Origin of the sequence: Klebsiella sp. JN_Kp127 (genome assembly GCF_040062505.1) — a bacterium.
Classification (GTDB): Bacteria; Pseudomonadota; Gammaproteobacteria; order Enterobacterales; family Enterobacteriaceae; genus Klebsiella; species Klebsiella quasipneumoniae.
In genome coordinates this window covers 1-55,057 of the sequence record NZ_JBEAHS010000047.1, presented here as the reverse complement: position 1 = coordinate 55,057, position 55,057 = coordinate 1, and the positions used below count along the sequence as shown (strand labels likewise).

The window sequence follows — 55,057 nt, the reverse complement described above, 5'->3', positions numbered from 1 at the left end:
CGCGGCACCGGGGAACAGCGCCGCCTCTGCGCATTTTGCCGCAAATTTTCCGGTGGTGATAAGCGTGCCGCGAATGGCTTTGTGGTAGGGCAATGCGCCGCGCAGCTGATCGATAAACGGGCGGGTAATAGTGTTTTGCATCCGCTTCACCTGCACCACTTCGGTAATGGTGGTGATGCCAACCTGCACTTTGCCGACCACATCCACACCTTTATCGCCGGAGGCTTTGGTCACTTCGACTTGCTCATAGCCCATTGCTTCCAGCAACTGGCCGACCAGATGCTCAAACTTGTAGGGATTCATGGTGGATATTTGCTCGCGCAGTAATTCCTTTTGCTGCTGGTTATAGCGTTTAACCGCATCCAGCAGCTCTTTACGCGGATCGGTTCGGCGCTCAGGCAGCGCTTTGCCAAGCCATTTTCTACCGGCATCGGTGATTTTGTAGCTCATCCCTTCACGAGTAATAAGTTCGCGCTCGACCAGATTGTAAAGCCGGGCATAGAGCGTTGTTTTAACTGAACTTGAGGAGGCGAATTTAGAGTGCTGATGCAAGAAAGCCTGCCATTCCGGAAGCAGATCGGCGCGCCGGGCCTGTTCGCGACCGGCGAGCAATTCCAGTAGCTGCAGCATGCCTTCGATATCGTCCAGTTTACGCAGCGTCGCTTCATCGTGAGCGAGGAATAAACGACCCTGTTCACTGGGATGCCAGCCGCCATCCTCATCGGTCTGCATCAAATCGAATAGCGGGTTATTGATAAACATATAACAGCCATAGCTGTGGCGGGGGTTGAGTATATGGTTATCGGTATTCCAGATTTGCCAGGCTATTTTGGCATCTTCCCCGCTCAGTCGTTCCTTAATCCAGTGGTCCGGCTCTGACCAGTCTACCGGGTTTTGCGGGGTACCGGTCTGTTCCTGAATGGCGGAGATCATATTACGGACCGATTTTACTGAGCATCCTGCTACGGCTTTCATCATCGCTCGGGTCTGGTCGTAGGTCGGGAATAACGGAGTAATGACTTTGTAATTTCGCATGGCAATTCCTTCGCTAAAGCAATGTACGGCATCATGCCATTTTATAAAGGCTAATGGCGGGCCGACTATCATTAAATTCGTTTAATTTCATTCTATTGCTCGCCTGGCTGATGGTGAGTGTGTTTATCCCGGAGGCGGCGCTTGCTGCGCCTTTTCCGGGCTACTGGCCCCGTAGCCCCGGTAAGCGCAGCGCCACCGGGGAGAACAGGTTGCACTTCACTCCATCGCCACCTTCACCGCTTCTCCCAGCTTCACCATCACCGCTTTATGTTTCTCGGTCGGCGGCAGGGCGCAGTTGATCCTGACGCAGTTGCGATACTTGCCCGCCGCGGAAAACAGCGAGCCCGGCGCGACCTGGATCTTCAGCCGGCACAGCTGTTTGGCGACGCAGACCATATCCACCTGCTCCGGCAGCTCCACCCACAGCATAAAACCCCCTTTCGGCCGGGTGACGCAGATCCCGCAGGGGAAAAATTCCCGTAGCCAGCAGGTATAGATCTCCATATTGCGCTGATAGATCTGCCGCATCCGCCGCACGTGACGGTGGTAGTGGCCTTCGCGAATAAAGTTACAGGCCGCCAGCTGAGTGGAGGGGACGTTGGTGCCGCTGGCGGCGTACTTCATCTGTAGCAGCTTGTCGTAGTAGCGACCAGGGGCGATCCAGCCGATGCGCAGGCCGGGGGCGATGGTTTTGGTAAAAGAGCTGCAGAGCATCACCCGACCGTCGATATCCCAGGAGTGAATCGTGCGCGGGCGCGGGTACTCGGTGGCCAGCTCACCGTAGATATCATCCTCGAAAATAACGATATCGTGGCGCTGGGCCAGGTTCAGCACTGCGCGCTTGCGAGCGTCCGGCATAATAAAGCCCAGCGGGTTGTTGCAGTTCGGCACCAGGATCACCCCTTTGATCGGCCACTGATCCAGCGCCAGCTCCAGGGCCTCGATGCTGATCCCGGTTTCCGGATCGGTGGGGATCTCAATCGTCTTTAATCCCAGTCCGCGCAGCATCTGCATGGTGCCGTAATAGCAGGGGGATTCCACGGCGATGATGTCCCCTGGCTGGCACACCGACAACAGGGCCAGCGACAGCGCGCTGTGGCAGCCGCTGGTGAGCACCAGATCGTCGGCAGTCACCACCGATCCGCCGTCGAGCATCAGGCGGGCGATCTGCTCCCGTAGCTCGCGGCGCCCGGCCAGTTCGTCATAGTTCAACACCTCAGTGAGGTTGTGCTGGATCGCCCGGCTCAGTTCGCGCCAGATGGGCTTCAGGCTTGGCTGCGTCACGTCCGGCGAGCCGCCGCCGAAGGGGATGATCGTTTTATCGTAGCGGGCGTCGAGCATGGTCAGCACCTGATCCCACTGGGTGATCTCCACCGGGCGCTGCACCGGGCGCGACATCGGCGGCACCGGCGGCTGGGCCTTGCGGGGGGCGACGAAATAGCCCGATCGCGGCTGCGGCACAATCATCTGCTGCTGCTCAAGCAGCTGATAGGCCTGCTGGACGGTGCTGATGCTGACGCCGTGCTCCTGGCTCAGGCTGCGCACCGACGGCAGCTTTTCGCCGTGGCGATACAGGCCCTGTTCAATGCGTTCGGCCAGCAGCGTCGCGAGATGTTGATAGCGGGTCATGTGTATCCTTAATTGCCGCCATACAGATGGAATAACCAGTACAGATGGCCGTAAAAAGTGGGGTCTGCTGTACGTTTTAGCTAATCTGTATGTTAAAGAAAAGTGTTTTGTGAATCTGTATTCCTTACCCCCAAATCCGTGAAGATAAAGCCTCTGGCAAGGTGAGGAGGTAGAGGATGGAATTTCACGAGAACAGGGCAAGACAGCCATTTATCGGTTTCGTACTGCTGGCGCGGTTTGTCAAAAAATGGTGGCTTCAGGAGCAAACGCGCAGAGCTTTGCAGAAAATGAGCGACGAACAGCTGAAAGATATCGGCCTGCGTCGGGATCAGATCAATTAAAAAGTGCGGTTTTTTTCAGACATCATTTCTTCTTTGCCCCGGTAAGCGCTGGCGACGCCGGGGAAACATTCACGAAATTTATCAATTGATGCGACGCGACCTTCCGTTTCTTGATACTTACCCTGATAAGTATTATTTTCTTCTCAACAATGAGAGGAAAAGCTGTGACTGAAGACGAACTGTTTGCCCGCCGCCCGCTGGGGATGCGGATGGCCATGGTGGTGCGCCAGTGGCGCGCGATTATTGACTCCGCTATCACCGATACGGGACTCACCCAGTCCAGCTGGACGGTGCTGATGCAGCTGCATCAGCTGGGAGACAACGTCTCGGTCAGTGAACTGGCGGAGGTGCAGGGGATTGAACTGCCGCCGCTGACGCGCACCCTCTCATTACTGGAAAAGCAGGGCTATCTGGTGCGTTCCACATCGCCATATGACAAACGCATTCGCCTGCTGACGCTGACCGCCGAGGGGCGGGCTATTCTGGAAAAACTGAGCCGCGTGATCGAGACCTATCAGGAGCGCGTAACCCAGACCATCCCGGAGGCCGACCTCGCCACCTTCAGCGCCACGTTAAATCAAATCGCCTGCCGTTTGCGGACTATCCGCGAAGAAGATAACAAGATCTAACACACTATGATGACGCCTGAACAAAAATTTGCCCGCTGGGTACGGGTGAGTATTGCCGCTTTTCTGGGAATATTCGCCTGGTTTATCGTTGCCGATATCTGGATCCCGCTAACGCCGGACTCCACCGTCATGCGCGTGGTGACCCCGGTTTCGTCGCGGGTCTCCGGCTATGTCTCGCACGTCTACGTGCATAACAATAGCCAGGTGAAAAAGGGCGACCTGCTGTATGAGCTCGACCCAACGCCATTCATTAATAAAGTTGAAGCGGCACAGATCGCCCTTGAACAGGCGAAGCTGAGCAACCAGCAGCTGGACGCGCAAATCGCCGCCGCCCGCGCCAACCTGCGCACCGCGCAGTACACCGCCCGTAACGATAAGGTCACGCTCGATCGCTATCAGCGCCTGAGCACCATGCAGAACGTCTCGCAGTCCGATCTCGACAAGGTGCGGACCACCTGGCAGACCAGCGAGCAGTCGGTCTCGGCGCTGAACGCGCAGATCCAGAACCTGCTGATCCAGCGCGGCGAGCGCGACGATAAGCGCAACGTCACCCTGCAGAAATACCGCAACGCGCTGGAGGAGGCGCAGCTGAACCTGGCCTGGACCAAAGTGCGTGCGGAAACTGACGGCATGGTCAGCAACCTGCAGCTTAACCCGGGGATCTACGCCACCGCGGCGACGGCCGTGCTGGCGCTGGTCAACAACAATACCGATATCGTCGCTGACTTCCGTGAGAAGAGCCTGCGCCACACCGCGGTAAACACCGATGCGGCGGTGGTCTTTGACGCCCTGCCGGGGGAAGTCTTCCCGGCGCACGTCACCAGCAGCGATGCCGGGATTCTGGCGGGGCAGGAGGCGGTTAACGGTCAGCTGTCGCAGCCGGAACAGTCCACCCGCTGGGTGCGCGACGCCCAGCGAATGCGCATTCACGTCGCGCTGGATCAGCCGCTGGAGAAACCGCTGCCGACCGGCGCCCGCGCCACGGTGCAGCTGTACAATAGCGAGGGACCTTTCGCCCGCACCTTCGCCGGCCTGCAGATCCATCTGGTGAGCTGGTTGCACTATGTCTATTAATACCCTGGCGCACGTCTTTACCCCGCACGGCAATATCGTCTACACGGCGAATGATTTTCGCCAGACGGTGCGTATCGCCGTGGCCGGGACCATTGCCCTCAGCATCTCCACCTTCTACGACGTGCAGTACGGCGTATTTTTTGTGGTTTATCCGCTGATGCTGATGTCGCTGGTGCCGGTGTTCAACCGCCATGTCGCCCGCCAGTTTGTATTCAGCGCGGCGGTGAACTGCGTCGAAATGGTATTGATCGTTGGCTATCTGTCGCAGTGGCCGGTGATCATGACGCTGGTGGTGTTCGCCCTGTACGTGATGCGTTTTCGCTTTATGAGCCAGGGGCCGCTGTTTCTGCTGGGGTCGATGGGGGTGGTGTGTCAGAGCACGATGCTCAACTTTATGAGCTACCCGACCAGTAACTGGCACACCCTGATGTTCTCCAACATGGAAGCGTGCGTGCTGGCGGTGGCGCTAAGCGCGCTGCTGCATTACCTGATCCCGGACGTCGAGCCGCGCAAGCCGCCGCCGCGCCTTGAAAAAGACGCCGCCCGCATCCGCCACGAGTCGCTGCTCTCCGGCACGGTGGCGACGATCATCTTCGTGGTGTTTCAGATCTGCGATCTCAGCGACTCGCTGTCAGCGCTGATGGCCGGGATCCTGATCCTGTTCCCGATGCACTATCGCGGGGCGGTAATCAGCTCGATCTGGCGCGTGGCGGGGGTGGTGCTGGCCTGCCTCTATATTCTGGTGGTGCAGTTGATTATCTATGACTTCAGCAACCACATGGTCCTGATGATGCCGCTGATTGGCCTCGGGCTGGCCTTCAGCGCCCGTCTGCACGTGATGGAGAAAGTGGGCGCCGGGGTGGGCTTCGCCAGCATCACCACCATCGGCATTATGTTTGGCCAGAATCTGCATCCCTATCAGGATCTGGTATTCAGCGATCTGTACCGCATCACCTCGGTGACGGTCTCGCTGGTGGTGACGCTGACCCTGGTCTTTCTGATGCACCGCCTGCTGAACTGCTTCGCGGCGACGCGCTTTGTGGTAAGCGATTAACCTGCCGATGGGAAGGTGGCGAGACAGCGCCACGCTTCCCCGTCCTGCAGATACAACGCCGCCGTCAGCTCCGGCAGGATCCAGCTTCGCGCATCGGCTTCCGTCCCCTCCAGCAGGATGCACAGCCCGCAGCCGCTGCGCAGCTGGCGGGGAATATCTTTGACCTCGAAGGTCATTCCCGCCGCCTGCAGGGCTTTGCGCGTGCGCACCACTCCCACCGTGGAATGAAATAAAAACAGAAAGGTTGTCATCCGCGCCTCCGCTGACGCTGGCCGATCAGCGCCGCGCCGATCGCCCCGGCATACTGGGCGTCGGGATGGGTTGTCACCGCCATGCCGACATGGCTTTCCAGCATGCGGGCAAAGGCGGCGCAGTGGCTGACGCCGCCGGTAAACAGCAGCGGTCCCTGCGCCGATAAGCGGCCGATAAAGTTCGCGCTGCGCCGGGCCATGGCGTTAATCACCCCCGCCAGAATCGCCTCCGGCGCGACCCCGGCCGACCGCAGGCTGATGACTTCCGATTCGGCGAATACCGTACACATGCTGGTGATGGCGTGCGGTTCCACGCCGTCGGTAATGACGTCCAGCTGTTCGACGCTGGCGCCGAGGGTTCGTGAAATGACCTCCAGAAAACGGCCGGTACCGGCGGCGCATTTGTCATTCATCAGAAAGTCGCTGAGGTTGCCCCCGGCATCCAGCAGGATAACCTTGCTGTCCTGGCCGCCGATATCAATCACCGTGCGGGTGTCCGGCGCCAGCAGGCGGGCGCCGAGGCCATGACAGGAAATCTCCGTCACCTGTTTATCGGTAAAATCCACCAGCTGGCGGCCATAGCCGGTGAGGGTTAAAAAGGGCGTTTCCGCGAGGCCAGCGCGCAGCGTCTCCCAGGCCTCATGGATGGCGTCGGCGGGGCGAAAGGGGGTCGGGCAGAGGAAACGACGCGTAATCACCCCGTCCGCCAGCAGGATGCCTTTCGTGGCGGTGGAGCCGGAATCAATACCAACCGTGTAGATCACGCCTGCTCCTTACAGCATTTCGATAAAGGCGGCGACGCGGGTGCTGAGCTGGCCGAGGTCCGCTGTCGAATAGTCGGTTTCAATCGCCATATAAGGAAGGTCGTGCTGCTGGCGCAGATGGCGTTTAATGGCCAGCGATTCCACGGCATAGGTATGGCAGGCCTGCAGGATGACGTCGATTACCCCGTCGGCCTGGTACTCCTCCACCATCTGGCTCAGCAGCTGCAGGCGCTGATCGTTAGGGGAAATACAGGAGCAGCCGATGGCGAGATATTTATCGGTTAAGGCGTCGTAGACGTCACCCTCTTCCGCCACGCAGCGCTCGGTAGCCTTCGCGCCGGTGCAGTTTTCATAGCCCACCACCCAGCCGCCGTTTTCTTCGATGGCGCGAACCACTTTCTCCGCCGCGCCGCCGATCGGGCAGCCGGTGATCAGAATGCGCGGGCGTGAGGCCAGTCGTTTACCCTGCCGCCACTCCTGACGGATGCGCTCCGCCATGGCGTTGAGCTCGTCAATCAGCGCGGTTTTGTCGAAGCGGAAGGTGGCGCCATACACCACTTTCAGGATGTCGCCGCCGCTGAGCGCCGGCGGATTGAGCTGCCCGAGACGATAAAAGTGGGCCAGCGCCCGGCGTTCGCGGTTTTTCAGCACGATGGCCTCGCGCAGCGCCGCCTCGCTAATCGGCGCGCCAAACTGCGCCTCAATCACCTGCTGCAGGCGCAGGATCTCCGCTTTCCACAGGGCGCGGGAGGCCGCGTCGCTGGCGCTGTTCGGCAACTGCATCACGTGGACCGCCTTGAACTCGGCCATGTACTCGTACATTTTCTTTTTACCGTCGCAGGTGGTTTCCCCAACCACCAGGTCAGAGAAATAGAAGTAGGGGCATTTATCGGTTTTGCCGAAGCCGTAGCTGCTTTTGATTAACGGACAGAGGTTGCGCGGCAGATCTTTTTCCGCTTCCTCGATGGTTTCATCAGAGGTGGAGCACAGCGAGACCACCACGGCCCCCGCCGCCATGGCGATCTCCTGAGGCATAAAGGTGCAGTAGGTGCCCACCAGCGGCACGTTCTGCTCTTTAAGATCCATGACGGTGAGAAAGCCCTTCTGGCGAGCTTCCGAGAACTGGTCAAAAATGGCGGGTAGATCGGTGATAAGCGACATGGTTTTCCTTCCCCGTACACGGGAGATGCTGAAAGAGTCGCCATTATAACCCTGTTGTTTGTATGCTTTTATTGATCTCCTGCGTCTGCGCGCGGCGTTAATAGACCTTCTTTAAATCCATCTCTTCCTGGATCCGCTCGCTCCATGCCAGGTGGGTGCGGATGGCCTCTTCGATACCGGCGTTGTAAAACAGCGGCCCCAGCTCCTGGGCGATAAAGTCGACAAAAAATTCAGCGTCAAACTGCTCCAGTTCGAGGTTAAACGTCTCTTCGCAGTACTTGCTGAGCCTGTCGCGCAGCAGGTCGCGCTGCGCCGGGCTGAGTTCAATCTCACTCATGATGGGGCTTTCTCCGTAAAAGGGGTCACGACTGCCGGGCTTCAATGACCGCTTGCGCACACTGACGCTGGTGGCGTAACAGTCCGGCGAGGCAGCAGGCGGCGGCGAGCCCCGCGACCACCGCCAACAGGTGGAAGGGCAGTCTCCCGCCATGGAACCACAGCCAGCGCGCGCCTTCAATCGATAAGGCGCTGACGCTGAGGATCACGATATTCAGCGAGGCGGAGACCGTGCCTTTCGGCAGGTCGTTGGAAAAGAGGGTAAAGCGGAACAGCGTCGGGAAAATCAGCCCGATGCCAAAGGCGTAGAAGCAGGTGCCGAGCACCGACCACAGCCAGACGTGCGGCCAGGCCAGATTCCCCACGATCAGGATGGCCAGGCCGAGCATCTGTACCGGCACCGCGCTCAGCACAAAGCGCGGACGAGTGGGATCTTTTACCCAGCGCGCCACCGACAGGTTGGCAATGATGACGGCGCTGAAGACCGGCACCTGGCTCCAGGCGAACTCGCTGGTGGTCAGCCCGCCGGCGTCCATTAAAATCACCGGCGATACCGCCACCCAGCTCATCAGCGGAATATAGCTCAGCGACAGCGTGGCGGCGCCGAGCAAAAAGATGCGGTTGCGAAAGACGTTGCGAAAATCGCGCAGCACGCCCAGGGGGCTGAACGGCACATCGCCGCGGCGCACCGTCTCCGGCATGGTCAACAGCAGCCCCAGCCAGGCCACCAGCCCCATGGCGGCGATAATGCCGAACAGCGCTTTCCAGTGGATAAAATGCATCAGCGCCGCGCCGGAGAGCGGGCCGACGATCGGCGCCACCAGCACGACGGAGGTGATCACCGCCATCAGCCTGATCGACCTTTTTTCCTCAAAGGCTTCCTGTACGGTGACGTAGCCGACGGTGGCGATAAAGCAGATGCTGGTGCCCTGCACGAAGCGGGCGATCAGGAACTGGGTCATGGAGGTGGTGAACAGTGTCGCCAGGCAGGCGAGGGTGAAAATCAGCGCGCCGGTGAGCAGTACCGGACGCCGTCCGATCCGGTCAGAGAGCGGCCCCAGCAGCCACTGCAGCGCCATGCCGCCGGCCATGTACAGGCTCACCGAGGCTGGAGCCAGCGCCACATCGGCGTTGAAATCCCGCACCACGTGCAGGATCCCCGGCTGGATCAGGTCGGTGGTGAGATAGGCGGAAAAATCATACAGAATGAGCGCCGCCGGGAAGAACAGCGCGGCGGCGTGCCGGGTTAGCCAGCGGGTCATCCGGTGCATCATCTCGCCCTCCCTGTGGAATATTTTTCAGCGCGATTGTTCAGATAGTATCATTGCTAACCAATATGCAGATGCAGCAGCGACGGGATCTGCGAGAGCAGCCACAACAACAGGCCGATGGTTCCCCCGACCAGGGTGCCGTTGATGCGGATGAACTGCAGATCTTTACCGATATTAAGCTCGATCTGCCGCGACATATCGCGGGCGTCCCAGCTCTTCACCGTGTCGCTGATATGCCTAGTGAGGAAGGCGGCGAACTCCGGCGCCACCCGGTGCGCCGCCTGCTCCAGGTGTTCGTTAAGCGATTCGCGCAGCGCGTCGTCGCGGAGTAAGGTTTCACCGAACCACTGGCCAGCCTCGGCGATGCGCTGCTTGATACGCGAGTCGTCGCTGCTGATATCGTTTTTTACCCAACCGCGCAGGTCGCCCCACACTTCGCCAAGATAGCGGTTGAAGGTCTCATCATTTTTCAGCCACGCTTTGATGTTATCGGCCTTCTGCGCCAGTTCCGGGTCGGATTTCAGGTTATCGATTAGCTTTTGCGTCGCGCGGTCAAAGGTCTGGCGGATCTGGTGGGTGCGATCGTGAGTGACCTCGTCCAGCAGGGTATTCACGGCGTCGGTGACCATCTCGGCGCTGTGCTCGCCGAGCCACTCGGTGGGTAATAGCCTGGCCTTCAGCGGGTGTTCGGTCTCCAGCCAGCGCACGATGCCGCGGGCGATAAAGGCGCGGGAGCTGTCGCGCTGCAGCAGGGCGATCAGCTGATTTATCAGCGAATCCAGCAGCTTTTGATGGCGGTTGTCGCGGGTCAGCCCCTCCAGCATCATGGCGCTGGTCTGCGTCAGGTCGACCTTATCGATCGCCTTATGCACCGCGCGCCGCAGCAGGCGCTGAATGCGGGCGTCATCGGTCAGTTCGAGAAAACCGCTCATCACCTGCAGCAGGTGCTGGCCGACCCGCCGGGCGTTCTCCGGCTGGCTGAACCAGTTGCCGAGCATCAGGGCTGGTTGATAGCGGCGGATCAGCGCCACCAGCGACGGGGTATCGAGGAACTTCTCTTCCACAAAGCGGCCGAGGTTGTCGGCGATGCGATCTTTGTTGCGCGGGATAATCGCGGTATGGCGGGCGACAAAGGGCAGCGGAATACGACGAAACAGGGCCACCACCGCAAACCAGTCGGCCAGCGCCCCGACCATCGCCGCTTCGGAAATGGCCTTCAGCGCGCTGACCCATGGCGTCGGCGGCAGCAGCAGGGTGGTGATAAATAGCGCGGCGGCGATCAGCAGCAGCGACAGCGCCAGCAGTTTGGCGCGTTTCAGTTCAGCGAGTTTTTCCATAAACTTAAGCATATAACCTGACGGCGAGGTCGTGCAAAAATCGCCAGATAATCCACAGACCGAACATCATCAGGATCGCCCCCGCCGCCCGCTCGACCCGCCAGACGATGGCGCTCAGGCGGTGCTGCACCTGCGGCAGCGCAATCGCGCTCACCAGCAGTAAATCCCAGAAGAACACCACGCTGACCATCCACAGGCCACTTACCGTTTGCTGCAGCAAGGTAACCGCCGGCCCCAGCAGGGAGGTCATCAGCGCCAGATAAAACAGCGCGTTCTTCGGGTTGAGCAGCGATGACCCCAGCCCCAGCAGCAGCTGCTTGCCGAACCCCGGACGCGATGCGCGAACGCTCTCCACCGCCAGCGCCGCGGGACGGCTGCGAATCAGCAGGCTGCCAATCCACAGTAAATAGCCTGCGCCCAACAGCTCGATGAGCAAAAACAGCAGCGGCGCCTGGCGCAGAAGCCCCCAGCCAACGATGGCCAGGACAATATACAGCGCATTCCCGGCGGCGATGCCGAGACACAGTCCGAGGCTGCCGCGGATCCGGTAGCGTACAGCGTAACCGACCAGCAGAAAAAAATCGGGGCCCGGGCTGAGCAGAGCGACAAAGTGGGACAGGGCTAACGCCGGAAAGGCGGCGGGGAAGAGAGTCGATAAGGTATTCATAGTGGCCTCGATAATGGTGCTGAGGCCACCCTACGCCAGGTGGAAAATTACTTATTGTCGGAAATTGATCGGCTTTGCGCATACTGCCGCGGCGTGGCGGCGGTATAACTGACGAAGGTTTTATGGAAATGGCTCTGATCGGCAAAGCCGGCCTGATAGCCGACGTCGGCAATAGGGTCCCCGGCACGTAAGCGCGTTTTCGCATATTCAATGCGCGCCATATTGATCAAACTGGCGGGCGTCAGGCCGGTATCCTGTTTCACGGCGCGGATAACGGTCTCTTTACGTAGCGCGCTGTCGTGGGCCAGCTTATCCAGCGATGGCGGCGCCGGCAGATCTGTCGCCAGGCGCTGAAACAGCAGGGCGCTGGCGTGATGTGGCGCCTGCGGCGCGGCGGCGCACAGCGGCAGCGCGTGCAGGAGCTGCGCCAGCCGGGCGGGCAGTTGCTCAATGCGGCCGCGGCTCATCAGGGCGACAATCTGCTGGAAGCAGGCAAAGAGAGGGCTGTCGCGCAGCAGCGGCTGCGGCGAGGTGATACTGGCGCCAGGGGGAATATCTGGACGCTGCGCATGGCACCATGCCGCCTCCAGGTACAGCATATGATAGCTGCGCGGCCGGTCACGCAGCGGATTACAGCTATGCGGCGCGTGCGGCGGGATCACGATCAGATCCCCGGGCTGCAGGAGATATTCCTGACCATTGCACAGGCAGCGCGTTTCACCGTCGATAATCGCCCCCACCGAGAGCTGCGGGTGGCTGTGGCGCTTATAGGCCTGACGGCTGCCCCAGGTGCTGCGCAGCTCCAGCCACGGCAGGCGATCGTCTCGCCAGAAGGTTTGGGGAATATCTCGGGTATGGTTCACCGCATCGACCTTTGCTGAGGGGATAAATCGTTTATAGCATGCTGCGCCGAGGCTGTCGCCCGCCGGGATTTGCGTACCGCGTCGAAAAAGGATGTCACGCTTGCAGTCCGGGGAAATATGTTTTCGTCGCGGAATGTAAAATCCCGGTTTCCGGGGTGTCAGCGACATTCATGGGAGGTAGAGTCCCTGCAGGATAAGCAGGCAGGGATGAGCCGATGGCAAAGGGCACCACCTCGACGCCGCATGATGCGGTGTTTAAACAGTTTCTCACTCAGGCCGACATCGCGCGTGATTTCCTGGCGATCCATCTACCGCCTGCGCTGCGTCAGCGCTGCGACCTCGATACCTTACAGCTGGAGTCGGCAAGCTTTATCGAGGAGAGCCTGCGGGCCTGGTACTCCGATGTGCTGTGGTCACTCAAAACCGCGTCTGGCAAGGGATACATTTATGTGGTTATCGAACATCAGAGCTCACCGGACGTGCAAATGGCTTTTCGCCTGATGCGCTACGCCATCGCCGCGATGCAGCGCCATCTGGATAACGGTCATACCAGACTGCCGCTGGTGGTGCCGATGCTGTTCTATCACGGAGCGACCACGCCATACCCGTGGTCGCTCAGCTGGCTGGACTGCTTTGCCGATCCACAGCTGGCGAGGGAGCTTTATGCCTCGCCCTTTCCGCTGGTGGATATCACGGTGATCCCCGACGATGAGATCGTTCGTCACCGGCGGGTGGCATTACTCGAGCTGATACAGAAGCATATTCGCCAGCGCGATTTAATGGCGATTGTTGAGCAGCTGACGACGATTTTACTTAGCGGTGACGCTAATGACAGGCAGATAAAAACGCTGTTTAATTATCTACTGCAGACTGGCAACGCGCGTCGCTTTGGCCGGTTTATCCAGGAAGTGGCGCAACGGGTTCCTCAGCACAGGGAGAGATTGATGACCATCGCCGAACGATTACAGGAAGTGTGGCGCAGAAAAGGCAAGCGTGAAGGACAGCATGCCGAGGCGCTGCGCATTGCCCAGAGGATGCTGGCCGACGGCATTGCCCGCGAGACGGTGGTGAAAATCACCGGCCTGACCGCCGACGAGATCGCCGCGCTGGCGCATTGATAACGCCGGGACGGCCTGACGGTCGCCCCGGTTAGCCACCGTTATGGAATATTCCGGATATACCTAACTTTACCCGCATCGCCAGCCATCTCGACTACCCTTAATATCCTTAACGGCATTTTTGACTGCCTTAATAGCGATAACAAGGAGACATGCGATATGGCCTATCAGACGGTGAATCCTGCGAACAATCAGCTTATTAAAACGTACCCGGCGCACAGCGATGCGGACGTGGAGGCGGCGCTGCGGCAGGCGGATGCGCTCTATCATTCTGCCTGGGCGAAAGGCGATATTGAACCGCGTCTGGCGGTGCTGCATAAGCTGGCGGATCTGATCGACAGCCGGGCGGAAGATCTGGCGAAAATCGCCAGCGAGGAGATGGGGAAACTCATTAAGCAGAGCCGCGGCGAAGTAAAACTGTGCGCGCAAATCGCCCGCTATTACGCCGATAACGCCAAATCGATGCTGGCGCCGGTGAAATACCCCACCGAACTCGGCGACGCCTGGGTTGAACACCATCCCATCGGCGTATTAGTGGCGGTGGAACCGTGGAACTTCCCCTATTACCAGCTGATGCGCGTCCTGGCGCCAAACCTGGCGGCCGGGAACCCGGTTATCGCCAAACACGCCAGCATTGTGCCGCACTGCGCGGAGACCTTTGCTCATCTGGTGCGCGAGGCCGGCGCACCGGAAGGGGCGTGGACCAATCTGTTTATCTCCCAGGATCAGGTGGCGAAGATTATCGCCGACGATCGTGTGCAGGGCGCGGCGCTGACCGGGTCGGAAAAAGCTGGCAGCGTGGTGGCGGCGCAGGCGGCGAAGCATATTAAAAAATCGACCCTGGAACTCGGCGGCAACGATGTGTTTGTGGTGCTCGACGATGCCGACCTCGATCGCGCGGTGAAAATCGGCGTCCAGGCGCGGCTGAACAACGCCGGCCAGGTGTGTACTGCCGCCAAGCGGTTTATCCTGCATGAGAACATCGCTGAGTCGTTTCTGACGAAATTTAGCGAGGCGTTTCGCCAGGTAAAAATAGGCGATCCGCTGGATGAAAGCACCACGCTGGGGCCGCTCTCCTCTAAAGATGCGCTGGAAACCTTAAGCAAGCAGGTTGACGAGGCGGTCAAAAACGGCGCCACGCTGCATCTGGGCGGCAAACCCGTGGCGCGAGACGGTAACTTCTTTGAACCCACTATCCTGACCGGTATCACCCGCGACAACCCGGCGTACTTCGAAGAGTTCTTTGGCCCGGTGGCGCAGATCTACGTGGTGAAAAACGATGAGGAGGCGATTGCGCTTGCCAACGATTCTCACTATGGCCTGGGCGGCGCGGTGTTCAGTCAGGATATCGAACGCGCTAAACGGATGGCATCCGCCATTGAAACCGGGATGGTCTATATCAACTGGCTGACCGATACCGCGCCCGAACTGCCGTTTGGCGGCGTGAAGCGTTCCGGTTATGGCCGGGAGCTCTCCGATCTCGGCATCAAAGAGTTTGTGAACCAAAAGCTGGTGGTGGTTCGCCGCTAAGCCCGACCATAAAAAAACCTGCCATCCGGCAGGTTTTTTTATAATAGATTTATTGCACTTCGACTTTATCCCAGCCGCTTTTGAACATACAGCTGTCGACTAAGGTCTCCCGCTGATATTCATTCGCGTCTTCTACCGTATAACTTGTTTCAACATCCTGTTTCTTATGCTTTTTGTCGCTTTTTTCTGAACTGGACCCGGTCACCACGTTATCCGGAGGGAGATCGACCAGGGCCTGCGCTTCACATTCGGTGAGCTTTTTATGCATGTCGGCATCGCTTAAACCCGGCTTCACCCAGGTATACTGAGTGCAGCCGGTGAGCAGCAACGCCAGGCTCAGCGCAGAGAGCGCGGCGAGACGTGATTTCATCAGAAGGTAATCCCGCCGCCCACGTAGGCGCCATCAATCAGGGTGTGGTTTGGGCGGCCCTCTTTGCCGTCAACGCTCACGTGACGGTAACCGACCTTCAGGGTCAGTGGACCAACCGGGGACCAGCTCACGCCGCCGTTCGCCTCAACATAGTTTTTCACGCTGTTGTTCAGGCCGTCGGGCGCGACATACCCTTCGCCAAACACGTGGATGCTGTCGGTCAGGGCCACGTTCACCCCGCCGCCGACCGGAAACGCGACGCCGTTATCGCCTTTTTTCGGCCCGAGGTAGATAGCTTTCGCGCCAGCGTTGAGCATCACCGGGCCAACTTCCAGATTGTAACCCGCGCCAACGCCGCCGGTCTGGCTACCATCATCGGTATTCTTCAGCCAGTGGCTTTCGGCATACAGGCCGGAAGAGGATTTACCCATTTCCATATTCAGGTTGGTAAAATTCTTACCTTGTTCAACGGTAAACCCCATTGCCATGGCGGAACCAGAGACCGCGGTCAGGGCAGCAACAATCAGGATGTTAAGCTTTTTCATGGTTTGCTCCTCGTCATTAAATTTGTCTGAGGGCACCTTAACAATCGATGTTTACCTCTGCAAATGTGACTTACGTCGATTTTTTATGCTGTGTTTGTCAGGGAGGTGTTTTGAAAATGTTGTAATGACGTTGGGTTATGGCGAGGTCAATCATCAAATTTGGTCTGTTTAGCCACAGTTTAATGGGGGGGCTAAACAGAAACTGAACAGGGCGGGCATTAATTATTAAGCGTCCTATTCATTGAATTTCTTATTATTTGCAAAAGTGTTTCTGCTGTTACTTATAAAAACGTTGATTTACATTTTTCGACGCGATGACGACGTTTTAACCCTGTCTTTGACGATGTACGGGGAGAGAAGGGGGCCTGCGCCTTAGCGCGCAGGCGGGCAGATTAGCGTCGTAGCCCGGCAAATGCCGCGCGAATCTCCTCTTCCGGCAACTGAATGCCGATAAACACCAGCGTGCTGTGCGGCGTTTCATCGCCCCACGGGCGATCCCAGTCGGCGCTGTAGAGGCGCTGCACGCCCTGGAACAGCAGGCGATTTGGCTCGCCGTCGATCCACAGCATCCCTTTATAGCGCATCAATTGCTCGGCGAAGGAGAGCAGCAGATTTTCCATTACACGCGACACTTCGCTGATATCCACCGGGTAATCCATCTCAACCACGATTGATGACACGTCGTTTTGCTTCTCTGCCATAAAGTGGAAACGCGGTTTGCTGTTAACGACGTTCTCTTCCAGCATAAAGCCGCTGGTGTTAAACAACTGGCTAAGATCGATATCGCCGTGAATGACGGTATAAATCGGCGCCCGGGCATTAATGCGCGCCAGCCGTTCGCGCAATTTTTCGGTGTCGCCGACAACATCAGTTTTGGTCAGCAAAATGCGGTCTGCGTAGCCTACCTGCGACTGGGCGATGGTGAACTGATCCATCTGCTGGTCGGCATGGACCGCATCCACCAGGGCGATCACGCCATCCAGCAGATAGCGCTCGCAAAGCACCTCGTGGGAGAAAAAGGTCTGGATGATCGGCCCCGGGTCGGCCATGCCGGTGCATTCAATCACCAGCCGGTCGAACTCGATTTCACCGCGGTCGCGGCTGTCGAGCAGATCGAGCAGGGCGTCTTCCAGTTCGTTGGAGCGCGTACAGCAGATGCAGCCGTTGGTCAGGGTTTTAATCTGCGTGGCGCGGTCGCCGATCAGCTGATCGTCAACGGCGACTTCGCCAAATTCATTTTCAATCACGGCGATTTTAAAGCCGTGCTGTTCGTTGAGAATATGGCGCAACAGGGTGGTTTTACCTGCGCCGAGAAAACCGGTGAGTAGGGTGACTGCAATCGGTGCCATTATTGCCTCCATTAACAGCAGCGGACGCCGCCTTTGCCGTCGCCGCCGTAGCGGGCCTGCTGGCGTTCGCGGAAGAATTCTTCATAAGTCATGTACGGCTGATCCGGATGGTTGGTTTGCATATGGGTGACGTAGTTGTCGTAATCCGGAATGCCAATCAGCATTTTCGCCGCCTGACCGAGATATTTTTTTGCCTGACCTAAGTTACCAAACATTATGCTTTCCAGAGAACGAATAAAGCCGGATGGCGGCTAGCGCCTTCTCCGGCCTACGTTGATGCGCTTTTTTGTAGGCCGGATAAGCGTAGCGCCATCCGGCATCGGGGTTAATGATGTGACGAGGTCTTCACGCCGCCTTCCGGTACCGGCACGTACGGGGTCTCTTTGTCGGTACGCACTTTATTGTTGCGGACAGTGAGCCAGGTTTTGATGCCGTAGAAGATGATGCTGTACACCACTACCAGGAACAGGATGCTCAGGCCGGCGTTGGTGTAGTTGTTGACCACGATATGGTTCATGTTGGCCACCTGCTGGGCGGTCAGCTCGCCACCGGCGGCGATCTTCTCTTTATACTGCTGAGCCATAAAGAAGAAGCCTTCCATCTGCGGGTTGGTGCTGAACAGCTTCAGGCCCAGCGCCCAGGTGGTGCACAGTAGCAGCCACGCAGCCGGGATCACGGTGACCCAGATATATTTGGTGCGCTGCATTTTGACCAGCACCACGGTGCCAAGCACCAGCGCCACCGCGGCCAGCATCTGGTTAGAGATACCGAACAGCGGCCACAGGCTCTTCACGCCGCCCAGCGGGTCGACCACGCCCTGATACAGCAGGTAGCCCCACAGCCCGACGCAGCCGGCGGTACCGATAATCCCGGCGACCAGCGAGTCGGTTTTTTTCAGGAACGGCACGAAGTTACCCAGCAGATCCTGCAGCATAAAGCGGCCTGCGCGGGTCCCCGCATCCAGCGCGGTGAGGATAAACAGCGCTTCAAACAGGATACCGAAGTGGTACCAGAAGCCCATATCCGCCATCGGGATGATTTTGTGGAACACATGAGCGATACCCACGGCCAGCGTCGGCGCGCCGCCTGCGCGGTTCAGAACGGAAGGTTCGCCGATATCTTTCGCGGTTTGCAGGATTTGCTCAGGTGAGATCACGAAGCCCCAGGAGCTGACGGTCGCTGCCGCGTGAGCGGTGACATCCCTCAGCTGGGCGGCAATCAGCGCCGCGTTTTCACCGCCCATTTCGTGCAGGTTCGGCATGGTGATGCCCAGACCCGCCGGCGGGGTGTTCATCGCGAAGTAGAGGCCCGGTTCGATAATTGAGGCCGCTACCAGCGCCATCACCGCCACGAAGGACTCCATCAGCATTGCGCCGTAGCCGATAAAGCGGGCGTCGGTTTCGTTGGCCAGCAGCTTCGGCGTGGTGCCGGAGGCGATCAGGGCGTGGAAGCCGGAGACCGCGCCGCAGGCAATAGTGATAAACAGGAACGGGAACAGGGCGCCTTTCCACAGCGGACCGGTACCGTCAATGTACTGGGTCACCGCCGGCATTTTCAGGTCCGGGTTAAGGATCACGATACCCAGCGCCAGGCCAACGATGACGCCGATTTTCAGGAAGGTCGCCAGGTAGTCGCGCGGCGCCAGAATCAGCCATACCGGCAGCAGAGCCGAGATAAACGCGTAGCCAATCAGGGTAAAGGTGATGGTGGTGTCTTTAAAGGTCAGCGCCGGGCCCCAGTACGGGTCGTGGGCAATCACGCCGCCGAAGTAAATAGACGCCACCAGCAGGACGATACCGATGACCGATACTTCGCCTACGCGGCCCGGGCGCAGGAAGCGCATGTAGATCCCCATGAACAGGGCAATTGGCACCGTCGAGCAGACGGTGAAGACGCCCCACGGGCTTTCCGCCAACGCTTTCACCACGATCAGCGCCAGCACCGCGAGGATGATGATCATTATCAGGAAGCAGCCGAACAGCGCGATGGAGCCTGGTACGGGACCCATCTCCTGTTTGATCATCTCGCCCAGCGAGGCGCCGTTACGCCGTGAGGAGATAAACAGCACCATAAAGTCCTGTACCGCGCCTGCCAGCACGACGCCCGCCAGCAGCCACAGGGTACCCGGCAGGTAGCCCATCTGCGCGGCGAGCACCGGGCCCACCAGCGGACCGGCGCCGGCAATCGCGGCAAAGTGGTGGCCAAACAGCACGTAGCGGTTGGTCGGCACATAGTTCAGGCCATCGTTATTAATGACCGCCGGCGTGGAGCGCGTCGGGTCAAGCTTCATCACCTTCTGCGCGATATACAGGCTGTAATACCGGTAGGCGACGAGGTACACGGAAACCGACGCCACCACGATCCACAGGGCACTGACGTGCTCACCGCGGCGCAGGGCGACGACTGAGAGGCAAAATGCCCCGATGATCCCGAGAATCACCCAGGGTATGTGCTTGAATAGTTTTTTGGTATCCATAGTAAAACCTGGCGTTAATGAGATGAATAATTGGCCGAAGCCGTCTGGTTTTAAGTAAGAGTTGATGGAGGTATTGATTAGCTAGGCTGCCTCCGATCTTGCCAGACCGGCGCGCGCGTAAAGATGAGTAAATGGGTGAGTGGTTGTATAGGAGGTTAAGCGGTTACTGGAAGGGGTAAGCGGTTGGCTACGAAGTGAACAGGGCGGGATTATGTGATTGTGATCACAGGAGATTGTGGCCTGCGACGCTGTGGGTTAACGCTCCTCCCCAACCGGGGAGGAGCAGACAAGGCGATTACACTGCGACTTCCATTTCCATCATTACCGGGTGGAAGCGGCGCTTAAAGTAGATCAGCCCGTGGCCCTGCTGGCTCAGGGTTATGTTCCTGATTTCAACCAGATAGACCAGGTGGGTGCCGATGGTTTGTACCTGGCTAATCTCCCCTTCGAGACTGGCCAGCGACCCCTTCAACACCGGCTGCCCGAGCGCGCCCTGCTGCCAGCCGCTGAGGGCAAAACGCTCTTCCATCGTCACCCCGGTCATCCCGGCGAAATGACGGGCCATGATTTCCTGTTCATGGTTCAGCACGTTGATGCACAACTTGCCGTTGCCCTGAAACACCGGGTTCATCGCGCTGTTGGCGTTGATACACACCATCACCGAGGGCGGCGTATCCGTCACCGAGCACACCGCCGTGGCGGTTATCCCGCAGCGGCCGGCTTCGCCTGCGGTGGTGACCACGTTAACCGCCGCCGACAGGCTGGCCATGGCATCGCGAAAACGCAGGCGTTGTTCATCTAATTGCATTATGACCTCCCGCTGCGAATTACTTCAGCAGCTTATCCAACATGTTGATATCAGCGTTATTGTGCAGATGCGGCACCGTCCAGCCGTTCTGGTCGTACTCGGACAGGCAGCGGTCGACCATCGCCATCATCTTGTCCATATTGCCGGAGCTCTGCGCCTGGCGCAGACACTGCAGGCGAATCTCATCCTGGCTACCGGAGTAGTTGATTTCATACAGCTCGTGGCGGCCGCCGAACTCGCTGCCGATGGCGTCCCACATCAGTTTGAGGATCTTGATACGTTCAACGTGATCCATACCGTTGGAGCCGCGCACATACTTCGCCAGATACTGGTCAATCTGCGGATTGTTCAGATCGCGGGCGCTGGACGGCAGATAAATCAGGCCGCTGGTGACGTTGCGCTCGATGATGTTCTTGATCTTGGCGTAGGCCATTGGGGCCATCACGCGATAGGTCTGCAGCGCGGCGTGATCCGGCAGCCATGCGCCGTTGACCCACGGCGTCGCTTCCGAGCACATGGAATCGCTTAACGCCCAGAACATGTTGCGCCACGCCACAACTTCGCCAAGGTCGGCCTGCACGCCGCGGAATTCGAGGGTACCGGTACATTCCAGAGAACGCTTCAGCAGGGCGGTGATAAAGTCCAGTTTCACCGCCAGGCGCACGCAGGCCTGCAGCGGATACATGCGGGCGAAACCGCCCTCCATGGTCCAGCGACGGCAGCGGTCAAAGTCGCGATAAATCAGCACGTTCTCCCATGGGATCAGCACTTTATCCATTACCAGAATCGCGTCGTTCTCGTCGAAACGGCTGGAGAGCGGATAGTCGTACGGGGAGCCGGTCGCGCCGGCGACCATCTCATAGGAGGCGCGGGAGATCAGCTTGACGCCTTCGGCGTCCATCGGCGCGACGAACATCAGCGCGAAGTCCGGGTTTTCGCCCATCACCTGCGCGGAGCCGAAGCCGATCATGTTGTAGTGGGTCAGCGCCGAGTTGGTGGCGACCACTTTCGCGCCGCTGACGATGATCCCGGCATCGGTCTCTTTTTCCAGCTTGATGTAGACGTCCTTCACTTCATCGGCCGGCTTGTGGCGGTCGATCGGCGGGTTGACGATCGCATGGTTAAAGTACAGGCCGGTTTCCTGAATGCGGGTGTACCAGTTGCGGGCGTTCTGCTCGAACTGGCCGTAAAACGCCGGGTTGGCGCCCAGCGCGCAGCCGAAGGCGGCTTTATAGTCCGGGGTGCGGCCCATCCAGCCGTAGCTGAAGCGCGACCACTCGGCGATGGCGTCGCGCTGCTGGCGCAGATCGTCGGCGCTTTTCGCCACGCGGAAGAATTTGTGGGTGTAGCCGCCGCTGCCGGTATCGGTGCCCCAGCACAGGGAATCCTGCATCTCCGGTTTGTGCAGCGCATCGTACAGTTGAGCGACGGAGGCCGCGGCGTTACGGAAGGCCGGGTGGGTGGTGACATCCTTCACGCGCTCGCCATAGATATAAATTTCGCGGCCATCCTGCAGGCTTTTTAAATACTCTTCGCCAGTTAACGGGCGTTTCGCGTCGGCGCGGAAATCTTCAGGTTTCATAGGGGCCTCTTCAGTATTTATCGGAAAATGATGTTAAATATATGTTTTGTTTTTGTTGTTCAATTGAAGCGGTTATTGCGCTTGTCGTGAAGGGACGTTTGCGACAACGACGGGTACTTTTCAGGCGGGAGTGAATTTTGTGATCTCTGCAGCGTTTGCCGGCTGGCGCGGCGCTGAACCGACCTGTGGACCATCGCCCGGCAGGCGCAGCGCCAGCGGGGAATTACGATACCGGTACTTTTTGCGCCCGGTAGCTGCTGGGCGAGCAGCCGACCTGGCGGCTAAAAAAACGCGCAAAATAAGCGGGGTCTTTAAACCCCAGCTGCCAGGCTATCTCATTGACGGCGCTATCGGAGAACAACAGCAGGCGCTTCGCCTCGCGCAGCTGGCGGTCGAATATCAGCCGTTTGGGCGAACGGTTGGCAAAGCGGCGACAGATATCGGTCAGCCGCGATTCGGTCAGGTGCAGCTCCCTGGCGTAATCCGGTACCGTCCAGTGCTGATGGTAGTGGCTGTCGATCATCTGGTTAAAGCGCTGGAATAGCTTCAGCTCGCCGCGCATGCCGCTGGCGGCGTGATCGTCGAGCTTTGCGTTACGCAATAGCAGGGTAAAGACCGCCTGCGCCAGCAGCGCCAGGGTGTGCTCGCGCCCCGGCAACTGGGCGGTGGATTCCCGGCGGATCAGCTGCCAGTAGTGGGCCAGCGCCGCCAGCTCGTCGGGTTTATCCGCCAGCGACAGGCAGATCCCCGGCAGGCCGAAGGTCTCCCGCGTGCCGGGATAGAGCACCTCCAGCAGCGGCCAGATGAGTTCTTCGTGCACCGTCAGCACATGGCCATCGCTATCGGACTCGGTAATAAAGGCGTGCGGCACCGAGGGCGGCGTTAACACAAACAATGGCGCCTGCACCGAATAGCGATGGTCATCAAGCTGCAGCTCAATCTGCCCGGTATCAAGATAGTGCATCTGGAAATAGCGGTCGTGGCGATGCGCCTGCATGTCGCGGCCAAAAAAGGCCGCCATGCGGGAAAACGACTGATAGTGCACCTCCTCGGTGCCCAGGCTCTCGTCGTAATCTTTATTGATATCGATATTGGCGATGGAATGCTGGCACATACCCGCTCCTTAGTGGCCTTTTTGCGCCGCTAAGCCCGGCGCGGCGGCGGCGTCCTCACGCTGGCTCATTGGAATGCGGGTGAGCACCAGCGCGCCGACAATCAGCAGCCCGGCGACAAACCACAGCCCGGAGCTAAAGCTGCCGGTGGTATCGCGCAAAATGCCGATCAACAGCGGGCTGACGGCAGAGCCGACGTTGCCGATGGCGTTGATTACCGCCAGCGCCACCGCGCGCGACTGCAGGCTGATCACCCGATCCGGGGTGGTCCAGAAAATGGCCATCGCGGTAAAGGATCCCACCGAAGCCATAATAATGCCGATCAGCTGGATCAGGCTGTGGTGAGTGGCCGAAGCCAGCAGCCAACCCGCCGCGGCGAACAGGTAGGGCAGGATGGTATGCATTTTGCGCTCTTTGCGCCGGTCGGAGCGGCGGCTCCACCAGATCATGCCGAAAATAGTGCAGAACTGCGGGATCGCCGCCAGCAGGCCAATCATGATGTTGCTACTGCCGGTGTTGAAGCTCTGCAGGATCTGCGGCGTCCAGATATTAATGGCGCTCAGGGTATTGGTCAGGCAGAAGTAGGCCAGGGTATACATCAGCACCGCTGGCGTCAGGACTTCGCGCAGCGTGGAACGCGGCGAAGCCGGAACGACCGCCGCATTTTCCCGTTCACGATCGATCATCGCCTTCAGCGCCTGTTTTTCTTCGCTATCGAGCCAGTTGGCTTTATCCGGCGTGTCGTTGAGGAAGAACCAGGTGACGACGCCGAGCACCACCGACGGCAGGCCTTCCAGCAGAAACAGCCACTGCCAGCCCTTCAGGTTCCACAGGCCGTCGAGCGCCAGAATATAGCCGGAAAGTATCGAGCCGAGCATCATGGTCACCGGCATGGCGATCATAAACAGGGCGTTGGCGCGGGCGCGATGGTAGGCCGGGAACCACCAGGTCAGATAGACGAGGATGCCCGGTAGAAAACCAGCCTCGGCGATGCCGACCAGCATGCGCAGGATGTACAGCGTATGCGGGCTGGTGGCGAACATGGTGCAGGTCGAGGCGATCCCCCAGACCACCATAATTCCGGCGATCCAACGGCGCGCGCCGACTTTCGCCAGCATGATATTGCTGGGGATCCCGCACAGCACGTAGGTGACGTAGAACAACGTCGCCGCCAGGCCGAACATGGTGGAGGTCAGGCCAAGGTCTTTGCCCATCGTCAGGCCGGCGAAGCCGATATTAATGCGGTCCAAAAATGAGAAAACAAAGAGAACAAACAGGAAGGTAATCAGGCGGCGGAACAGCTTTTTGATCACCCGGTTTTCTACTTCAACGGCTTTATTATCATTGTGTTGCAGGGTAGAGGTAGTCATGTTGCGCTCCACATTATCCGTTCAATAGACGGATTTATTGTTATCGGTTGTGGTCGTTGCGGTGTGGGTAAAACGGGCCGCCAGCGCTTCTGCGCCGCGCGCCAGCAGGGTGGTATCGACGCCGACGGCGACGAACAGCGCGCCCAGTTCGAGATAGCGCTTCGCCAGCGCTTCATTGGCCATCAGGATCCCCGGCGCCTTACCGGCCTGACGGATTTGCTGGATGGCCTGTTCAATGGCGGCCTGCACTTCCGGGTGCTGCGGATTGCCGCCATGGCCCATATCGGCGCTGAGGTCCGCCGGGCCGATAAACACGCCGTCCACGCCGTCGACATCGAGGATCTGCGGCAGATTTTTCAGCGCTTCGCGGGTTTCAATCTGTACCAGGACGCACATGGCGTCGTTGGCCTGGTGAAGATAATCCGGCACCCGGTTCCAGCGCGAGGCGCGGGCCAGCGCGCTGCCGACGCCGCGAATGCCGGCGGGCGGGTAGCGGGTGGCTCTGACTGCCAGCCGCGCTTCGTCGGCGTTCTGCACCATGGGCACCAGCAGGGTTTGCGCGCCGATATCCAGCAGCTGTTTGATCTGCACCGGGTCGTTCCACGACGGGCGGACCACCGGCTGGCTGGGGTAGGGGGCGATGGCCTGAAGCTGGGTCAGCACCGTTTGCACATTGTTGGGCGCGTGTTCGCCGTCGATCAGCAGCCAGTCGAAGCCGGCGCCGGCCAGCAGTTCGGCGCTGTAGCTACTGCACAGCCCCAGCCACAGGCCGATTTGCGGGCGCCCGGCCTTGAGCGCCGCTTTAAAAGCGTTGTTCATGTTGCTCTCCTCAGACAAAGCGGCAGCTGATGGCGCCCATGTTGCCGTAGTCGACGTGGAAGGTATCGCCCTTGCGCGCCGGGACCGGACGGGTGAAGGAGCCGCCGAGGATGATTTGCCCGGCTTCGAGCTGGACATCGTACGGCGCCAGTTTGTTGGCCAGCCAGGCCACGCCGTTGGCCGGGTGATTGAGCACCCCCGCGGCGACGCCGGTCTCCTCAATCACGCCGTTGCGATACAGAAGGGCGGAGATCCAGCGCAGATCCAGCTCGTCGGGCTTGATCGGGCGGCCGCCGAGGATCACCCCGGCGTTGGCGGCGTTATCGGAAATGGTGTCGAACACTTTACGCGGGCGCTGGGTTTCCGGGTCGATGTTGTGGCAGCGGGCGTCAATCAGCTCCAGCGCCGGGATCACGTAGTCGGTGGCGTTGTAGACATCAAACAGGGTGCAGTTCGGGCCGCGCAGCGGTTTGGCCAGCACGAACGCCAGCTCGACTTCGATACGCGGAACGATAAAGCGGTCGGTGGGGATATCGCTGCCGTCGTGGAAGAACATATCGTCAAGCAGCGCGCCGTAGTCCGGCTCGCTGATCTGCGAGCTGGCCTGCATGGCTTTTGAGGTCAGGCCGATCTTGTGGCCTTTGAGTACGCGGCCTTCGGCGATCTTCATCTCGACCCACTCGCGCTGGACGGCGTAGGCGTCCTCAATGGTGATCGACGGATAATCCAGCGAGATCGCGCGGATCTGTTCACGCTGTTTTTCGGCCTGATTCAGCCGCTGGGCAATCAGGGTTCGGGTCTGTTTATCGAGCATAGTGATTCCTGTGGCATTGTATTGCCGGATGGCGCTTCGCTTATCCGGCCTACAAATTCATGGCCGCTGTAGGCCCGGTAAGCGCAGCGCCACCGGGCAATTTGCACGTTATTTAAATAAGGCGTGCACGTTGTTCTGTTTGTAGTTCAGCGTCGGATCGAGCTCTTCCATGGCGAACGACAGCGCCAGGTAGCGGCTCTCCATCAGCGCCGCGAAGTGGGATTTGATCAGCGCGAACAGCATATCTCCCACGTCCTGACGGCTCTCCAGGCTGCGCCCGGCACCGATCTTCAGCGTCATATGGACAAAGGCGTAATCCTGCCTGCCGTCGGCCATCTGCCAGGTATCCAGCCAGTGGGCACGGCTGCGGATCCCGCCGATCGGAAAGATGCCGGTAGCGGCCAGCGCCTCGTTGACTTTGGCGAACAGCCCAGGCAGATCGGCCTGCTCGCGGATGTTGTCGGTACATTCGGCGATAAAATGCGGCATGGGGCCTCCTTACGCCTGCGCCGGCAGCGGGAACACGGCGTTAACCTGGCCGGTGCCGGAGCTGGCGAACAGCTCGGTGATAAACTCCACCTTGCCGTCGTATTTATCCCAGCCCAGCAGGCCAAGCAGCATCACCGTGTCGTGCATGTTGCCTTCGCCGTAGCAGTAGTCGGCGTACTCCGGCAGCATGGTGCAGAACTCTTTAAATTTGCCCTCGCGCCACAGCTTCACCACCCGCTCATCCATCTGATGATCGAACTCGCGGGTGTAGCTGTTCATGCCTTCTTCGGCACGCTGATCGTCGATAAAGCGGTGCGACAGCGAGCCGCTGGCCAGCACCGCCACGGTGCCGTCATATTTCTCAATGGCTTTGAGGATCGCTTCGCCCAGCCTGCGGCTGTCGGCAAAGTCGTGAACGGTACAGAAGGCGGAAATGGACACCACCTTGAAGTGCTTATCGCTGTTCATGTAGCGCATCGGCACCAGGGTGCCGTACTCCAGCTTCAGGCTCGGAATATTGTGCGCTTTGGCGCGTACCCCGAGCTTCACCGCCTCGTCGGCGATGAGCTGACCCAGCTCCGGGTTGCCGTCATAGTCGTAGGTCATGTCGCGAATAAAGTGCGGCAGTTCGTTACTGGTGTAGACGCCCTGGAAATGGTCGGCGCAGTTGATGTGGTAGGCGCTGTTGACCAGCCAGTGGGTATCGAACACGATGATGGTATCGACGCCCATTTCCCGGCAGCGCTTGCCAATTTCTTTATGCCCGTCGATAGCGCCCTGGCGGCAGCCGTGGTTTTTCCCCGGCAGCTCAGACAGGTACATCGACGGCACGTGAGTGATTTTTGCTGCTAACGCTAACTTACCCATATCAGACTCCCCATTTCGGGATCGGATGGTCGCCCATCGAGATGCAGACGTTTTTCATTTCGGCGAACACTTCAAAGCTGTACTCGCCGCCTTCGCGGCCGGTGCCGGAGGCCTTCACGCCGCCGAACGGCTGACGCAGGTCGCGGACGTTCTGGGTGTTGACGAACACCATCCCGGCTTCAATACCGCGCGCCAGACGCAGCACTTTGCTGACGTCCTGGGTCCAGATATACGACGCCAGGCCGTATTCCACATCGTTCGCCAGGCGCAGCCCTTCCGCCTCGTCTTTGAACGGCAGCAGGCAGGCGACCGGGCCAAAAATCTCTTCCTGCGCGACGCGCATGCGGTTGTCGACATCCGCCAGCAACGTCGGGCGCAGGAAATTGCCGGCTTTCAGATGCGCCGGCAGGTCGGACGGTTTATCCGCGCCGCCGGCCAGCAGGGTCGCCCCTTCTTCAATGCCGAGGCGGATATAGCCGGAGACTTTCTCCCAATGTTGCTGGCTAATCAGCGCGCCGACCTGGGTGTTCGGGTCGGTTGGATCGCCGACGCGCAGGCGGTTAGCGCGCTCGGCGAAGCGTTTAACGAACTCGGGGTAGATGCTCTGCTGAATGAAAATGCGCGAGCCGGCGGTGCAGCGTTCGCCGTTGATCGAGAAGATGGTGAACAGCGCGGCGTCGAGTGCGCGCTCAATATCGGCGTCTTCGAAAATCAGCACCGGCGATTTGCCGCCCAGCTCCATGGAGTACTTTTTCAGCCCGGCATTTTTCATGATGTTGCGCCCGGTGGCGGTACCGCCGGTAAACGATACCGCGCGCACGTCATGGTGGCGTACCAGCGCATCGCCCGCCGTCGCGCCGTAGCCCTGCACCACGTTCAGTACCCCCGCCGGAATACCCGCTTCCAGCGCCAGTTCGCCCAGACGGTCGGCGGTCAGCGGCGACAGCTCGGACATCTTCAGCACCGCGGTATTCCCCAAGGCCAGGCACGGCGCCACCTTCCAGGTGGCGGTCATAAACGGCACGTTCCACGGCGACACCAGCGCGCAGACGCCCACCGGCTGCACCAGGGTGTAGTTCAGCATCTTGTCGTCGACCGGATAGGTCTTACCGTTCATCTGCTGGCACACTTCGGCGAAAAACTCGAAATTGTGGGAGGCGCGCGGGATCAGCACGTTTTTGGTCTGGTGGATAGGCAGACCGGTATCGGCGGTTTCCATCGCCGCGATCTCCGGGACGTTCTGGTCGATCAGATCCCCGAGGCGGCGCATCAGACGCGCGCGCTCTTTCATCGGCAGGTTAGCCCACTTCGGGAAGGCCTCTTTCGCCGCCGCTACCGCCTGATGGACTTCGGCTTCACCGCCGGCGGCGACTTCCGCCAGCACTTCGCCGGTGGCCGGGTTGGTGGTATGAAAATAGTCTGCGCCGGCAACGTTTTTACCGTTGATCCAATGGTTAATCTTTTTCATGACAGTGTCTCCTCATACGCTTGCTGGCTGATGATATGGTTGGCCAGGCGGCCCACGCCCTCGACTTCAACGATCACCTCGTCGCCTGGCACCACGTCGGACAGCCCTTTCGGCGTGCCGGTGGCGATCATGTCGCCCGGTTGCAGGGTCATAAATTCGCTTAAGTAAGCGATGAGAAACGGGATGCTGAAGATCAGATCGGCGGTGGTGCCCTGCTGGCGCAGCTCGCCATTGACCCAGGTGCGCAGGGCCAGATTATGCGGATCCGGGATCGCCTCTTTGCCGACGATCCACGGGCCGATCGGCGTCAGGGTATCGCGGCTTTTCACCCGCAGGTTTGGCCGGTAGTAGTTTTCCAGATAGTCGCGGATCGCGTAGTCATTGCAGACGGTATAGCCGGCGACATAGTCCATGGCCTCGGCTTCGCTGACGCGGCGGGCGGTTTTACCGATCACCACCACCAGTTCAGCTTCGTAGTGCATGTATTCCACGTTATCCGGGCGTACCGACTGCTGCTGGTGGCCAGTAAAGGTGTTTGGCGCTTTGATAAACACCAGCGGCTCGGTTGGCGGCTTAAACGCCAGCTCGCTGGCGTGGTCGGCGTAGTTCAGCCCCAGCGCGAACAGCGTGCCGTCGGCGGGCGGTAGCCAGCGGAATTCACCTTCTTTCAATTCCGTGCCATCGTCCAGGCGCACCTGGTCGCGTTCATCGACCACCGCATCGCGTACCTGTCCCTGCCATTCAATACGTGCCTGTTTCATGCCAGCTCTCCTTCTGCGACAACCGGGTTTTCCAGCGCCGGGAAGCCCTCGGCGAGAATGCGTACGCGATCGCCGGGACTCAGCGTAACGCGGGAGTGGGGCGTACCGATGAGGATCGCGTCGCCGGGATTGAGAGTGGCGAATTCGCTCAAGGCGCTCAGCAGCTGCGCGGCGTTACGCTGCAGATCGCCGGTATGCCAGCTGTCCGCTTCGCGGCCGTTGATTTCGGTGATGATGGTCAGGTTATCGACGTTGCGCACCGGCGACAGCGCGCCGACGGGGCAGAAACCATCGCGGCACTTGGCCTTGATCGCCGGGCGATAAAAACTCTCTTCCGGCAGGCTGACGTCGTTCGCCAGCGCGTAGCCGGCGATATAGTTCGCTGCCTCTTCCGCCGCCACCTTGCGCGCGGTTTTGCCGACAATCAGCGCCACGGTGGCGCCGCTTTGCACGGTTTCGCCCTGCGGATAGGGGATCGCCTCGCCATCGCCAATCACGGTATTGCGCGGCTTGATAAACCAGACCGCGGTTTTCGGCGGCGTTTTGTAGGGGGCCTGTTGAAACGCCTCGCGCCAGGCGTCGAGCTGGCTGCGATGATTGAGCGCAACGGCGAAGATGGTACCTTTCATTCACCACTCCTCTGGGACTGATTTCGGTTCAAAGGGATTTCGTTAATATATTAATGATCATCTTTTATGCTTTGCGATGAGGTTTAGCAACTGGAAGTGAATGTTTTGTGATCGGATTAACACAATATTTACACATCAATAACTTATTCGTTATTAATCAAATAGTTGAATATTTTTCTGAGAAAGGCTGGTACTTTTCAGGTGCAGAAATCGGTTGTACATGGCAGGATTAAAGCTAATTATTAAGTTGTTAATAAGTTTTAGATGAGGCCGTTGAGGGGATACTATGCATGATTCATTAACCATTGCCTTGTTGCAGGCGCGTGAAGCGGCGATGGCCTACTTTCGACCGATCGTCAAACGACACAATCTCACCGAACAGCAGTGGCGGATCGTGCGTATCCTCGCCGAACGTCCGTCAATGGACTTTCACGATCTGGCTTTTCGCGCCTGTATTCTGCGCCCCAGTCTGACCGGGATTTTGACGCGCATGGAGCGGGATGGACTGGTGCTGCGGCTGAAGCCGGTTAACGATCAGCGCAAGCTGTACGTCTCGCTGACGCCTGCCGGAACCGCGCTGTACGAAAGCGCCCAGGCGGAGGTGGAAGAAACCTATCGCCTGCTGGAGGCTCAGTTCACTACTGAAAAGCTGCAGCAACTGACCTCGCTGCTGGAGGAGTTTATTGCGCTTGGCGTCCCTGCCGGGCGCGGTGATGAAGAAGAGTAGCGGTTACGGCTCGGCGCTCAGCCTGGCGAGGGCAATAAGCGTTTCCGCACGGGCGGGAGACAGCGGCTCTCTCGGCTGCGGCAGCGGCCAGCCATACAGCCAGCGGGCGCTGGCGGGCAAATAACGCCTGGGCCAGCTCGCTCCCGCCGAAACCGGTGTACTCCCCGGCGGCGTAAATATCCGCGAGGCTGGTCTGCTGCCAGCGGTTAACCTGGATCGCCTCCTGCGCCGTGGCGCAACCGAACAGCAGCTCCGTCTCGATATTGGGCACCAGCCCGTAGCCGATCGCAGGCGACAGTCCGCTCGACGCCGCGCCGCAACGCCCCGGATCTGCCGCGGCCGTTCCGCGTGCGCGCCTTCGGCATCATCGGCCCGGTGTCGTTTATGGTCTCGGCGCTGATCGTCTACTGGTCCGGCTGGAATACGCTCTCGTGGCTGCTGGGGCTGCAGATCGTGATGTTTGTGGTGTATGTGATGTGCAAAGGCAAGGTGCCGGAACATACCGTGAGCCTGGCGCAGCAGGTGAAGTCTTCGCTGTGGCTGATCGCTTTTTATGCGTTGATTATCCTCTTTTCCTGGCTGGGCAGCTTCGGCGGGCTTAATGTTATTGGTCACCCCTGGGATACGGTGCTGGTGGCGGCGATGTCGCTGGGGATTTATTACTGGGGCGCGCGCAGCTGTCTGCCGCAGGCTAATTTTAGCGGAGACGAAGAAGAGTAAAGGAGAACAGTATGGGGTCGGTAACTCTATCGTTACCAGAAGCTTATGACCTGGCGCTGGCGGTGCTCAGCGCCAATGGATTCAGCGCCGACCACGCGGCGGCCATCGCCCGTAACGTGGCTGCCGGGGAGCGCGACGGCTGCGCTTCCCACGGCCTGTGGCGGCTGTTGGGCATTGTCGATACCTTGCGTAAAGGTAAGGTTTCGCCTGATGCCGAGCCGCAGATCCACGACCAGGCGCCGGCGATTGTGCGGGCGGATGCCGGGGGCGCCTTTTCGCTGCTGGCCTACGAACGCGCGCTGCCGCTGCTGCTGGAGAAAGCGCGGCACAGCGGTATTGCGGCGCTGGCGATTAACCGCTGCGTCCATTTTTCCGCGTTGTTTGCCGATATTGAGCCGTTGACTGAGGCAGGGCTGGTGGGGCTGGCCTGTACGCCAAGCCATGCCTGGGTCGCCCCGGCGGGCGGCACCCGTCCGCTGTTCGGCACCAACCCTATCGCCTTTGGCTGGCCGCGGCGGGAGGAGCCGCCGTTTATTGTTGATATGGCGACCAGCGCCGCGGCGCGCGGCGAGATCCAGCTGCATCAGCGCGCCGGCAAAGCGCTACCGGAAGGGTGGGGAATCGACAGCCAGGGGCAGCCGACTACCGATGCCACAGAGGTACTGAACGGCGCGATGTTAACCTTCGGCGGCCATAAGGGCTCGGCGCTGGCGGCAATGGTTGAGCTGCTGGCCGGGCCGCTTATCGGCGATATGACCAGCGCCGAATCGCTGGCGTGGGATAACGGCGCGGGCGGTTTACCCTACGGCGGAGAACTGATTCTGGCGCTGGATCCGCAGCGTTTTCTCGGCGCGCAGGCACAGGAGCAGCTGGCGCGCGCCGAAACCCTGTTCAGAGGGATGCAGGAGCAAGGGGCACGGTTACCGGGAGAGCGGCGTTTCGCCTGCCGCCAGCAGAGTGAGCGGCAGGGGGTCGCCATCAGCCGTTCATTGCATGATGAGATTTGCGCCTTGCGCCAGGGCGGGTAAGGCGCGAATCGCCGTCCCCCGGGACATCCCCCGGCTTGCGCTACGCTTAGCCGGGCTACCGAACGTCGCGGGTTGTGTAGCCCGGGCAAGGCGCGAAGCGCCGCCACCGGGGCATCCCCCGGCTTGCGCTACGTTTAGCCGGGCTACCGAACGTCGCGGATTGTGTAGCCCGGGTAAGGCGCGAAGCGCCGCCACCCGGGATGCCTGTCAAAACAGCGTGTCGAGCTCGTCCAGCACGTTGTAGTCGTCATCGACCAGCAGCAACGTCTTCCACTTATCAAAGGTCAGACAGGGGTGCGAGGTGCCGAACAGCAGAATATCGCCGACCTGCACATCGCTGCCCGGCGCCAGGCGCAGCATACAGTGCTGATCCATGATGCCGATGCTGACGATCGACTCAGCGCGCAGCGCTAACTCCCTGCCGTGACGATAATGGGCGATCGGCTGCGGCAGCCCGGCGTCGAAAGCGCAGTCGCGCTTGCCGAAATTCACCACCGCACGATCTGCCTCCGGCACCGATTGCACCATTGCCATCAGCTCCAGCGCTGAAGTGAGATCGCCGGCGAGATCGCAGGCAATCGGATCGCGGGCGATCAGCGCTTGTTGGGCGAGATCGTAGATCCCGCGATCGTGGGTGATATAACAGCCAGGGCGAATGACGATACGGCAGCGGCGCGGTTTTGCCGCCGCCAGCCAGATGTTGCACACCACGTCATACCAGACGGTGCCCGCGCCGGTGAGAATAAATTCGCCGTCAACCAGCGGCTCCATGCGGCAGGCTAGCGCTGCAGCCTGTTGTAATAGCGCTTCCACCTGCGGTTGCGGATCGTCGCCGTGCAGGACCCCTTCATACAATTCCAGACCGCGTAGCCGTAGCCCCGGCAGGTCGCTGACCCGCTGCGCCAATGCCAGCGCGTCATCCACGCTACGACAGCCGCAGCGCCCGCCCGGCACGCCAAGTTCAATCAGCACATCCAGCGTTTGTCCCTGGGCGGCGAAGAACGCGGAGAGGGCGCGCACGTTGGCCTCGCTATCGACACAGCAGATAAAATCCACTGCCCGGTAGTGGGCTTTTAGCTGCGCGACCACCTGCATATTGGCCTTACCGACCAGCTGATTGACCATCAGGACGCGCTGGATGCCGCTGGCCATCGCCGCGCTGGCCTGCCAGGCGCTGCCCACGCCAATCCCCCACGCTCCCGCTCGCTGCTGCGCCTGAAATATCCATGGCGTCATTGTCGTTTTACCATGCGGCGCCAGCGATACGCCGCGGGCATCGGCGTAGCGCTGCATCCATGAAATATTATTTTCCAGCGCCGACTTATTTAGCAGCGCGGCAGGCAGACAGCCCTCTTCCGCCAGCAGATTAGCCGGCGCGGACATGAGGGCGGATTTGTGCGGAATGAGCGGTGCTGAATGGTATTTCATAACACTATCCTTTCAGGGTTTATAATCGGTGAGTTACTGGGTATCATTTATAACTCTTTGATAATAATGCTTTTAATTAATAATTGTTGTTTCTTTTGAATAAAAGTATCACAAAATGATCTGGTTTTTGCGTAGTTTTCCACTGTTTTTTGCACTTGTAAATGGTTAACTTGTCGGTATGTCGAAAGGGAGTAATTGCTATGAAAGTTGACTGGCTTTTCAAAAACGTCACGGTGATCGACGGGAGCGGCGGGCCGCAATACCGTGCCGATGTGGCGGTGAAGGGCGACCGAATAATGGCTATCGCCCCGGCGCTTGACGTCGCGGCGGAGCAGGTGATTGATGGCCAGGGGCGGGTACTGGCGCCTGGCTTTATCGATGTTCACACCCATGACGATATCAACGTCATCCGCATGCCGGAGTATCTGCCTAAGCTCAGCCAGGGGGTGACAACCGTGATCGTCGGCAACTGTGGGATCAGCGCGGCAACCGCCACCATGCGCGGCGAGGTGCCGGACCCGATGAATCTTCTCGGCGAACGACAGCACTTTATCTATCCCACCGTCGAAGCCTATGCCCATGCGGTAGAGGCGGCGCGACCCTCGCTTAACGTCGGGACGCTGATTGGGCACACCGCGCTGCGTAATAACCATATGGATGACCTGTTCCGCCCGGCGAGCGAGACGGAAATCGCCGGCATGCGCATACAGTTGCGCGATGCGCTGCGGCAGGGCGCTTTAGGACTGAGCACGGGACTTGCCTACGCCAGCGCCTTCCAGTCGACCACCGAAGAAGTGATGGCGCTCGCTGAGGAGTTGACGGCAGAGGGGGGAATTTACACCACCCACCTGCGTTCGGAGTTCGAGCCGATTCTGGAGGCGCTCGACGAGGCGTTCCGTATTGGTCGCCACGGCAACGTGCCGGTGGTGGTCTCGCACCATAAGTGCGCCGGCGCGAAAAACTGGGGTCGCACGAAGGAGACGCTGGCTTTCTTCGATGAGATGCGCCAGCGCCAGGAGATCGCCTGCGACTGTTACCCCTATTCCGCCAGCTCGTCGACGCTGGATATGAAGCAGGTCACCGATGAGTTCGATATCGTCATCACCTGGTCGGAAGCACAGCCCGAGCAGGCCGGAAAAACGCTGCAGCAGATCGCCGATGAATGGCAGGTGAGCCTGCACGACGCCGCGGCGCGGCTGATGCCGGCAGGCGCTATTTATTACAACATGGACGAGCAGGACGTACGGCGGGTGCTGGGTTATCCGGTGACCATGATTGGCTCCGACGGGCTGCCGAACGACCCGATGCCGCATCCGCGGCTGTGGGGCGCGTTTCCGCGGGTCCTGGGCCACTACTGCCGCGATGAACGCCTGTTTCCGCTGACTACCGCGATCCACAAAATGACCGGGCTGTCGTCGGCGCGCTTCCAGCTGGCGGATCGTGGGCTGGTAAAAGTGGGCTACTACGCCGACCTGGTGCTGTTTGACCCGCTGACGGTGCGCGATGTCGCCAGTTTCTCCGACCCGAAACGTCCGGCGGACGGTATTGAGGCGGTGATGGTTAACGGCGTGATGAGCTACGGCAGCGACAAAAAGATTATCGGGCGCGCGGGGCGTTTCCTGCGCCGCCGAATGAACTGAGGAGTGAAAAATGAGTATTAAACGTTATGGCGTAGAGGGCGGTACCGGTACCGGCGGGCAGCACCTGCCGTTCGCGCGGGCGGTGGAAGCGGGAGGCTGGCTGTACGTCTCCGGCCAGACGCCGATGAAGGACGGGGAAGTGGTGGAAGGCGGGATTGTCGACCAGTCGCGTCTGGCGATTCAGAACTGCGTAGATATCATGACCGAAGCGGGCTACACCCTGGCCGACGTGGTGCATGTTAAAGTGATCCTCACCGATGCGCGCTATTTTCAGTCTTTCAATAAAGTCTTCCGCGAGTTCTTTGGCGACAACCCGCCTGCCCGCATCTGCTGCGTAGCGGACCTGGTGGTGGATTGTAAAGTCGAAGTGGATGTGACCTGTTATAACGCTTCTCGCGCATAAAAAGTTAGTAACCAGAAATATAAACAGTCATTTTGAGCGCTGAAATAATTCAGCGCTTCGTAGCCTTTTACCTTTACAAAATTAACTGGCAGGATGTGAATTATGAATAGTCATGTCTTTTTAGTCGGCTTTATTATTTACGCGTTGGCCATGATTTGGCTTGGCTGGTACGTGTCCCGTCATCAAAAAAGCGGTGAGGATTTTTTACTCGGCGGCCGTTCTTTGCCGCTGTTCCTGACGCTGGGGTCTACCGTGGCGACCATGGTGGGAACCGGTTCAAGCATGGGCGCTGTCGGCTTCGGCTACAGCAATGGATGGGCCGGGATGCTCTACGGCGTGGGCGGCGCCATCGGTATTTTACTGGTGGCCTGGCTGTTTGCGCCGGTGCGCAAGCTGCGCTTTATGACCATGAGCGAAGAGCTTTCTTATTACACTGGTGGCAGCCATTTAATTAAAAACCTCGTCGGGATAATGATATTTATTGCCTCAATTGGCTGGCTGGGGGCGCATATTCTTGGCGGGAGTATGTATTTAGCCAGGGCGACAGGAATTAATCTGACGGTGGCAAAAATTATTATTGCCATGGCGTTTGCGATTTACGTCATTATCGGCGGTTATTCTGCTGTGGTGTGGACAGACACCATTCAGGCATTAATTCTGTTTTTCGGTTTTATCCTGATGGCGATTCTGGCGGTGGTTCACGTCGGGGGATGGGATGCCATCGTTCAGGCAATGGATCCCAAGGCGATGAGCCTGTTTGCGGTCGATAAGTTGGGGACCATTCCGGCGCTATCGCTGGCGATGGTCATCGGCGTCGGCGTGCTGGCGACCCCTTCCTATCGCCAGCGTATTTACTCGGGAAAAGACGTCTCTTCGGTGCGGCGCTCGTTTGTCTATACCGGCGTGCTGTATCTGTTTTTCTCGGTGCTGCCGGCGATCATCGGCATGGCGGCCTGGACGATGAACCCCAATCTTGAGAACAGTAACTACGCCTTCCTGTTCGCCACCAGCTTCTTACCGGCGATCCTCGGGCTGGTGGTCCTGATTGCCGGACTTTCCGCCACCATGTCTTCGGCCAGCTCCGATGCGATAGCCGCCGTGGCCATCATGATGCGGGATGTCTATACCCTCGTTACCGGAAAAATGCCGCCGGCGCATAAGGCGATAACGCTCTCTCGCTGGATGCTGGCGTTCGTCATCGGCCTGGCGATGATCTTCGCCCTGACCTCGAACGATATCATCAGCTATATCACCAAAATGATCTCCATGCTGATGTCCGGGCTCTTCGTCTGTTCCATTCTCGGCCGCTTCTGGCTGCGCTTTAACTGGCAGGGGGCGCTCACCGCGCTGCTGAGCGGCATGCTGGTGTCTATTGTGGTTCTGGTTAAGGCCGACTGGCTGGCTTACTGGGGCAATCCGTGCATTCCGTCGGTCGTTGGCAGCTTTGTTTCCGCTATTTTTGTCACCGTCATGACGCCAGCCAGCAAAATCAGCCGTCAGCAGGCGCTGGAAATGATTACCCAGGAGCGGGAAGGGGAGGCGATCCCGGCGAAGACGGCGGTGCAGGTCTCAGGAGAAGCACAATGAAGGATTATATTGCCGTCGACTGGGGCTCTACCCAGCTGCGCGGCTGGCTGATTCGCAACGGCCAGTGCGTCGAAACGAAGCAGCTGCCGCTGGGTATTACCCGCCTGAACGGACGATCGCCTGCCGATGTATTCGCGGAGCATTTGGCCCCCTGGCGCGGCGCACAGGCGCTGCCGGTGCTGATGGCCGGGATGATCGGCAGCGACGCGGGCTGGCAGGCGGTGCCGTATCTGGACTGTCCGGCGGCGATCGACGCCCCCGGGCGGCAGCTATGCGCCATTGCTGAAGGCGTGTGGATTATTCCCGGCCTCAAGATTGAACAGGACCGGGATTTCAACGTGATGCGCGGCGAAGAGACGCAGCTGCTGGGGGCCTGCCAGCTGGCGCCGACGGAGTGTTACGTGCTGCCGGGCACCCACTGCAAATGGGTCCAGGTGGCGGGCGGCGCGGTGCGTTATTTTGCCACGGCGATGACCGGCGAACTGCATCATCTGCTGATGACGCAATCGCTGATCGGCAAAGGGCTGCCTGCCCAGCAGCCGGACGAGGCGGCGTTTGAACGGGGGCTGGAAAAAGGGCTGGCGCAGCCGTCGCTGATTAGCGAACTGTTTGTCGCCAGGGCCGCCCGGGTGCTGGGCGGTCTGGCGGCGAGCTCGGTCAGCGATTATCTCTCCGGGCTGCTGATTGGCGCGGAGGTGGCGACCCTGGGGCAGCGTTTCCGTGCTTCTGCCGTCACGCTGGTTGGCGACCCGGCGCTGAATGCCCGCTACGGTCGGGCGATGAAGGCGCGCGGAATGACGGTTAACAGCTGCAGTGGCGATGAGGCATTGCTGGCTGGCATGGCGAGGATAATGCATGAACAAGATTAAGCTGGTGGCGATTTTACGCGGCATTCAACCCGCTGAGGCGGCAGATCATATTGAGACGCTAATCAATGCAGGCTTTCGCTATATCGAAATCCCGCTCAATTCGCCAGACTGGCAGCAGAGTATTCCGCAGATGGTTGCGCGGTTTGGCGAGCAGGCGATGATAGGCGCGGGAACGGTACTGCGCGTGGAACAGGTCGATTTTCTCGCTGAGGCCGGGGCGAAGCTTATCGTGACGCCGAATACCCAGCCTGCGGTGATCCGTCAGGCAGTGGCGCACGGAATGCAGGTTTGTGCCGGATGCGCCACCGCGACTGAGGCGTTTAACGCGCTGGATGCCGGGGCGCAGTGGCTGAAGATATTTCCGTCTTCTGCTTTCGGTCCGGACTACATTCGGGCGCTGAAAGCGGTGCTGCCGTCGGAGGTGCCGGTGCTGGCGGTGGGCGGTGTGACGCCGGAAAATCTGGCAACCTGGATGCGGGCTGGGTGCGCCGGAGCCGGCCTGGGCAGCGATCTGTATCGCGCCGGACAGGCCGTGGAACGTACCCGCCTGCAGGCCGAGAGGTTTATCGCCGCTGCCGGTGGCTAGTCGCCAAGAGGCTGGCGATCGACGCCGCCGCGGTGGCTGTCGAGGGCCAGCTTAATACGACGTAATTTGCCTTTTGCCTGAGTTTTGTTGGCCATCGCCAGTTCGGTGGCCAGCACATCGACCATCGCCAGCATCGCATAACGCGAAGTGCTGGGCTTGAAGATATAGTCGTTTTCCCGCACCTTCAGCGGCAGCACCAGATCCGCCTGCTCAGCCAGCGGCGTCCCGGCGGGGGTAATCGCAATGACCTTCGCGCCGTACTGGCTGGCAATCGCCGCGCTCTCGATGATCTCCGGGGTATAGCCGCCCAGAGACAGCACAATCACTACATCCTGCGGCGTCACCGCCGAGCTCATCATGCGTACCAGCAGACCGTCGCTCTGACTGACGACCGGAAGTCCAAGACGAAACAGGCGATATTGAATCTCCTGAGCGCAGATGGTTGACCCGCCGCCCATTCCAAGGGCGAGGATCTGCCGCGCTGCACTCAACCAGCTCACCGCACGCTTCAACGCCTCGATATCCAGCGCCCGGCGATTGGTCTCCAGCACGCTGATGATTGACTCATAGATCCCCTGTACGCCTTCGAGGTCCGGAACATCGAGGATAAACCGCTGGCCGACCGCAAGGGATTGCGCAAGCTTCATCTTCAGCTCACGGACGTCTTTACAGCCGAGCGCCCGGGCAAAACGGGTGACCGACGCCTGGCTGGTCTGAGTCAGGCGCGCTATCTCGGCGATGGGTAGCTCCGCCGCCGCCGCGACATCATCGAGAATAAACTGCGCGATGCGCTTTTCGGTCGCCGTGAGCTCCACAAAGCGATCGGTAATACAGGAAATAATATCGATTGACCAGGACATACGGGTAGCAACAGGTAAGTTTTGATTGGTACTTTGTACCATATATCGCCGCTAAATTCAGCGCTGGCGTCTACAACGCCAGGCGCATGGCGCAGCGCGTCTCCGGCGGCAGTCCGTGCCGGGTCTCCTGTTCTCTTTTCGCCGCCAGCCCGGCGGGCAGGGTCAGCTCATCGAGGATGGCGAATCCCAGGCGGGTATAAAACGGCGCATTCCACGGCACTTCGCGGAAGGTGGTGAGGGTCACCGCCGGGTAAGCCATTTGCCCGGCGCGCTCGATAACCTGCTCCAGCAGCATCCGCCCGATGCCCTGATGCTGCCAGGCCTGGTGGACGGCGATTTCGGCGATAAATAAGGCATCGTCGAGCGGTTCGGTAAGAATAAAACCAACCGGCTGCCCGGCGGCCACCGCCAGCAGACTATGTTCCGTTTCCAGATAATCATGATGGCGCGCAACGCTAATCACCTCGCTGTCCGCCAGCCAGGCGAGAGCGGGGATCTGACGAAATGCCTGAGCGGCGGAACGTTCAATGGCCGGCAGAAGGGCGATATCACTCTCCTCGGTCAGGCGTAATCCGGCGCCGGCAGTTATAGTGTTAGTTTTCATCACCTGAGCATAGCAGTCTTCGGGAGAAAAATATGGAGCTGACCGCCGTTCCCGCCACGCAGTTCAGCAGCGTGCAGTTAACGGATATTCTTAACGCCTGTTTTGAAGCCTATATGGTACCGGTGACCCAGTCGGTGGAGGGATTTGTTCAGCGCTTTAGCGCCGAGGGGATGAGCCTGATCGATTCCCGCGTCTGGCTGGCCGGAGATGAACCGGCGGCGATCGCGATCGTCGCGCGTCGGGGGAATATGGCTCGCCTGGCGGCCTTTGCCCTGCGCCCGGCCTGGCGCGGCAAAGGTCTTGGGCGGAAATTGATGCAGGAGCTGCTGACGTTTCTGCAGCAGCAGGAGATCGAGACGGTTTCCCTGGAGGTGATCCGCGATAACCACGCGGCCGTCGCGCTGTATCAGTCGTTAGGCTTTACGCGGCGCTATGGGCTCTGCGGCTACCTGAGCGCAGAGCCTCTGGCTGCGGCGCCTGGCGTGTTACAGCCTTATCCGATCCTGGCACTGCTTCGACGCGCCGTTGAGGAGAGTAACAGTCAGCTCCCCTGGCTGATGGATCCGCTTACCTTCGCCACCCTGCCATGCCGCGTCGTGACCCTGGAACAGCGCGCCTTCGCGGTACTGAGCACCTCGGGCTCACGGCCTTTACTGCAGTTTTTATGGTTGGAACCCGCCGCCCGTCGCCAGGGGCTGGCGCAGGCGCTGCTGATGGCGTTGGCGCAGCAGTTCCCGGGGATCGGCACGTCGGTGACGGTCCCGGAAACCTTTACACCGCTGTTTGCCGCGGCGGGATATGCGCCGCTATCGCTGCAGCAGTATGAAATGACGATGGAGTGTGCGGCAGCGAAGTCCGCTTAGGCGGGAGTGTGCGCTGGGCCGCAAAAAACAGCACGGGGCGTCGATAAGCCTCTCTTTTGCCGCATCATATCTCTTCGTAATGGCGACGAGGGGGATGTAATGCGTAAAACGGAACTGTTGGCTTTTTTGCAAAATCAGACCGATTTTTTCGATCCGGATAACCTGAGCGACGTTTTTACCGCCAGCTGGCTGGCTCAGCGTTTCGCCATGCAAAGAAATACCGCCAGCCACTATCTCAATCAGCTGGTCGCCCAGGACGTGCTGGTGAAGATCAACACCCGGCCGGTCTATTTTCTGCATAAAAAAGCCTTCTGCCAGCAGTTCTTCCCCCTTTCCCGCAGCGAGTACGCCAGCATGGCGGAGCTGCTCGCGGAGAGTGACCGCCAGCCGGAACAGGCGGACCATTTTTCGTTGCTGACCGGGCATGACGGCAGCCTGCGTAAACCGATCGAGCAGATGAAAACCGCGCTGTTTTATCCCAACGGCGGCCTGCCGCTACTGATCGTCGGCGACAGCGGAACCGGCAAAAGCTATATGGCGGAGCTGATGCACGAGTTCGCGATCGCCCAGGGCCTGCTGGCGCCCGATGCGCCCTTTGTCAGCTTCAACTGCGCGCAATATGCCAGTAACCCGGAGCTGCTGGCCGCCAACCTGTTTGGCTATGTCAAAGGCGCGTTTACCGGCGCGCAGAGCGATAAAGCCGGGGCGTTCGAGGCGGCAAACGGCGGGATGCTGTTTCTCGACGAGGTCCATCGACTGGATGCTCAGGGGCAGGAGAAGCTCTTCACCTGGCTGGACCGCAAGGAGATCTACCGGGTGGGAGAGACCGCCCATGGCCTGCCGATTTCCCTGCGGCTGGTGTTTGCCACCACCGAAGATATTCACAGCACGTTTCTGACCACCTTTCTTCGTCGTATTCCGATCCTGGTCAGCTTGCCCGATCTTCAACACCGCAGCCGCGAGGAGAAGGAGGCGCTAACGCTGCAGTTTTTCTGGCAGGAGGCGCGGACGCTTGCCGCCAGGCTGCAGCTCACGCCGCGGCTTTTGCAGGTTCTGACGCAGTACGTTTATCGAGGCAACGTCGGCGAGCTGAAGAATGTGGTGAAGTACGCCGTTGCATCGGCCTGGGCCAGGTCTCCGGGCAGCGAGATGCTGACCGTGACGCTGCACGATCTGCCGGAAAATATCATGGCGGCGACGCCGGCGCTCAGTGAAGCCATGGGCCAGAAGGAGCCGCTGCTTATCGAGCCGCAGACCAGCCTGGTCTGGCTGCTGCGGGCGCGCGATCCGGTTCAGGGGCTGATCCATGACGTTCAGTGTCGGATTCTGGCGCTGTATGAAGCAGTGCTAAATAAAAAAACGGTCTGGGAAGAGGCGCAAAGAAGCATGGGGGAGGAGATTGAAACCCTCTTCGATCGGCTGATCTTTGATAACCAGGATGCCAGTAGCTCGCAGATGTTGCTGCTGATCGCCCATCAGGTGCGGGAGGAGTATTATCGCCTGGAAAAACGCTTCAATATCCAGTTTAACGGCAACTGTCTCTACGCCCTGAGCCACTACCTGATCCATCGCTCCCGTCAGGCGGCGTCCACGATGAGCAATGAGAAAATCCGTCTGCTGGCGGATTTTCTGGCAAACAAATTCCCGCTGCTGTATCGCTTTTGCGAAGCGATCCTCGACGCGCTGGCGCTGAAGCTGGATATTGAGCCCCGGCGTATTGACCTGCTGTTGCTGGTGCTATGGTTCCAGAAAAACGGCGCAATCAGCCAGCAGCAGGTGACCCGCGCGATTATTCTCGCTCACGGTTACGCCACCGCCAGCAGCATCGCCAGCGTGGCGAACCGCTTGCTGAAAAGCCCGCTGTTTGAGTCATTCGACATGCCGCTCGACGTGACGCCGGAGGCTATCGCTAATCAGGTGATGGCGTATATTGAGCGCCACGCGCTGGCGTCAGGGCTGATCATTCTGGTCGATATGGGATCGCTGAACGCTATTCACAGCCATTTTAATCGTCGCCTGAATACGCCGGTGGCGATTATTAACAATGTCTCCACCGGCATGGCGATGTACGTCGGGGAGCGGATTTTGCACGGCGATATGCTGGAAGATATCGTCCGCGAGATCGGCGACGATCTGGCGGTTGAGCACCAGCTCTATTACCCGCAGACCGATAAACCGCGGGCGATTTTGACCACCTGCGCCACCGGCCTGGGCGCTGCGGCGAACCTTTCGGCGCTGTTAAAAGCCAGCATCCCTGAAGCGCTCGGCGTTGATATTGTGGCCTGCGATGTGGAGACCCTGGCCGACCCCGCGCGGCGGGAGCCGATGCTCAGCCGCTACGACGTGCTGGCGATCGTCGGCACCCTCGATCCGCATCTTGCCGATCTCCCGTGGATCTCGCTGGATTCGCTGATCTCGGGGGAGGGAAGTCGCCCGCTAATGCGTATCTTCGGCGAACTGGCGACAGCGGAGCAGGTCAGCGAGATCAACAACCTGATCCTGAAAAACTTCTCGCTGCGGCGGGTGATCGAGTCGGTGACGATCCTCGATACCGCGAAGGTGATCAACCAGGTTGAGCAGTTTTTGCTGCGCTATGAGCATTTGGCCGGGTACGAGGTGCCCAACGAACGTAAGGTGGCGCTGTATGTGCATATCAGCTGTCTGATAGAGCGGTTAATTCGCCACGCTTCCCCAACCCATTATGCGGGAAGGCAGTGTCCGGAGCGCGAGCTGGCGACGCTGCGCGAGGCCTTTAGTGTCATAGAGAGCGGATATAGTGTCAAAATCCCCGCCGTAGAACTGTACTACATTCACGATATTCTGACGCGCGAAACGGAATTTATTCAGGAAGATCAAGAGTTTTAACGCTTCTCTCCCTTTTGTCCTTACGTTAGCCGACGCGCCACTGTTTCTGGCACGTCGGTTGCAATTAAGAAAGCAGTGGAATGCGCTTTCGAGGTAAGGATGAAACGACACTATATTTTTGCCAGCCACGGCACCTTTGCTAACGGTTTGTTGAACTCTGTGGAGCTGATCCTCGGTAAACAGCCGGATATTCATACTCTGTGCGCCTATGTAGAAGAGGAGGTCGATCTGACGCAGCAGGTGGAGGCGCTGCTGGCGCGTTTCCCGGCGCAGGATGAGCTGATAGTGATTACGGATATTTTCGCCGGTAGCGTGAATAATGAGTTTGTGCGTTTTTTATCGCGCCCGCACTTCCATTTATTGTCCGGGTTAAATCTACCATTAATTATTGATCTGCTTATTTCTGCAGCGGAAGAGAATACCGAAAAATTAATTTCTGAAGCATTAATCAACGCCAAAGAGAGCATTCAGTACTGCAATCAGACTATTGCCGGGGCGATGACTATGGATAAAGACTTCTGAAATGAGGATGCATGATGATTACGTTATTAAGGGTTGACCATCGATTACTTCACGGCCAGGTAGCCTTTTCCTGGACCCAATATGTCGGCGCCGATTGCATTTTAATCGCCAACGACAGTGTCCCTGAGGATGAACTGCGGAAAACCACCATTAAGCTAGCTAAACCACCCTCGGTGAAGCTGGTGATTAAAAATATAAATGACTCAATTGAGGCGATAAAAAGCGGGGTTACCGATAAATATAATTTATTTATTGTTGTGGAATCGGTCAATGACGCCTGGCGTATTGCCAGCGCCGTTGAGGACATAAAAAGTATTAATCTCGGCGGGATTAAGGCCAAAGAGGGCAGTAAAAATATCTCTAAGGCGATTAATTTATTGCCGGAGGAAATAGAGCAGTTGCAACAACTGGTGGGCAAAGGCGTCGAGGTGGAGATTCGCCAGGTCCCGAACGATCGCAAACAGCTTTTTACGGAATGCGTGTGATTCCGGAGGACAGATTATGGTAGAGGCTCTCTTACTGGGTCTGGTGGCGTTTATCGCGCAATCGGAATATGCCTTAGGGACGTCGCTGATTTCCCGGCCTATCGTCACCGGGCTGCTGACCGGTCTGGTGCTGGGGGATGTGCAGACCGGCGTCATTATGGGCGCGACGCTGGAGCTGGCGTTTATCGGTTCGTTCTCCGTTGGCGCCTCGATCCCGCCCGACGTGGTGACCGGCGGTATTCTCGGCGTGGCGTTCGCCATCACCTCCGGCGCGGGCACGGAAACGGCGCTGTTGCTCGGCCTGCCTATCGCCACCCTGACCCTGATCCTGAAAAACGTTTATCTGGGGATGTTTATTCCGCTGCTCAGCCAGAAAGCGGACGGCTATGCGGAACGGGCGGATACGCGCGGCATTGAGCGGATGCATCTGATTGCCGGATTCGGCCTGTCGCTGATGCTTGCCACGGTGGTGACCGTCTCATTCCTGGTGGGCAGCAACGCGGTGAAATCCCTGCTCGATACGATCCCGGAATTTATTAAACACGGACTCAGCGTGGCCACCGGGATCATTCCGGCTCTCGGCTTCGCGATGCTCGCCAGGTTGCTGATTAACAAGAAGGTGGCGCCGTACTTTTTCCTCGGCTTTGTACTGATGGCCTATTTGAAAATCCCGGTGACCGGTATCGCCATTCTCGGCGCCATCGTGGCGGTGGTGATGGTTAACGTCACCGCATTGAGCGCACCTCGTACCACGACAGAACAAGGAGTCAGCGATGACGACGAAGATGATTTCTGAAGAGACCCTGCAGCCGCAGGAGCAGGAAGAAGCGCGAATTACGCCGCGAGATTTACGCCGGGTGTTCTGGCGCTCCTTCCAGATGGAGTTCTCGTGGAACTATGAGCGACAGATGAATCTCGCCTTTGTTTACGCGCTGATCCCGGTGCTGAAGAAGCTCTATCCGCGCAAAGAGGAGCTGGCCGGGGCGCTGAAACGCCATCTGGTGTTCTTCAATACCACGCCGCATATCGTCACCCTGCTGTTGGGGATCACGACGGCGATGGAGGAGAAAAACAGCCAGCAGAAAAATATGGATGCCAACGCGATTGATAACGTCAAAGCCTCGCTGATGGGGCCGCTGGCCGGGCTGGGAGACTCCTTCTTTTGGGGAACGCTGCGCCTGATCGCCACCGGCATCGGCACCAGCCTGGCGCTAAAGGGCAATATTCTCGGGCCGATCCTGTTTCTGCTGGTGTTTAACGTGCCGCACATTCTGGTGCGCTGGTGCTTTACCCGCTGGGGCTACGTGCTGGGCACCGGGGTGCTGCAGCGGATCCAGAAGAGCGGAATGATGGAGAGCCTGACCTACGGGGCGTCGATTATCGGCCTGATGGTGGTCGGGGCGATGACCGCCTCAATGATCGATATCACCATCCCTGTCTCCTTCGGGGCCGGGGAGGCCAAAACTCAGGTGCAGGACATCATCAACGACATTCTGCCCTGCATGCTGCCGCTGGTGAGTTTCGGCATCGTCTACTGGCTGCTGGGGCGGAAGGTTAAACCGCTCTCTATTATCGGCGGAATGGCGCTGGTGGGCATTCTGGGTTCGTGGATCGGATTGTTTTAACGGGAGTGAGCTATGCGACCAACAATGATGACCTATATCAGCGAAGAGCCGGCCTGTCTGGCGCAGATCCTGCGCGACTACCGGCACAAGCTGGCGGCGATTGAGACCTTCGCCCGCCAGCAGCCGGTGCGGCGTATTTTGCTGCTGGCGACCGGATCGTCGCTGAATGCCGCGCTTTGCGCGCGCTATTTCTTTGAACAACGCTTTGGCGTGCTGGTGGACATTAAAGAGCCGTACAACTTTACCCATTACGAAACTATCGACCCGCATACCGATCTGGTGGTGGCGATTTCACAGAGCGGAAAAAGCGCGTCGACGCTGGAGGCGATGCGTAAGGTACAGGCCTCAGGACTGCCGGTATTTGCCCTGACCTCCGACCCGCAAAGCCCGACCGGGCGGGCCTGCGATGGCGTTCTGGATATCAATACCGGGATCGAGAGCGTAGGGTTTGTCACCCGCGGCTTTAGCGCGACAGTGCTCAATCTGCTGCTGATAGCGCTGATGATTGCTCGCAGCCAGGGGAAGGCCAGTGAAGCCGAGGAGCAGCACTATCTTGCCGAATTCCAGCGACTGGCGGCGGCGATCCCGGAGGTCATCGCCCGCACTTCGCGCTTTATCGACCGGCATAGCGAAACGCTGCGGAGCGGCGAGCGCTTTGTCGCCACCGGCTATGGCGCGCTGGTTGGCGTGGCGAAAGAGTTCGAAACCAAATTTACCGAGACGGTGCGGGTACCTTCCAGCGGCTTTGAGCTGGAAGCCTATATGCACGGCCCCTATCTGGAAGCCAATGCCCGCCATGTGATGCTGTTTATGGAGGACTCGTCGGACGCGCGAACCCGGGCGCTGCGCGACTATATGGCGCCGTCGATTGCCCGCGCCTTTACGCTGACGCTGGGGGACGAAGAGGATGAACAAACGCTGGCGCTTAACTGCCCGTGCGAGCATCACCTGGCGCCGCTGCTGCTGATTGTCCCCGTGCAGATGCTCGCCTGGCATACCGCCGGGCTAAAAGGCATCGATCTGGCGATACGTATTTTCGACGATTTTGACCGCGTATTAAAAAGTAAAATCTGATTATTCAGGAGAAAACTATGTTGGGTTTTAATCAGGACGAGTACCTGACCAGTGCTCGCGAGATCATCGCTGCGCGTAAACAGGCTGAAACCGTGGCCGACGCTATTTATGACAGCGGCTGCAGCGCGTTATTTTTCGCCTCGGTAGGCGGTTCTTTAGCTCCGATGATGGCAATTAATGAGTTTGCCAAAGAATTAACCAGCGTGCCGGTTTATCTTGAGCAGGCGGCGGAATTAATTCATCGCGGGCATAAAAAATTAAATAAAGATGCAGTGGTGGTGACGTTATCCAAATCCGGCGATACCAAAGAGTCGGTGGCCATTGCCGAATGGTGCAAGGCGCAGGGGATACGCGTGGTAGCCATTACCCGTCATGCCGATTCGCCATTGGCTGCCGCCGCCAGCTGGCATATTCCGATGTGCCACAAAAATGGCGTGGAATATGAATATATGCTGCTGTACTGGTTATTCTTCCGCGTCATTTATCGTCACGGCGAGTTTGCGGATTATGCGCGTTTTGCCAGCCAGCTCGAGTTGCTGCCGGAAAATCTTCTGCAGGCCAAACGCCAGTTCGATCCCCAGGCGGACAGCATTGCCGCGCAATACCATGACAGCGACTATATGATGTGGATTGGCGGCGCGGAAATGTGGGGTGAGGTCTACCTGTTCTCGATGTGTATTCTCGAAGAGATGCAGTGGAAGCGGACCAAGTCGGTAAGCTCGGCTGAATTTTTCCACGGCACTCTGGAGCTGCTGGAAAAAGAGGTCCCGCTGTTTCTGGTGAAGGGCGAGGGGAAATGCCGGGCGCTGGACGAGCGCGTCGAACGCTTTGCCGAAAAGATAACTGACCATCTGGTGGTGATCGACCCGCGCGACTATCCGCTGAACGGCATTGATGATGCGTTCCGCTGGATTATGGCGCCGTGCGTGGTGTCTACTCTGCTGGTGGACCGGCTGGCGGCCCACTTTGAGCACCATACCGGCCACGACCTGAATATCCGCCGTTATTATCGGCAGTTTGATTACTAAATCTTGCCTATGGCGGCCAGTCAGACTGGCCGCTCCGCTATTCTCCGAGGCGCTTCCCAGAAAATCATCGTCAAAACCAACCGGTTAAAAACCGGTGGTAGAGTCCGGCTTTCCTTCTCTTTCAGGCAAGCGGATGGCCATGAAAAAACGAATAACCGCCACGCCGCATGATGCGGTGTTTAAACGATTTCTTCGCCACCCGGAGACGGCGAATGATTTTCTCATGCTCTATCTTCCCGAAGCGATCCGCCAGCGGTGCGATTTCGCTACTCTGAGGCTGCAATCGGCGAGCTTTATCGATGAGGATCTACGCGCCTGGTATTCGGACGTGCTGTGGTCGGTGCAAACCACCTGCGGGGCGGGATATATTTACGTGGTGATAGAGCATCAGAGCTCGCCGGATAATCATATGGCTTTTCGTCTAATGCGCTATGCGATTGCCGCGATGCAGCGACACCTCGACGCCGGGCACAAAACGCTGCCGCTGGTGGTGCCGATGCTTTTTTATCATGGCGCAACCAGTCCGTATCCTTTTTCCCTCAACTGGCTGGATGAATTTGCCGACCCGCAGCTGGCGAAGAGGCTGTACGGCAGTCAGTTTCCATTGATCGACGTCACGGTCATGCCGGACGATGAAATCGTGCAGCATCGGCGGGTCGCCCTGCTGGAGCTGATGCAAAAGCATATTCGCCAGCGCGATCTCAGCGGCATAACGGAGTCGTTGGCGGCCGTGGTGATGCTGGGATACACTAACCCCCGGCAGTTGAGAATGCTGTTTCACTATATGCTGCAGTACGGTAACACGGCCGAGCCGGGCGTGTTTCTCCGCCGGCTGGCCCGCCGTCTGCCACAGTATGAGGAGACATTGATGTCTATCGCGCAAAAGCTTAAGCAGGAAGGTCGACAGGAAGGTCGGCATGAGGGCCGACAGGAGGGGCGCCTGGAAGGGCGCCTTGAGGGCTTACAGGAAGGGAGCCGGCGTGAGGCGCTGCGCATTGCCGGCAGCATGTTACAGAATGGCCTCGACAAAGAGACGGTACAGAAAATTACCGGACTGTCGGCTGACGACCTCAAGCCGCTGTATTGTTAACATCCTGCCACGGAAACCGTTGCCCGGCGCCAAAAACCGCCGGGCAAGGTGGCTTTAACCTTCGCTTTTCACCACTTTGATCTCCACCATACCGATCCCCAGCTGACGCGGGGAGTGGCCGAGGATATTGCCCTCGTTGGTGGACTGCGGGTCCGGCGGAGTGATGGTCAGCGTATTGCTGCGCGTTGGGTTGTCGAAATGCAGCGTCGTGGTGGTCACATCATCGACCAGTGTAAGTACTTGCTCACTTTGCCCAACCCGCACCGGGATCGGCTTATTGGCATTGGGACCGTAGGCTTTAGCGGTGATCACCAGATCAAATTTCTCCGGCAGCGGCTCTTTATATTCAATCTTCACGTCGCTGCCCAGCTGGGCATTGGACCACCGACCCCAGGACTCGGGGCGCGAAATGCCGCTAAACTGTTTCACCTCTTCCGGCGCGCCGGCAACGTTAAACACAAAGCTGTCGGCCTTATAGCGAATATCGTTGTCGACAACTTTCAGCGTATCGACGTTGCCCTTATAGCGCTCCATATCGATAAGGGTGTCCCTGAAGGCGGTCTTACCTTGCCACTGTGGCTTATCAACGTGCTGGACCTTCTGCTCACCCCCCAGCTGTCCCTGCGAGACGCACCAGTCGGTGGAGAGCGCCAGCTCAGGAGACCACAGCTGGCCCATTTTATAGCAGCGATCGACCCACACGAAATTATCCCGCGGCGCGAAATCGGCCAGCTGGAAGCGCAGCGGCGCCGAGTATTCGCTCTCCGGCAGCGGTTCAACGCGCTGGTTCGACACCCGGAGCAGCAGCGGCAGACGGAAATGGCTGCCGGAGAAGGCGATCATGTTCTTCTGCGAGTCGATGGTGAAGTTTTTCATCTCTTTCGGGAAGTTCCACAGGCGGATCACGTCGGGTTTCCAGGCCAGGACCTTCTCTTTCATATTCATGAAAATACCGGAGAGCGACTGGCCAGAGAGACTGCTGCGCCCGAGGCCGATATAGTTATCGCCACCGAGAATATCCAGCACCGTCGCGCCGTTATCCATGGTGTTGCGTTTCACCGCCAGGGTCTCCTGCTGCGGCCGATCGCCGCGCAGGACAAAGAACAAATTGCTGCGATCGTGCTTGTTGAGGTAATCCCAGGCGCTGTTCTTCATGGCCAGGTGATCGGAAGAGACCACGATGACCGTGTTTTTGAAATAGGGAGAGGCTTTGATCTTCTCGATCAGCGCGGCGATATGTTCCTGGCTGCAGCTAACGGCGCTGAAGGAGAGATTTTTCTTGCCGTCCACGTCATAGCGTTTACGCTCGCAGGTACGCGAGATAAAGCCGTCGGGATGGTGAGTGTCCACCGTCAGGGCGAACAGTGAAAAGCGTTTTCCGGACTGCGACAGTTCTTCGAATTTTTTCCACGTCTCGTCGAGTACCGTGTCGTCATAGAAGCCCCAGTCGTTGCGGTAGGTTGGATCGGCTACCGTGGTTTTGAGCTCTTCCGCCCCGAACAGGTGATCGAAGCCGTGGGATTTGAGAAACACGTCTTTGCCGGCAAAGCGCAGGTTAGCTCCCTGCACAAAATAGTTTTCGTAACCGGAGTTTTTCAGGATATCGCCAAGGCAGATATTCTGCGGAAAGAAGCTGGAGACCGAGGCCGAAGCGTTGCCTTCAAACGGGGCAAACAGCGGAATGCCACACTGTGATGCGACCATGCCGGCGATGGTGTAATCGGTCCCCGGCAGCTGCATAGTATTGCTGAAATCAATGCCCTCATCTTTTATTCTGCCAAGCTCAGGGGTGAGGTTGGGGAAAGCATCGTTATCAAAATAGGTGCGCTCAAGGCTTTCGCCATAGATATAGACCAGATTCAGCTGCGGATTGTCGATACGCTTCGACGGTTCTTTGTAGTACGCGGCAAAGTCCGGATCTCCTTCCCGCGACTGCGATTTCACCAGCTCGCTGATTTGATGGAAGGCCGGGCTGGCGTCGACCGAAGCCAGCGCCAGCAGCAGCGCCGCCAGGCTGTAGCCGACGTGATGAGGATGATGCCGACGGCGGCGCAGCACCCATCCCAGGGCGCCAAAGACGGCAACCAGCGCGACGGCCACGCCGACGCCCGGCAGAATGTATTTGCCGATCCCGGCGCCGGTCAGGCTGTTGGTCAGAGTGTAGAGTACCGCGTCGTTGATGCCGTCGCCGGTAAAGTAGTCGCTGGCGTAGAGGGTGATATTAAGCACCACGAACAGACCTAACACCGTGAGCGTGGCGGCAAACCACCAGGTGTTACGACCCGCTTTCCAGGCATAAAGCACCACCGAAGCTAAAAATAAGGCGATGGATAACAACTCTGACACAGCTCATCCTCATTAACGCCAGTTATCGGCTGGCAGAACAGATTACTTTTCAAGCCACACTGTAATTGCAGCGCCATCTTGCTGCAATTCTAGCGTCATGAAAGTGTGCAGTTATTCAGAATTGGTTTAGAAGTTGCCTTTTTTGATCGGCGTCGCAACGGGCGGGGCGGGGAAGCGCAAGGAGAAAAAGGCGAAAAAAGCCGTTTCAGGCCGCGCTGCCGTCGCGAAGGCGACAAACGCGGCATTGGCCCTCTGCGTCAGGAGAGAAAGTTAACGCCCTGTTTTAAGACCAGATCGCAGGCTTTGGTTTTCACCTGTTTCGCCAGCGAACTGTTGCCGAGGGTATTCAGGTCAAGCTGCTGGCCATTATTGCTATTGAGCAGCCCCTGCAGGCCATCAAGATAGCTGGTGTCCTGTTTTTGTTTTTCCGGCGTGCTGAGCCCCAGCTTATCCAGCACCTGGTTTTTGACGTTATCAGCGCTGGTCGCCGAGGCGAGCTTCTGTTTGGCGCAATATGACATGATCCCGGCGGCGTTATTCATGCTGCTGGCGGTCAGCGACTGGCTGCTGCCGTTGAGCAGGCTGGTCAGAGAGGAGATGGACATTCCGCCGCCGCTGGCCTGGGTGCTGCTGCCGCTGAGCTGGCTGGCGGCGCTGTTGAGGGAATCCTGCCAGGAGGCGGCGTGGGCGCCGGAGAGGGTAAATGCGCTGAGGGTAAGCGCGGCAAGTAAGCCATTTTTTAACGATTTCATAGACGGACTCATAAGCGTGACTGAAGAATCGCTTTAGTATAACGCCGTCGTCGTCCGGAAATCTCTTAATACTCCTTGCCGGTGACGCGGTGCCGGTAACTTTCCCAGTTGAAGATAACCCACAGGCTGTTGCCCAGGCGCATACGGTCCATCACCCGTTCGCCGAGCAGCTTATTCATCTCTTCCATATTACTGTTGGTCAGCATACCGGTGGGCCGTTTGGATGAAGATCGGCGGTCAACGATCTGATTGATAATGACCTTTTCATAGCGAGACTCTGTCTGCATACCAATTTCATCAATGACCAGAAGATCGACCTTGCTGAGGTCGCTCAGTAACTGCTCTTCGCTCGTCTCCCGGTTGCCGAAAGTATCTTTCATCGCCGACATAATATCGGCCACGGTGATGATTAAGACCGACTTCCCGCGCAGCAGTAGTTCGTTGCAGATAGCCGCAGCGAGGTGGTTTTTGCCGGTGCCTGGTTTGCCGGAGAAGATAAAGCTGGCGATATTGCCATCGAACTCCTCCACGTACTGACGCGCGCGGGCGAGGGCGTTCATCTGCCCCTCGCACTCGACGCGATAGTTATCAAAGGAGCAGTTCTGATGAAGGGGGCGGATCCCCGAGCGGTTAAAGGTGCGCTGCATTTTCATCGCGCGGTTCTCCCGCTCCAGTGCTTCGGAACGCAGCTTGCCTTGCTCTTTTTGCCAGGCCAGCAGCTCTTCGCCGGTTTTAAACGCCGGTTCGATATGAGCCGGCATCATTTTCTGCAGGCGCTTCATCAGATCGCCAACGTTTTTCATGCTCATCCTCGGAAACCTCGCGGAATATGACTGTCGGGTTCGCTAACGCTGTTCACATCGCGCTTCGGCTGCCCGCCGTTGCTGGCGCGGCTGATTTGCACGCTGCGAGCCAGTTTCTGCTGCCACTGCACGTGGTGAAACACTTTACCTTCCGCCTGCCAGTAAGCGACGAAAGCGGCCAGCTCTTCCGGGGTGACCGGCTGGCTCAGCGCGATGCCCCACAGCGCGGCCAGACGCTGAAAGTCGGCGTCCGGCTGCCAGGCCGCATACATGGCAAATTTGCCCATCGGCACCGCAACCGGCGCCGCGGCGGGCTCGTCGAAAAACTGCGGGTCAAGCGCGATGTCGCTGCCGGGGCGCGCCAGCCTGGCTTCCAGCTCCAGCAGCTGCGCCAGCCGGGCTGGGGTCAGCGCATAGAACGCCGGGGCGTTGTTGGCAAAAACGGCGACGGTGCCGTCAGTCGATTTCGCCAGCAGCGCCGCGTGCTGCTGGAGGAACTCTTCCAGGCCGCTAAAATGGGAGGTTAAAATTCGCGAAGACATAACTCTATCTCAACTCTGAACTGCAAAGAGTGGGGTGATCTGCACATAGTAGCACAGAGCCCGTCGCGGAAGGAGCGTCGCGGCTCTGCCG

At 58.9% G+C, this 55,057-nt stretch carries 55 protein-coding genes and 4 pseudogenes (1 of these 59 cut by a window edge); 23 read left to right on the top strand and 36 right to left on the bottom strand.

The annotated features are described in order from the left end of the window. Both ABLV04_RS18150 and ABLV04_RS18145 read right to left on the bottom strand, forming a co-directional pair. On the bottom strand, positions 1-1,035 hold the 5' portion of the coding sequence (locus tag ABLV04_RS18150) for a restriction endonuclease (protein WP_180266034.1). Its footprint begins 132 nt before the window's first position; 1,035 of the gene's 1,167 nt are visible here — the first part of the coding sequence; it begins with the start codon at positions 1,033-1,035; the stop codon falls past the left edge of the window. Positions 1,036-1,251: 216 nt separating this feature from the next. Then, the gene (locus ABLV04_RS18145) at positions 1,252-2,664 is read right to left on the bottom strand and encodes a PLP-dependent aminotransferase family protein (RefSeq protein WP_023291829.1); all 1,413 of its coding nucleotides are present in this window, start codon (positions 2,662-2,664) and stop codon (positions 1,252-1,254) included. Between the two features lie 176 nt (positions 2,665-2,840). On the opposite strand from ABLV04_RS18145, the gene ABLV04_RS18140 reads away from it, so the two are divergent. The 4 genes from ABLV04_RS18140 (at position 2,841) to ABLV04_RS18125 (ending at position 5,762) form a co-directional block, all read left to right on the top strand. Next, positions 2,841-3,005, top strand: a complete 165-nt coding sequence (locus ABLV04_RS18140; protein WP_004204150.1) for a DUF1127 domain-containing protein — start codon at positions 2,841-2,843, stop codon at positions 3,003-3,005. Between the two features lie 164 nt (positions 3,006-3,169). Further along, positions 3,170-3,634, top strand: a complete 465-nt coding sequence (locus ABLV04_RS18135; RefSeq protein ID WP_048296589.1) for a MarR family transcriptional regulator — start codon at positions 3,170-3,172, stop codon at positions 3,632-3,634. A 6-nt stretch (positions 3,635-3,640) separates the two neighbouring features. Beyond that, on the top strand, positions 3,641-4,708 hold the full coding sequence (locus ABLV04_RS18130; protein ID WP_023291831.1) for an HlyD family secretion protein: 1,068 nt from the start codon (positions 3,641-3,643) through the stop codon (positions 4,706-4,708). Continuing rightward, complete coding sequence (locus tag ABLV04_RS18125) at positions 4,698-5,762, top strand: DUF2955 domain-containing protein (protein ID WP_023291832.1); 1,065 nt, start codon at positions 4,698-4,700, stop codon at positions 5,760-5,762. Before ABLV04_RS18130 ends, ABLV04_RS18125 begins: the two co-directional genes overlap by 11 nt. Here the strand turns inward: ABLV04_RS18125 and ABLV04_RS18120 are convergent. The 8 genes from ABLV04_RS18120 to ABLV04_RS18085 form a co-directional block, all read right to left on the bottom strand. Further along, the gene (locus ABLV04_RS18120) at positions 5,759-6,013 is read right to left on the bottom strand and encodes a DUF3343 domain-containing protein (RefSeq protein WP_023291833.1); all 255 of its coding nucleotides are present in this window, start codon (positions 6,011-6,013) and stop codon (positions 5,759-5,761) included. The two genes, ABLV04_RS18125 and ABLV04_RS18120, sit on opposite strands and share 4 nt — an antisense overlap. Further along, positions 6,010-6,777, bottom strand: coding sequence for a putative 2-hydroxyacyl-CoA dehydratase activator YjiL (gene yjiL, locus ABLV04_RS18115; RefSeq protein ID WP_180266033.1), 768 nt, complete (start codon positions 6,775-6,777; stop codon positions 6,010-6,012). The genes ABLV04_RS18120 and yjiL overlap by 4 nt, the downstream gene beginning before the upstream one ends. Positions 6,778-6,786: 9 nt before the next feature. After that, entirely contained in the window at positions 6,787-7,938 is a 1,152-nt protein-coding gene (locus ABLV04_RS18110) for a double-cubane-cluster-containing anaerobic reductase (protein WP_032454751.1), read from the bottom strand. 97 nt (positions 7,939-8,035) lie between these two features. Beyond that, entirely contained in the window at positions 8,036-8,275 is a 240-nt protein-coding gene (locus ABLV04_RS18105; protein WP_004204157.1) for a DUF2164 domain-containing protein, read from the bottom strand. 25 nt (positions 8,276-8,300) lie between these two features. After that, on the bottom strand, positions 8,301-9,548 hold the full coding sequence (gene mdtM, locus ABLV04_RS18100) for a multidrug efflux MFS transporter MdtM (protein ID WP_023291836.1): 1,248 nt from the start codon (positions 9,546-9,548) through the stop codon (positions 8,301-8,303). Positions 9,549-9,601: 53 nt separating this feature from the next. Beyond that, positions 9,602-10,894: a DUF445 domain-containing protein gene (locus ABLV04_RS18095; RefSeq protein WP_023291837.1), complete on the bottom strand. Its 1,293-nt coding sequence runs from the start codon at positions 10,892-10,894 to the stop codon at positions 9,602-9,604. Then, complete coding sequence (locus ABLV04_RS18090) at positions 10,887-11,549, bottom strand: LysE family translocator (RefSeq protein WP_072421100.1); 663 nt, start codon at positions 11,547-11,549, stop codon at positions 10,887-10,889. Before ABLV04_RS18090 ends, ABLV04_RS18095 begins: the two co-directional genes overlap by 8 nt. Before the next feature lie 47 nt (positions 11,550-11,596). Continuing rightward, a complete protein-coding gene (locus tag ABLV04_RS18085) occupies positions 11,597-12,412 on the bottom strand; it encodes an AraC family transcriptional regulator (protein WP_023291839.1) in 816 nt (271 codons plus the stop codon). A 215-nt stretch (positions 12,413-12,627) separates the two neighbouring features. Between ABLV04_RS18085 and ABLV04_RS18080 the strand changes: the two genes are divergently transcribed. Further along, positions 12,628-13,530 carry an Rpn family recombination-promoting nuclease/putative transposase gene (locus ABLV04_RS18080; protein ID WP_044525279.1) on the top strand — a complete coding sequence of 301 codons (903 nt, stop codon included), beginning with the start codon at positions 12,628-12,630 and terminating at the stop codon, positions 13,528-13,530. Positions 13,531-13,689: 159 nt separating this feature from the next. Beyond that, positions 13,690-15,060, top strand: a complete 1,371-nt coding sequence (locus ABLV04_RS18075; protein WP_064155470.1) for an NAD-dependent succinate-semialdehyde dehydrogenase — start codon at positions 13,690-13,692, stop codon at positions 15,058-15,060. 49 nt (positions 15,061-15,109) lie between these two features. On the opposite strand, the gene ABLV04_RS18070 is transcribed toward ABLV04_RS18075, so the two are convergent. The 17 genes and pseudogenes from ABLV04_RS18070 to ABLV04_RS17990 all read right to left on the bottom strand — a co-directional run bounded on the left by ABLV04_RS18070 (position 15,110) and on the right by ABLV04_RS17990 (position 30,741). Next, a complete protein-coding gene (locus tag ABLV04_RS18070; protein ID WP_032454756.1) occupies positions 15,110-15,430 on the bottom strand; it encodes a hypothetical protein in 321 nt (106 codons plus the stop codon). Continuing rightward, on the bottom strand, positions 15,430-15,975 hold the full coding sequence (locus ABLV04_RS18065) for a YfaZ family outer membrane protein (RefSeq protein ID WP_023291843.1): 546 nt from the start codon (positions 15,973-15,975) through the stop codon (positions 15,430-15,432). The genes ABLV04_RS18070 and ABLV04_RS18065 overlap by 1 nt, the downstream gene beginning before the upstream one ends. Positions 15,976-16,367: 392 nt before the next feature. Continuing rightward, positions 16,368-17,324 (bottom strand): GTPase, encoded by a 957-nt coding sequence (yjiA, locus tag ABLV04_RS18060; RefSeq protein WP_348816010.1) that lies wholly within the window; start codon positions 17,322-17,324, stop codon positions 16,368-16,370. Between the two features lie 11 nt (positions 17,325-17,335). Then, entirely contained in the window at positions 17,336-17,539 is a 204-nt protein-coding gene (locus ABLV04_RS18055; protein ID WP_002887451.1) for a YbdD/YjiX family protein, read from the bottom strand. 110 nt (positions 17,540-17,649) lie between these two features. Next, complete coding sequence (btsT, locus tag ABLV04_RS18050; RefSeq protein ID WP_064155471.1) at positions 17,650-19,800, bottom strand: pyruvate/proton symporter BtsT; 2,151 nt, start codon at positions 19,798-19,800, stop codon at positions 17,650-17,652. A gap of 295 nt (positions 19,801-20,095) precedes the next feature. Further along, complete coding sequence (locus tag ABLV04_RS18045; RefSeq protein WP_023291846.1) at positions 20,096-20,608, bottom strand: 4-hydroxyphenylacetate 3-monooxygenase reductase subunit; 513 nt, start codon at positions 20,606-20,608, stop codon at positions 20,096-20,098. A gap of 19 nt (positions 20,609-20,627) precedes the next feature. After that, a complete protein-coding gene (gene hpaB / locus ABLV04_RS18040; RefSeq protein ID WP_048336347.1) occupies positions 20,628-22,190 on the bottom strand; it encodes a 4-hydroxyphenylacetate 3-monooxygenase, oxygenase component in 1,563 nt (520 codons plus the stop codon). Positions 22,191-22,413: 223 nt separating this feature from the next. Beyond that, positions 22,414-23,304 (bottom strand): 4-hydroxyphenylacetate catabolism regulatory protein HpaA, encoded by an 891-nt coding sequence (gene hpaA, locus ABLV04_RS18035; RefSeq protein WP_023291847.1) that lies wholly within the window; start codon positions 23,302-23,304, stop codon positions 22,414-22,416. Between the two features lie 9 nt (positions 23,305-23,313). Further along, entirely contained in the window at positions 23,314-24,672 is a 1,359-nt protein-coding gene (gene hpaX / locus ABLV04_RS18030) for a 4-hydroxyphenylacetate permease (protein ID WP_023291848.1), read from the bottom strand. Between the two features lie 21 nt (positions 24,673-24,693). Beyond that, positions 24,694-25,491 carry a 4-hydroxy-2-oxoheptanedioate aldolase gene (gene hpaI, locus ABLV04_RS18025; RefSeq protein ID WP_044525283.1) on the bottom strand — a complete coding sequence of 266 codons (798 nt, stop codon included), beginning with the start codon at positions 25,489-25,491 and terminating at the stop codon, positions 24,694-24,696. 10 nt (positions 25,492-25,501) lie between these two features. After that, entirely contained in the window at positions 25,502-26,305 is an 804-nt protein-coding gene (gene hpaH, locus ABLV04_RS18020) for a 2-oxo-hept-4-ene-1,7-dioate hydratase (RefSeq protein ID WP_002887487.1), read from the bottom strand. A gap of 108 nt (positions 26,306-26,413) precedes the next feature. Continuing rightward, entirely contained in the window at positions 26,414-26,794 is a 381-nt protein-coding gene (locus ABLV04_RS18015) for a 5-carboxymethyl-2-hydroxymuconate Delta-isomerase (protein WP_023291850.1), read from the bottom strand. A gap of 9 nt (positions 26,795-26,803) precedes the next feature. Then, positions 26,804-27,661: a 3,4-dihydroxyphenylacetate 2,3-dioxygenase gene (gene hpaD, locus ABLV04_RS18010; protein WP_002887492.1), complete on the bottom strand. Its 858-nt coding sequence runs from the start codon at positions 27,659-27,661 to the stop codon at positions 26,804-26,806. Position 27,662: 1 nt separating this feature from the next. Beyond that, on the bottom strand, positions 27,663-29,129 hold the full coding sequence (hpaE, locus tag ABLV04_RS18005) for a 5-carboxymethyl-2-hydroxymuconate semialdehyde dehydrogenase (RefSeq protein WP_348816007.1): 1,467 nt from the start codon (positions 29,127-29,129) through the stop codon (positions 27,663-27,665). Further along, entirely contained in the window at positions 29,126-29,890 is a 765-nt protein-coding gene (locus ABLV04_RS18000; RefSeq protein WP_348816005.1) for a fumarylacetoacetate hydrolase family protein, read from the bottom strand. Before ABLV04_RS18000 ends, hpaE begins: the two co-directional genes overlap by 4 nt. A gap of 17 nt (positions 29,891-29,907) precedes the next feature. Continuing rightward, a pseudogene (locus ABLV04_RS17995) lies at positions 29,908-30,519 on the bottom strand (fumarylacetoacetate hydrolase family protein); the annotation flags it as partial. 57 nt (positions 30,520-30,576) lie between these two features. Next, positions 30,577-30,741: pseudogene (locus ABLV04_RS17990) on the bottom strand (hypothetical protein). A 64-nt stretch (positions 30,742-30,805) separates the two neighbouring features. Between ABLV04_RS17990 and hpaR the strand changes: the two are divergent. Then, complete coding sequence (gene hpaR / locus ABLV04_RS17985; RefSeq protein ID WP_002887503.1) at positions 30,806-31,246, top strand: homoprotocatechuate degradation operon regulator HpaR; 441 nt, start codon at positions 30,806-30,808, stop codon at positions 31,244-31,246. Positions 31,247-31,249: 3 nt separating this feature from the next. Here the strand turns inward: hpaR and ABLV04_RS17980 are convergent. Further along, positions 31,250-31,563, bottom strand: a pseudogene (locus ABLV04_RS17980) (hypothetical protein); the annotation flags it as partial. Between ABLV04_RS17980 and ABLV04_RS17975 the strand changes: the two are divergent. Next, a pseudogene (locus tag ABLV04_RS17975) lies at positions 31,559-31,966 on the top strand (aspartate:proton symporter); the annotation flags it as partial. The pseudogenes ABLV04_RS17980 and ABLV04_RS17975 sit on opposite strands and share 5 nt — an antisense overlap. Positions 31,967-31,977: 11 nt before the next feature. Next, on the top strand, positions 31,978-32,994 hold the full coding sequence (locus tag ABLV04_RS17970; RefSeq protein ID WP_048296600.1) for an Ldh family oxidoreductase: 1,017 nt from the start codon (positions 31,978-31,980) through the stop codon (positions 32,992-32,994). A gap of 207 nt (positions 32,995-33,201) precedes the next feature. On the opposite strand, the gene ABLV04_RS17965 is transcribed toward ABLV04_RS17970, so the two are convergent. Together ABLV04_RS17965 and ABLV04_RS17960 are read right to left on the bottom strand one after the other, a co-directional pair. Continuing rightward, entirely contained in the window at positions 33,202-34,422 is a 1,221-nt protein-coding gene (locus ABLV04_RS17965) for an amino acid deaminase (protein ID WP_348816002.1), read from the bottom strand. A 76-nt stretch (positions 34,423-34,498) separates the two neighbouring features. Further along, a complete protein-coding gene (locus ABLV04_RS17960; RefSeq protein ID WP_048296605.1) occupies positions 34,499-34,645 on the bottom strand; it encodes a hypothetical protein in 147 nt (48 codons plus the stop codon). Between ABLV04_RS17960 and ABLV04_RS17955 the strand changes: the two genes are divergently transcribed. From ABLV04_RS17955 to ABLV04_RS17935, 5 genes are all read left to right on the top strand, one after another. Beyond that, positions 34,623-36,062: a D-aminoacylase gene (locus tag ABLV04_RS17955; protein WP_072421109.1), complete on the top strand. Its 1,440-nt coding sequence runs from the start codon at positions 34,623-34,625 to the stop codon at positions 36,060-36,062. The genes ABLV04_RS17960 and ABLV04_RS17955 overlap by 23 nt on opposite strands. A 10-nt stretch (positions 36,063-36,072) precedes the next feature. Next, a complete protein-coding gene (locus tag ABLV04_RS17950) occupies positions 36,073-36,465 on the top strand; it encodes a RidA family protein (protein ID WP_004204205.1) in 393 nt (130 codons plus the stop codon). A gap of 102 nt (positions 36,466-36,567) precedes the next feature. Beyond that, a complete protein-coding gene (locus ABLV04_RS17945) occupies positions 36,568-38,052 on the top strand; it encodes a sodium:solute symporter family protein (RefSeq protein ID WP_348816000.1) in 1,485 nt (494 codons plus the stop codon). Next, a complete protein-coding gene (locus ABLV04_RS17940) occupies positions 38,049-38,921 on the top strand; it encodes a 2-dehydro-3-deoxygalactonokinase (RefSeq protein WP_348815998.1) in 873 nt (290 codons plus the stop codon). Before ABLV04_RS17945 ends, ABLV04_RS17940 begins: the two co-directional genes overlap by 4 nt. Further along, on the top strand, positions 38,908-39,507 hold the full coding sequence (locus ABLV04_RS17935; protein WP_023291861.1) for a 2-dehydro-3-deoxy-6-phosphogalactonate aldolase: 600 nt from the start codon (positions 38,908-38,910) through the stop codon (positions 39,505-39,507). The genes ABLV04_RS17940 and ABLV04_RS17935 overlap by 14 nt, the downstream gene beginning before the upstream one ends. Here the strand turns inward: ABLV04_RS17935 and ABLV04_RS17930 are convergent. Then, positions 39,504-40,367 (bottom strand): MurR/RpiR family transcriptional regulator, encoded by an 864-nt coding sequence (locus ABLV04_RS17930; RefSeq protein WP_147733696.1) that lies wholly within the window; start codon positions 40,365-40,367, stop codon positions 39,504-39,506. The two genes, ABLV04_RS17935 and ABLV04_RS17930, sit on opposite strands and share 4 nt — an antisense overlap. A gap of 70 nt (positions 40,368-40,437) precedes the next feature. Next, positions 40,438-40,971: a GNAT family N-acetyltransferase gene (locus ABLV04_RS17925; protein WP_048336357.1), complete on the bottom strand. Its 534-nt coding sequence runs from the start codon at positions 40,969-40,971 to the stop codon at positions 40,438-40,440. 32 nt (positions 40,972-41,003) lie between these two features. Between ABLV04_RS17925 and ABLV04_RS17920 the strand changes: the two genes are divergently transcribed. The 9 genes from ABLV04_RS17920 to ABLV04_RS17880 all read left to right on the top strand — a co-directional run bounded on the left by ABLV04_RS17920 (position 41,004) and on the right by ABLV04_RS17880 (position 50,523). Then, complete coding sequence (locus ABLV04_RS17920; protein ID WP_147733697.1) at positions 41,004-41,834, top strand: GNAT family N-acetyltransferase; 831 nt, start codon at positions 41,004-41,006, stop codon at positions 41,832-41,834. Between the two features lie 99 nt (positions 41,835-41,933). Further along, entirely contained in the window at positions 41,934-44,699 is a 2,766-nt protein-coding gene (locus tag ABLV04_RS17915) for a sigma-54-dependent transcriptional regulator (protein WP_023291865.1), read from the top strand. A 99-nt stretch (positions 44,700-44,798) separates the two neighbouring features. Further along, positions 44,799-45,221, top strand: a complete 423-nt coding sequence (locus ABLV04_RS17910; RefSeq protein WP_044525295.1) for a PTS sugar transporter subunit IIA — start codon at positions 44,799-44,801, stop codon at positions 45,219-45,221. Between the two features lie 14 nt (positions 45,222-45,235). Then, complete coding sequence (locus tag ABLV04_RS17905; RefSeq protein WP_023291867.1) at positions 45,236-45,706, top strand: PTS sugar transporter subunit IIB; 471 nt, start codon at positions 45,236-45,238, stop codon at positions 45,704-45,706. 16 nt (positions 45,707-45,722) lie between these two features. After that, on the top strand, positions 45,723-46,502 hold the full coding sequence (locus ABLV04_RS17900) for a PTS mannose/fructose/sorbose/N-acetylgalactosamine transporter subunit IIC (protein WP_023291868.1): 780 nt from the start codon (positions 45,723-45,725) through the stop codon (positions 46,500-46,502). Next, positions 46,480-47,331: a PTS system mannose/fructose/sorbose family transporter subunit IID gene (locus tag ABLV04_RS17895; RefSeq protein WP_023291869.1), complete on the top strand. Its 852-nt coding sequence runs from the start codon at positions 46,480-46,482 to the stop codon at positions 47,329-47,331. The genes ABLV04_RS17900 and ABLV04_RS17895 overlap by 23 nt, the downstream gene beginning before the upstream one ends. 12 nt (positions 47,332-47,343) lie before the next feature. Next, a complete protein-coding gene (locus ABLV04_RS17890; protein ID WP_110238192.1) occupies positions 47,344-48,405 on the top strand; it encodes an SIS domain-containing protein in 1,062 nt (353 codons plus the stop codon). A 17-nt stretch (positions 48,406-48,422) separates the two neighbouring features. Beyond that, on the top strand, positions 48,423-49,433 hold the full coding sequence (locus ABLV04_RS17885) for an SIS domain-containing protein (RefSeq protein ID WP_032454785.1): 1,011 nt from the start codon (positions 48,423-48,425) through the stop codon (positions 49,431-49,433). Positions 49,434-49,566: 133 nt separating this feature from the next. Beyond that, positions 49,567-50,523 carry an Rpn family recombination-promoting nuclease/putative transposase gene (locus ABLV04_RS17880; protein ID WP_072199098.1) on the top strand — a complete coding sequence of 319 codons (957 nt, stop codon included), beginning with the start codon at positions 49,567-49,569 and terminating at the stop codon, positions 50,521-50,523. Between the two features lie 54 nt (positions 50,524-50,577). On the opposite strand, the gene opgB is transcribed toward ABLV04_RS17880, so the two are convergent. The 4 genes from opgB to dnaT form a co-directional block, all read right to left on the bottom strand. Then, positions 50,578-52,869, bottom strand: a complete 2,292-nt coding sequence (gene opgB / locus ABLV04_RS17875) for a phosphatidylglycerol--membrane-oligosaccharide glycerophosphotransferase (RefSeq protein WP_147733698.1) — start codon at positions 52,867-52,869, stop codon at positions 50,578-50,580. 257 nt (positions 52,870-53,126) lie between these two features. After that, positions 53,127-53,621, bottom strand: coding sequence for a DUF2501 domain-containing protein (locus ABLV04_RS17870; protein WP_023291874.1), 495 nt, complete (start codon positions 53,619-53,621; stop codon positions 53,127-53,129). 65 nt (positions 53,622-53,686) lie between these two features. After that, on the bottom strand, positions 53,687-54,424 hold the full coding sequence (gene dnaC / locus ABLV04_RS17865; RefSeq protein ID WP_025999144.1) for a DNA replication protein DnaC: 738 nt from the start codon (positions 54,422-54,424) through the stop codon (positions 53,687-53,689). 2 nt (positions 54,425-54,426) lie between these two features. Next, positions 54,427-54,966 (bottom strand): primosomal protein DnaT, encoded by a 540-nt coding sequence (gene dnaT / locus ABLV04_RS17860; protein ID WP_032454787.1) that lies wholly within the window; start codon positions 54,964-54,966, stop codon positions 54,427-54,429. Between the last annotated feature and the right edge of the window lie 91 nt (positions 54,967-55,057).

Excerpts from the sequence above, each read along its gene's own strand:
- ABLV04_RS17910 (WP_044525295.1), top strand. The coding sequence starts at position 44,799 with ATGAAACGACACTATATTTTTGCCAGCCACGGCACCTTTGCTAACGGT.
- ABLV04_RS17955 (WP_072421109.1), top strand. The coding sequence starts at position 34,623 with ATGAAAGTTGACTGGCTTTTCAAAAACGTCACGGTGATCGACGGGAGC.
- ABLV04_RS17870 (WP_023291874.1), bottom strand. The coding sequence starts at position 53,621 with ATGAAATCGTTAAAAAATGGCTTACTTGCCGCGCTTACCCTCAGCGCA.
- ABLV04_RS17965 (WP_348816002.1), bottom strand. The coding sequence starts at position 34,422 with ATGAAATACCATTCAGCACCGCTCATTCCGCACAAATCCGCCCTCATG.
- ABLV04_RS18095 (WP_023291837.1), bottom strand. The coding sequence starts at position 10,894 with ATGCTTAAGTTTATGGAAAAACTCGCTGAACTGAAACGCGCCAAACTG.
- dnaC (WP_025999144.1), bottom strand. The coding sequence starts at position 54,424 with ATGAAAAACGTTGGCGATCTGATGAAGCGCCTGCAGAAAATGATGCCG.
- ABLV04_RS17925 (WP_048336357.1), bottom strand. The coding sequence starts at position 40,971 with ATGAAAACTAACACTATAACTGCCGGCGCCGGATTACGCCTGACCGAG.
- hpaH (WP_002887487.1), bottom strand. The coding sequence starts at position 26,305 with ATGCTCGATAAACAGACCCGAACCCTGATTGCCCAGCGGCTGAATCAG.
- ABLV04_RS18130 (WP_023291831.1), top strand. The coding sequence starts at position 3,641 with ATGATGACGCCTGAACAAAAATTTGCCCGCTGGGTACGGGTGAGTATT.
- ABLV04_RS17935 (WP_023291861.1), top strand. The coding sequence starts at position 38,908 with ATGAACAAGATTAAGCTGGTGGCGATTTTACGCGGCATTCAACCCGCT.
- ABLV04_RS17895 (WP_023291869.1), top strand. The coding sequence starts at position 46,480 with ATGACGACGAAGATGATTTCTGAAGAGACCCTGCAGCCGCAGGAGCAG.
- ABLV04_RS18110 (WP_032454751.1), bottom strand. The coding sequence starts at position 7,938 with ATGTCGCTTATCACCGATCTACCCGCCATTTTTGACCAGTTCTCGGAA.
- hpaR (WP_002887503.1), top strand. The coding sequence starts at position 30,806 with ATGCATGATTCATTAACCATTGCCTTGTTGCAGGCGCGTGAAGCGGCG.
- ABLV04_RS17885 (WP_032454785.1), top strand. The coding sequence starts at position 48,423 with ATGTTGGGTTTTAATCAGGACGAGTACCTGACCAGTGCTCGCGAGATC.
- ABLV04_RS18000 (WP_348816005.1), bottom strand. The coding sequence starts at position 29,890 with ATGAAACAGGCACGTATTGAATGGCAGGGACAGGTACGCGATGCGGTG.
- ABLV04_RS18055 (WP_002887451.1), bottom strand. The coding sequence starts at position 17,539 with ATGTTTGGTAACTTAGGTCAGGCAAAAAAATATCTCGGTCAGGCGGCG.
- hpaD (WP_002887492.1), bottom strand. The coding sequence starts at position 27,661 with ATGGGTAAGTTAGCGTTAGCAGCAAAAATCACTCACGTGCCGTCGATG.
- ABLV04_RS18080 (WP_044525279.1), top strand. The coding sequence starts at position 12,628 with ATGGCAAAGGGCACCACCTCGACGCCGCATGATGCGGTGTTTAAACAG.
- ABLV04_RS18065 (WP_023291843.1), bottom strand. The coding sequence starts at position 15,975 with ATGAAAAAGCTTAACATCCTGATTGTTGCTGCCCTGACCGCGGTCTCT.
- ABLV04_RS17940 (WP_348815998.1), top strand. The coding sequence starts at position 38,049 with ATGAAGGATTATATTGCCGTCGACTGGGGCTCTACCCAGCTGCGCGGC.
- ABLV04_RS18145 (WP_023291829.1), bottom strand. The coding sequence starts at position 2,664 with ATGACCCGCTATCAACATCTCGCGACGCTGCTGGCCGAACGCATTGAA.
- hpaE (WP_348816007.1), bottom strand. The coding sequence starts at position 29,129 with ATGAAAAAGATTAACCATTGGATCAACGGTAAAAACGTTGCCGGCGCA.
- hpaI (WP_044525283.1), bottom strand. The coding sequence starts at position 25,491 with ATGAACAACGCTTTTAAAGCGGCGCTCAAGGCCGGGCGCCCGCAAATC.
- hpaB (WP_048336347.1), bottom strand. The coding sequence starts at position 22,190 with ATGAAACCTGAAGATTTCCGCGCCGACGCGAAACGCCCGTTAACTGGC.
- ABLV04_RS18075 (WP_064155470.1), top strand. The coding sequence starts at position 13,690 with ATGGCCTATCAGACGGTGAATCCTGCGAACAATCAGCTTATTAAAACG.
- yjiA (WP_348816010.1), bottom strand. The coding sequence starts at position 17,324 with ATGGCACCGATTGCAGTCACCCTACTCACCGGTTTTCTCGGCGCAGGT.
- ABLV04_RS18090 (WP_072421100.1), bottom strand. The coding sequence starts at position 11,549 with ATGAATACCTTATCGACTCTCTTCCCCGCCGCCTTTCCGGCGTTAGCC.
- btsT (WP_064155471.1), bottom strand. The coding sequence starts at position 19,800 with ATGGATACCAAAAAACTATTCAAGCACATACCCTGGGTGATTCTCGGG.
- ABLV04_RS17945 (WP_348816000.1), top strand. The coding sequence starts at position 36,568 with ATGAATAGTCATGTCTTTTTAGTCGGCTTTATTATTTACGCGTTGGCC.
- ABLV04_RS17905 (WP_023291867.1), top strand. The coding sequence starts at position 45,236 with ATGATTACGTTATTAAGGGTTGACCATCGATTACTTCACGGCCAGGTA.
- hpaA (WP_023291847.1), bottom strand. The coding sequence starts at position 23,304 with ATGTGCCAGCATTCCATCGCCAATATCGATATCAATAAAGATTACGAC.
- ABLV04_RS17920 (WP_147733697.1), top strand. The coding sequence starts at position 41,004 with ATGGAGCTGACCGCCGTTCCCGCCACGCAGTTCAGCAGCGTGCAGTTA.
- ABLV04_RS18070 (WP_032454756.1), bottom strand. The coding sequence starts at position 15,430 with ATGAAATCACGTCTCGCCGCGCTCTCTGCGCTGAGCCTGGCGTTGCTG.
- ABLV04_RS18140 (WP_004204150.1), top strand. The coding sequence starts at position 2,841 with ATGGAATTTCACGAGAACAGGGCAAGACAGCCATTTATCGGTTTCGTA.
- hpaX (WP_023291848.1), bottom strand. The coding sequence starts at position 24,672 with ATGACTACCTCTACCCTGCAACACAATGATAATAAAGCCGTTGAAGTA.
- ABLV04_RS17930 (WP_147733696.1), bottom strand. The coding sequence starts at position 40,367 with ATGTCCTGGTCAATCGATATTATTTCCTGTATTACCGATCGCTTTGTG.
- mdtM (WP_023291836.1), bottom strand. The coding sequence starts at position 9,548 with ATGATGCACCGGATGACCCGCTGGCTAACCCGGCACGCCGCCGCGCTG.
- ABLV04_RS17900 (WP_023291868.1), top strand. The coding sequence starts at position 45,723 with ATGGTAGAGGCTCTCTTACTGGGTCTGGTGGCGTTTATCGCGCAATCG.
- dnaT (WP_032454787.1), bottom strand. The coding sequence starts at position 54,966 with ATGTCTTCGCGAATTTTAACCTCCCATTTTAGCGGCCTGGAAGAGTTC.
- ABLV04_RS17890 (WP_110238192.1), top strand. The coding sequence starts at position 47,344 with ATGCGACCAACAATGATGACCTATATCAGCGAAGAGCCGGCCTGTCTG.
- ABLV04_RS18120 (WP_023291833.1), bottom strand. The coding sequence starts at position 6,013 with ATGACAACCTTTCTGTTTTTATTTCATTCCACGGTGGGAGTGGTGCGC.
- ABLV04_RS18105 (WP_004204157.1), bottom strand. The coding sequence starts at position 8,275 with ATGAGTGAGATTGAACTCAGCCCGGCGCAGCGCGACCTGCTGCGCGAC.
- ABLV04_RS17880 (WP_072199098.1), top strand. The coding sequence starts at position 49,567 with ATGGCCATGAAAAAACGAATAACCGCCACGCCGCATGATGCGGTGTTT.
- ABLV04_RS17950 (WP_004204205.1), top strand. The coding sequence starts at position 36,073 with ATGAGTATTAAACGTTATGGCGTAGAGGGCGGTACCGGTACCGGCGGG.
- ABLV04_RS17970 (WP_048296600.1), top strand. The coding sequence starts at position 31,978 with ATGGGGTCGGTAACTCTATCGTTACCAGAAGCTTATGACCTGGCGCTG.
- ABLV04_RS18045 (WP_023291846.1), bottom strand. The coding sequence starts at position 20,608 with ATGCAATTAGATGAACAACGCCTGCGTTTTCGCGATGCCATGGCCAGC.
- ABLV04_RS17915 (WP_023291865.1), top strand. The coding sequence starts at position 41,934 with ATGCGTAAAACGGAACTGTTGGCTTTTTTGCAAAATCAGACCGATTTT.
- ABLV04_RS18015 (WP_023291850.1), bottom strand. The coding sequence starts at position 26,794 with ATGCCGCATTTTATCGCCGAATGTACCGACAACATCCGCGAGCAGGCC.
- ABLV04_RS18125 (WP_023291832.1), top strand. The coding sequence starts at position 4,698 with ATGTCTATTAATACCCTGGCGCACGTCTTTACCCCGCACGGCAATATC.